Below are 57,671 nucleotides of genomic sequence, written 5' to 3'. Positions count from 1 at the left end.
TTTTTATATTCTTCGTTTAACAATAATTGAGTATCGCAAACATTATTTTAAATTCAATGTAGCGCTCGTTACTATTTTTTGTAATAAAAACCTCTATCTACAGGCTGATAAATGCCTATATCTAATGGTATATATTTATAATTTATAAATAGTCAGAAACTCTATGATAGATACGCAAATTAACGAAATTAAGTTACGTTTGAATATTCTAGCCCAAAGATTAGATAATTTAGAATTAGTGACTAATACTATTATCCAAAACCAATTAGCTATATATAAAATCTTAGATAAAACTGAAAATACTCAAGTTCTGCATGAAGATTTAGCAGAAATATTAAAGATATTAAAAGATAGAAATGGTTGCAGTGAATTATAAATTTGCTGAGTTTTGTATATTCTTATATCGATTATAGTTATTCAGCCATTCATTACAAACTTCATCTACAAGTTGCTTTTCTTCTTCTGTCAAAAGCTCATCTGGTTTTTCCGCAGCTAAGATGTTAGCAACTTGTGTAGCTCTATCATACTTCACACCAAATCTGACTAATTCGGTATGAAAAAACATTTTTTTACCTTCTTTTGATAATGCAGTGTCATTTTGCATGGCTTTACTTAAAAAATTCAAGAGAAACACAGATTTAAGTTTGATAAAACTTCCAGCAATTAACTTCTGCCTGGGGATAGAATTTTATTTGTTCTTAAAAATTTTTAACATTTACTGCAACAATCAAAAGTCAGCCACAAGGGCGCAAGAAATTGAGCAAAGCTGACTGAAAGTCAGCTTTTTGTTGAAACAAGCAAATGCAATCCTTTGTTGAAGCGCTAATATAACCGAAAATACCCATATAATCAGGCAATTAGGCATTTTGAGACATGAAAATTTTCAGCTACGGCTATATTCAAATATGCTGTATGCTTTGAGGAGCGATCGCCTGATGAGAAACCATATAATTACAGTCTCGGCGGTGTGCGTAGGTTTAGTTACTGCATTGTTTGGTACTAATTTTTTTCTCAACTATCGCGAAATGCAGACTAATGAATTGCTGAGTTTGTGGAGTGCGATCGCTCTATTATTATATTGTCTCGGTATCTACACTACTGCTTTACTATTTCAACAGCTTTCTAAACAAGAATTAGATATTGAACCCTCTTTTCTCGTTTTAGCTGGTGTCATGGGTTTACTAGTAGGTAGGTTGCTAATTCACCTTTATTTATCTTTCTTAACCTCCATACTATCCCCAGGCGTGATTCTTGCTATATTCCCAATTGCGCTGTTTCTATCAGTTGTGGGAATTCATACTGCTTGTAAATTCAAACGCCGCAAGTCTTCTCGCAATATTTTAATTTTATTATTAAGAGCCATAATTCCCTGCGCGATCGCTGTACCATTAATGATGGTTTATAACAACGGTTTTCCAGGCGTTACAGCTTCGGCAGAAATTCGCCAACAATGGGCAGAAAAAGAATTTCATCGTTACACAACAATTGTTAACTCATTCAAAATCTGCCAACCAATTATAGATCGCGTAGGTAACATAAAATTTATTGCTCCATATTACGGTAAAAACTATCTCATATACGATCTTGGTAGTTCAGGTGATGATGGGAAATTAAATTTAGAAATAATTGGTGACAAAGGTGTAGGTATTGCTAACCTTCCCTATAATCAATTTACTGATGCTTCATCTGTTAAATTGACTTATCAAAATAAAACAGAGCAACTAAACTGTCGTAAATAAAAATAAGCTATACAACGGCTGTGATTAATTAAGGATAAATGTAGGTTGGGTTGAACGAAGTGAAACCCAACAAATCGCCGCATAGGTTGGGTTGAGGAACGAAACCCAACCTATGCGGTTTAAGTTTTTGACGTTAACTGAACGGTATTGATTTATAACAAATGACAAATAACAAATAACCGTCAATTACACCAACCCACTTACCTAAATGTTAGCCTGTAAGAAGCATCCTCACCTATGAAATTTAGCTATGTTGCCCAAACCGGCGAAATTTTGGACACCTAAACACTGGGCTAGTTGGAAGCCTTTCGGCATTGGCGAACAATATCCTAACAACTACTGGGAAGTTTTTCGCGCAATATGGCTATCTCGTAAACAATTACCCTACGCTTGGAATATCCTAAATAAAGGTGTCTGTGATGGTTGCGCCTTGGGAACCACCGGCATGAAAGATTGGACGCTGGATGGGCTTCATCTCTGCAATGTCAGGCTGCGACTATTACAAATGAATACTATGCCAGCCTTTGATGCAGAAATACTAGAGGATATTTCCCCCTTACAAACACAAAAAAGTTCTCAATTACGGGATTTAGGCAGGCTTCCCTATCCCATGATACGCCAGCGAGGAGACAAAGGCTTTCGCCGTATCACTTGGGATGAAGCATTAACAGTGATTGCTAATCGCATTCGTGCAACCACACCAAACCGCCTCAGCTTTTACATTACCAGTCGCGGCACAGTTAACGAAACTTACTATGCTACCCAGAAAGCCGTGCGGGCAATGGGAAGCAATAATATTGATAATGCTGCCCGGATTTGTCATTCACCCAGCACAGCTGGATTAAAATCTACTCTAGGTGCAGGGGCTACTACTTGTTCTTATAAAGACTGGATTGGTACTGATTTATTAGTCTTTATCGGTTCAAATGTAGCTAACAATCAGCCTGTTACTGTCAAATATCTCCACTATGCCAAAAAAGCTGGCACAAAAATAGTTGTAATTAACACCTACCGCGAACCAGGAATGGAACGCTACTGGGTACCTTCCATTGTGGAAAGTGCTTTATTTGGTACCAAGTTTGCCGAAGATTTCTTTTTGGTCAGCTTGGGTGGAGATATGGCATTTTTGAACGGTACAATTAAGCACATGATTGCTAACGATTGGCTAGATCAGTCGTTTGTTAAAAATTACACTGCTGGCTTTGAAGAACTGAAAACAGCGCTAGCAAGCCAATCTTGGGAAGAATTAGAAAAACTTTCTGGAACTGGGCGCGATCGCATGTATGCTTTTGCGAAAATGGTTGCTGAAGCTAACAAAGCCGTATTTGTTTGGAGTATGGGCATTACTCAACATGAATGCGGCGAAGATAACGTCCGCAGTATCATCAACTTAGCCCTTACCAAAGGTTTTGTCGGTCGCGAAGGCTGCGGTTTAATGCCAATTCGCGGACATTCTGGGGTACAAGGCGGTGCAGAAATGGGATGTTACGCTACAGTGTTTCCTGGTGGTAAGCCGATAACTTTAGAAAATGCTACCGAATTAAGCCAAAAATGGGGTTTTGAAGTCCCAACAACACCCGGATTAATTGCACCAGAAATGATAAATGCAGCCCATCAAGGAAATATAGATGTGTTGTTTTCTGTAGGCGGTAATTTCCTCGAAGTACTTCCAGAACCCGATTATGTAGAAACTGCTTTAAAACAAATACCATTGCGGGTACATATGGATATTGTGCTGTCTATTCAAATGTTAGTTGAACCAGCAGATACAGTAGTTCTTTTACCTGCCACAACTCGCTATGAAATCCCCGGAGGGGTAACAGAAACTAGCACCGAAAGAAGAGTAATTTTTAGTCCCGAAATCCCCGGACAACGTATTGGCGAAGCGCTTCCAGAATGGGAAGTATTTATGGAATTAGCAAGGCGAGTCAAACCAGATTTAGCTGATAAATTATCCTTTCCAAATACAGCCGCCATGCGCCAAGAGATCGCCCAAATTATTCCCCAATATGCCGGAATTCAACACTTAAAACAACAGGGCGATCAATTTCAATATGGTGGTTCACATTTGTGCTTTGGCTGGAATTTCTCCACACCTGATGGAAAAGCGCACTTTACACCTTTAACGCCACCGCAAAAAGAATTACCACCGGGTTATTTCTTTGTCGCCACCCGTCGAGGTAAGCAGTTTAATAGTATGGTACAAGAACGGAAAGATGCCATTACAGGCGCATTCCGAGAAGCAGTGTTAATGAATGCCAACGATGCGGCAAAATTAGGATTACAAGATGGCGATCGCGTGATTGTGAAAAATGATTTAGGCGAGTTACCAGGAAAAGTGTATTTAGCACCGATTCAACCAGGTAACTTACAAGTACATTGGCCTGAAGGAAACATACTGCTAGATAAAACTAAACGTTCCCTAGAAGGAGTACCAGATTATAATGCGATCGCGCGTTTAGAAAAAAGAGATTAGGTGTCAATAGTCAATAGTCAATAGTCAATAGTCATTTGTCCCCCTTGCCCCCCTTCTGCCCTCTGCCTTTGTTGATAAAATTAAATCACCCAACAAAAAAACCATGTCCGTCGCCAAAGATTTACCGATACCAGAAGATGTTATATTTCCAAACAGTGATTTATTGAGTGACGAACCGCCTTTGGAAACATATCTACATTTACAGCAAATGTTGCTGTTATTAAAATGCTTAGAATGGTGGTGGCGAGACTATTTACATATTGATGATTTTTTTGCTGCTGGCAATATTAGTATTTATTACAGCCAACGTCAGCGCAAGTCAGAAGATGTACGCGGCCCCGATTTTTTTATCGTTTGCAACACAGAAAACCGAATTCGTAATAGTTGGATTGTTTGGGAAGAAGACGGTAAATATCCCAATTTAATTATCGAATTACTTTCACCGACAACTGCATCAGTTGACAAAGGGTTAAAAAAACAAATTTATCAAGATATCTTTCGTACTCCCGAATATTTTTGGTTTGATCCCAAGACTTTAGAATTTGCTGGATTTATTTTGCTAGGTGGAACATATCAACCTATAGAACCAAATCCCCAAGGTTTATTATGGAGTCAACAGCTAAGTTTATATTTAGGTATCCATGAAAGTAAATTGCGCTATTTCACCGCCGAAGCACAGGTAATTCCCACCCCAGAAGAATTTGCACAACAACAACAGGAACTAGCTGAACAAGAAAAACAACGTGCTGAACAAGAAAAACAACGCGCTGAACGCCTAGCCACAAAACTGCGAGAATTAGGTATTGATCCAGATACTTTGTAAAAGTAGTATGTAGCAATCCTATTCAATTCTTCAAAAAACTAAATATCTGTTATGTAGGGTGTGTTGTCGCGTAGCGCAACGCACCAAAAGCTTTAATTAATACGTATCCTAAATCAATTTAAAAAATTCAATAATATTCCTAAAAATTTTACTAATGAATAAGCCTTTGGGAAGCAAAACAAAAGCTAATATTCGTGTGGTAGAAAATGGCAAAATCCGCACCCGCTTGGATAATCTCACCACAGAAGAACCATTAGAAATTCGCCTAATTTCTCAGCAGCGCACAATAGCTGTAACCATGCGCACACCAGGTGCAGATTTTGAATTAGCTGCTGGTTTCCTTTTTAGTGAAGGCGTAATTAATTCTAAAAAAGATATTCAACGCATGAGTTATTGCGTAGACGAATCTATAGACGGACAGCAACGTCAAAACATAGTAAATGTAGAACTTCGGGAAGAATTAATTCCCGATTTACAACCCTTAGAACGCCATTTTTATACTAATAGTGCTTGTGGTGTATGCGGTAAAGCCAGCCTAGAAGCTTTGCATTTGCGAAATTGTGCAATAATTCCCCAAGAACCGATAGTTACACCAGAAATTATCTACAAACTACCAGAAAAACTTAGGGCTGCTCAAGGTATCTTCACGGCTACAGGCGGTTTACACGCTGCGGCTGTATTTAATACCCAAGGTGAACTATTAAATTTACAAGAAGATATTGGTCGTCATAATGCTTTAGATAAATTAATTGGTTCAGCATTACTCAGTGACGAATTACCCTTAAATAATTATATTCTTTTGGTTAGCGGTCGCTCTAGCTTTGAGATTTTGCAAAAATCCACAGTTGCGGGAGTACCAATTGTTTGTTCTGTTTCTGCTCCTAGCAGTTTAGCTGTTTCTGTCGCTCAAGAATTCGGAATTACTTTAATTGGATTCCTGCGCGGAGAACGTTTCAATATATATACAGGTTGGGAACGGATAAAAACTGCTTGAAAATTGTTATTTTTTTTCCAAATGTAGTGAATTTAGAACTTCTTGATAGCAGACAAACCAATAATAAAGCGCCACATTCAATCCACTAAATAACTTAGGTATACCCTCAAGCAGACTAGGAATACTATTACCACTCAATTTGAGTGAGTCTACTGTAATAGCAATAGCTAATAAACCTAAGCCAGCTATAAGTGTAAAATATTGTGTTGATTTTAATTGTTTTCTAAAAGTTAATCCATAGGCAATGCCAATAGTAGCATAAATGAAAACAGTTCCTAACTTAGGAATACCAAATTGTAAAGCAGTAATGTGAATTCGATAAATCTCATTAATTAAAAATCCTGCTGTTAACAATGCTGAAAAAAGAAGAAATTTATTGTTTTTACCGTTAGGTTTTATTTTTTGCAACAATGCAAAACTAAAAGCACATACTAACGGAGGTACACAACATAATAGTTGAAAAGTATGTGTTAATAAACCAGCGCTAGGATATTGGGGAGCCGGAGGAGGTAAAAATAATCCGCCTGCTGAGATATCAAATGCTTTAGTAGCAAATATGAGAATAATTATTAGTAATAAACTTAAGCTATTGAACCAAAGTATAGTTTTGTAAATTGACATTGTTTAAATTTTAAGATACAAAGCAGCAACATCAGGAATATTGTTGATGATTGCGGTAAATTAATTCAACTTACTTTTACCCTAGTGTCAAAATTCCTGTTGAAGAATTTACAGATAATGGCAAGATTCTCAGCCATTGTAAACCTAATAGAGGCTCAGGAATTCCATCGGCAGCTAAAACAGGAATTATATACTCCTGCTCATCCAATTTCACCTTGCCTTCATAGATATCAAAAAAAGCCTCACCCCGCACCATTTGCATAGTGCTATTACGTTCAATTAAACGCCACTCTATACTTTCAGCGTCTTGTATATCCAGCGCCAACCAACCAGATGTAAATCCTGTGTCTAGTAAAACTTCGATTGGATAGCTATCTCCATCAACTGAAATAATCTCTATTTCAAAAATTAGCTCCCCAATTTCACCAAACCTACCTGAAATCATATCCGTCCACAAGTGCCTGTTTCATTGAGACGGAATGTAACGAGCCAGCTATTAGGATATTTTTCCCGCGCTTTTTTGTCAGCAACATCCTCATCACGATCAATAAAATAATCACCACTGTTTGGTTCAATTAAAATAAACCAATTGTAATGTTCATCTATTAATTGCGGACAAACTCGATCAAAAATAATCCGAGCTTTTTGCCCACGAGCATTTTTTTCTGCTTCCCGCCTAGCTAATTCTTCTAGTGGAATTTGAAATTCTGGAAAAATCCTACCTTGGTGACGACGGCGAATAGGCTTTGTTTTGGTCATATTTACCTTATTTAATTTCCAGGCTGTTCTTTATTTTATCTATTCCCACTTCAGAAATTGTAATAACAACAAAAAACGGTAGAGTAATTAATACTCTACCGCTTGAATTTTTAAATTTGAGTTTTATCTCAAATCGGAAATTTTAAATCTTACTCAACGCCTTGAGATAACAATTCTCGACGCTGTTGCGAACTGACTTGAACGTTACCGTTTTCATCAACGTCAACCAGCGCTATATCGCCATCTTTAATGCGACCAGAGAGAATCTCTTCAGCCAAGCTATCTTCTAACAAGCGCATAATTGCTCGACGTAATGGTCTTGCGCCGTAGCTGGGGCTGTAGCCTTCTTGAATGAGGCGGTCTTTGAAGCGATCGGTGACTTCTAAGGTGATACCTTTTTCGGTCAGGCGACCAAATACTTCTTTGAGCATGATGTCGGCGATTTCGGTAACTTCGGCTTTGCTCAACTGACGGAAGACGATAATTTCGTCTAGACGGTTGAGGAATTCTGGACGGAAGTATTGCTTCAGTTCTTCGTTCACCAAGGAGCGAATGCGGTTGTATTGCGATTCGCTAGCATCATCAGCAAACTCGAAGCCGATACCGCCACCACCTTTTTCAATAACCTTAGAACCGATGTTAGATGTCAAAATCAGCAAGGTATTCTTAAAGTCAACGGTGCGACCTTTAGCATCGGTTAAACGACCGTCTTCTAAAATTTGCAGCAGCATGTTAAAGACATCGGGGTGGGCTTTTTCGATTTCGTCGAATAGCACCACTGTATAAGGTCTGCGTCTGACTGCTTCGGTTAGCTGACCACCTTCGTTGTAGCCAACGTAACCTGGAGGTGAACCGATCAGTTTGCTGACGGTGTGACGCTCCATGTATTCGGACATATCCAAACGGATCATGGCTTCTTCGGAACCGAAGAAGTAAGAAGCCAAGGATTTTGCCAATTCGGTTTTACCAACACCAGTGGGGCCTGAGAAGACAAAGCTGGCGATTGGTCGATTGGGATTCTTCAAACCGACACGAGCGCGGCGAATTGCGCGGGAAACGGCCTTGACAGCATCTTCTTGACCAATGAGACGCTGATGTAAGGTGTCTTCCATGTGCAACAGCTTCTCGGATTCGGATTCGGTGAGTTTATTCACCGGAACGCCAGTCCAGGAGGCGACGATGTGGGCGATGTCTTCTTCTGTAACGACTGGTTCTAAACCTTCGTTACCAGAAGCATTGGTTTTGCTTTGAGCGATCGCCCGGATTTCGGCTTTGATTTCCATTTCGCGATCGCGCAATTCCCCAGCTCGGTCAAAGTCTTGGGAGCGAACTGCATCATCTTTTTCTTTTAAGATTTGGCGCAGTTCTTTGTCTAACTCTTTGGCTGCGGGTGGTAGCTGGGAGTTAATCAACCGGACTCTGGAACCTGCTTCATCGATTAAGTCGATGGCTTTGTCTGGGAGATAGCGATCGCTAATATAACGATCTGATAATTTCGCCGCCGCTACTAAAGCTTCATCGGAGATTTTCAGCTTGTGGTGTTGTTCGTAGCGATCGCGCAGACCGTACAAAATCTCAATTGTTTCATCAACTGAGGGTTCGCCCACCATGACTGGTTGGAAGCGTCGTTCTAAGGCGGCATCGCGCTCGATGTGTTTGCGGTATTCATCGAGGGTTGTTGCGCCAATGCACTGCAATTCACCTCTAGCCAAGGCTGGCTTGAGGATATTTGCGGCGTCGATTGCGCCTTCTGCTGCACCTGCACCAATCAGGGTGTGTACTTCGTCAATCACGAGAATGACGTTACCCGCCTGACGAATTTCGTCCATGATTTTCTTCAGGCGTTCTTCAAATTCACCCCGGTACTTGGTACCTGCTACCAGCAAGCCAATATCCAGAGTGACTACGCGCTTATCTTCCAGGATGTCGGGGACATCTTTGTTGGCTATGCGGCTCGCTAGACCTTCCGCGATCGCTGTTTTACCAACCCCTGGTTCGCCGATCAGCACTGGGTTATTTTTTGTCCGGCGTCCCAAAATCTGAATAACTCGCTCGATTTCTTTGGCGCGTCCCACCACAGGATCGAGTTTGTTGTCCGTTGCCATTTGGGTCAGGTTTGAGCCAAATTCATCCAAAGTTGGGGTTTTGGTACGGCTGGACGATCCACCCGGCGAAACTTCGGCTGTTTCTCCCAACATGCGAATGACTTGGGTTCTTACCTTAGATAGATCCACGCCGAGGTTTTCTAGCACCCTAGCTGCTACACCTTCCCCTTCCCGGATCAGGCCCAACAGGAGATGCTCGGTGCCAATGTAGTTATGGCCTAATTGGCGCGCTTCTTCTAAGGATAGTTCCAGAACTCGCTTTGCCCTTGGTGTAAATGGAATTTCCACCGCGACAAAGCCTGAACCCCGGCCTATGATTTTTTCTACTTCAATTCGGGCATCTTTGAGATTGACGCCCATTGATTTCAGCACCTTGGCCGCCACTCCCGTCCCTTCACCAATCAGACCCAGGAGGATCTGCTCAGTGCCGACGAAATTGTGGCCTAAACGGCGGGCCTCTTCTTGGGCCAGCATGATTACTTTAATAGCTTTTTCTGTGAAGCGTTCAAACATGGCATTTTTCCCATCACCTGCGTCGTGCCGGTACGCTGATTTTAGCACAGGCTAAGGTTTAGGATATCTGTATCAAAAAATCAAGACATCCTAGAGACATCACCCAATTTGATGGTGTAATTCCCGAATATTTACTACTTTTGTGTGGCTGTTGTACTGAGGAGAACAAGATAACCAGCGTTTTTAGCGATAATTTCCCACCAAAAAACACCGGAAGTCTGTTTTTCAACCACTTCCAAACATTTATTCTTAACATATATGGCTAGCTAAGTCAAGAATTATGAATATTTTATTTGTTTTTTAAATTTAAAATCTTAAAAAAATAAATAATACTCATGAAAGTTCTTTAAAGAAAATGTGTTTTTTTGATAAAGCTGGCTTGAAGGGAAGTAGGGGGGAAACAATTCAAAATTCAAAATTCAAAATTCAAAATTAAGAATTCTATTTGACTTTTTCCCTATGCCCCATGCCCAATGCCCCATGCCCCATGCCCAATTAAGCAAATACCAACTGCCAAGCGGATTTAGCCAGGCGATCGCTCACCATTTTTTCCCATTCCTGTAAAGCGGGTTGAAATTCGGGCTGTTGGAGATCGCCACGCCACAGAATTAAAGCGTCTTCGCCATTATCTTGATAGTAACGCCGCCTTCTGCCAGCTGTTTTGAAGCCAAATTTTTGATATAAAGATATAGCCGCTAAATTGGAAGCCCTAACTTCAAGGGTGGCTCGCTCCAAACCGCGATCGCTAGCTGTCTTGAGGAGGGAATAGAGTAAAGCTTGTCCCAAACCTTGATAGTGATATTGGGGATGTACTGCCAAAATTGTAATGTGGGCTTCTTCTAAAATTGACCAAAAACAACCCATCCCCAGCAACTTCAAGCTGGAGACTGGGGAAAATAAACCCAGCAAATCGCTGTTAGGACTATCCATCTCTCGTTGGTAGCCCTCTAAAGTCCAAAGTCCGCCAAAACAGGCTTTATCTAGTTCTAGCACTGCACTCAGATCTTCTGATGTCAGTGGTTGAAGTTTTAAGTCTAATAAGATCACATTTATTTGAATAAGATTACAAACCCTTTGTAAACTGGGAATCGGGAGACTCACTCACGCCCATAATTTGAACAAGGACAACTCTTATAGTTATGGTATCGACTCACCCTATTGGGGTTCAAAATGCTGGTAGTCAATATTTACCTTTAAGGCGTAACACTTCGCCCAATCAAGAACTCCTTCCCTTGACGGCTAGAGTAAATAGTCATGGCTGCTTGGAAATTGGTGGGTGTGATATCACAACCCTGGTGCAGCAGTTTGGTTCGCCTTTATATATTTTAGATGAAGAAACCCTGCGTTTGGCTTGTCAGCAATATCGAGATGGTTTCAAGCAATATTATCAAGGGGAATCTCAGGTACTTTATGCTTCTAAAGCTTGGAATTGTCTAGCAATTTGCGCGATTGTTGCGTCTGAAGGCTTAGGCATTGATGTTGTATCTGGGGGAGAATTATACACCGCTCTGACTGCGGGGATGAACCCGGAAAAAATCTATCTCCACGGTAATAATAAATCTCGCTCTGAGTTAACTTTAGCGATTGAATCTGGTGCCACTATTGTGGTGGATAACTGGTATGAGTTAAAGACTTTGGTGGAATTAGCCGACTCTGGGCCTATCCGCATTATGTTGCGATTGACACCAGGTATCGAGTGTCATACCCACGAATATATTCGTACAGGGCACTTAGACAGTAAATTTGGTTTCGATCCCAACGATTTAGATGAGGTTTTTACCTTTGTCAGTCAGCATACTGCGGCGTTGAACTGCGTAGGCTTACACGCTCATATTGGTTCGCAAATTTTTGAGCGTCAACCCCATCAAGATTTAGCGGCGGTGATGGTGCAGTGGTTGCAAGATGCAGCTAAGTATGGTTTAAATGTGACAGAGTTAAATGTCGGAGGTGGTTTAGGCATCCGGTACGTAGAATCGGACGATCCTCCTAGCATTGACGAGTGGGTGAAAGCGATTTGTGAAGTAGTGCAAACAGCTTGCACTCAAGCGAATCTACCTTTACCTAAGTTATTATGTGAACCAGGGCGATCGCTAGTTGCCACAGCTTGCGTCACGGCTTACACTATTGGTTCAGTTAAAGTTGTTCCCGAAATTCGTACCTACGTGGCTGTTGATGGCGGTATGTCGGATAATCCCCGACCAATTACCTATCAGTCACAATACCGAGCTGTAGTAGCTAATAAAATGTCTGCTCCCTTAACAGAAACTGTCACAATTGCTGGTAAGCATTGTGAATCCGGGGATATTTTAATTAAAAATGCCCAACTACCAAAAACGGAACCAGGGGATATTCTCGTAGTTATGGGAACAGGTGCTTACAATTACAGTATGGCATCTAACTATAATCGCTTGTCCAGACCGGCAGCAGTTGTGGTTGCTAACGGCGAAGCAAATTTGTTTTTGCAGCGCGAAACATATCAAGACTTGATCCGACAAGATTGCCTACCAGAAAGACTGAAAAAATAGTCTAAAATCTAAAATCCAAAGTCCAAAGTCCAAAGTCCAAGGTCTAAAGTTCAAAGTCCAGAGTTGATCGATATCAACTCTTGACTATTGACTATTGACTCTGGACTATTAGATCGCTGTATTTCGAGGCAAAATAGTAATCCAGATGTCATGAGAGATTGGTGGAAGCAATGGCTGACAAACCTGGGATGGTCGCAGTCCTTGCTGCTTGGGACTCTGGATATTTTCTTCGTATTGGCGCTGACATATATGATCTTGGTTATTATTAGTGAGCGCCGTACATTATGGATGGTACGGGGATTTATTATTTTGATGTTAGCTTCAGCGCTCAGTAATAAGTTGGGGCTACCATTATTAAATTTCGTTCTAGAAAAATTAGTAATTGGCTGTGCGGTAGCAATGGCGGTGGCGCTACAGTCAGAATTTCGGCGATTTTTAGAACAATTGGGTCGTGGCGAATTCCGGCAGTTGTTTCAACCATCCAGTTTGGCAGTACCGAAATCCGATAGTGTCATTGATGAAATTGTTGATGCGGTCAAAGAACTGTCCAAAAATCGGATTGGCGCTTTATTAATTTTAGAAACAAAAGGCCCCATTGATGAGCGAGATTTTTCTGTCCCAGGAGTAAGGCTAAATGCTGAGGTGACTAAAGAATTAATCCAAACAATATTTCAACCAAAAACTTTGTTGCATGATGGGGCAACTTTGATACGTGGCTCACGGATTGTGGCATCGGGTATAATTTTACCACTTTCGGGACGCACAGCCTCGCGCCAGTTGGGTACACGCCATCGGGCAGCGATGGGAATTACTGAGCGTGTCGAAAATTGCATCTGTGTCGTTGTATCAGAAGAAACTGGTTCTATTTCCTTAGCGGAGCGAGGAATTCTCAATAGACCACTGACGATTAGGAAACTAAAAGAGACACTAGAAGCTCTATTATCCCCAGCGGTGGATCGGGAAGCAGTAGCGCCTGGTTTGTTAAGCTTGGGTCGTCAGATTAGTACTAAGGGATTAGCACTAGTTTCACGGTTATTCGGATTACCATCGACCGCGTCTCGAGATAAAAAATGACAGCACAACAAACTCAATTACAAGATTTGCCCCCTGGCTTAAAACGAGAACTTTTGCCCAAGCACGTTGCGGTGATTATGGATGGCAATGGTCGATGGGCTAAACGTCAAGGTCTACCCCGAATTATGGGTCATAAACGGGGAGTAGATGCGCTGAAGGATTTACTGCGTTGTTGCAAAGATTGGGGAATTCAGGCGTTAACAGCTTATGCTTTTTCCACAGAAAACTGGAAAAGACCCCAGGAAGAAGTAGATTTTTTGATGACTTTATTCCAAAGAGTATTACGCCAAGAATTGCGGGAAATGGTAGAGGAAAATGTGCAAATTCAATTTGTCGGCAATTTGAATGCACTACCGCGATCGCTCCAAGAAGAAATTTCCCGTTCAATGGCAGAAACTAAGGATAATCGCAGCATTCGCTTTACAGTCGCTACCAACTATGGCGGCAGACAGGAAATTTTACAAGCTTGTCGCGCGATCGCTCAAAAAGTTCAGCAAGGTCTGCTGCAACCTGATGAAATTGATGAAGCGGTATTTGAACGTCATTTATATACAGCTGGAATTGCTGACCCCGATTTATTAATCCGCACTAGCGGCGAAATGCGCCTATCTAATTTCCTCCTCTGGCAAATGGCTTATGGAGAAATGTATATAACTGATACTTTATGGCCTGATTTTGACCGCGTTGAATTTTCTCGCGCCTTATCTGCTTACCAGCAACGGGAACGGCGGTATGGGGGTGTATAGGGATTGGGTATGAGGGAGACAGGGAGGACAAAATCAATTCAAAATTCAAAATTCAAAATTCAAAATTAACAATTCTATTTGACTTTTGCCCAATGCCCAATGCCCAATGCCCAATGCCCAATTTACGGGCCTGAAAAAACCGCCTGTTCAATATCTTCGCGGCTGAGGGAGTATTTAAACGCGCGTTGGATATCTTGGCGATTTTCTCCGGCTTCGATGTAGCGCACTGTTAGTTGCTCGACATCAAGAGAGAGGTCGGCTTGCCAATTAGGCCGTTTTAGATGCCAACAATGTAATTCGGTTTCATCTTGTTTACAGCCTTGGTCTTTGAGCCACTGCTCAATTTGCGGCAGGGTATGGTTATACAGGGGAGCATCAGGGGGAAGAAAAGCCATAATTAGTTAAAATTCCAACTTAATAATAATAATTTTGCATTTCCCAAAGGCTAGCTGATGGGGAATTTTGCTGAATTTGCTGTTGAGTGACGGGATTGAGTGGTGTAATTTGTGTCTGAAAAGCAGCTTCACCCCGCGTTAAACCAATTGCGATCGCGAGTATTAAACAGCCTAAAAAAGTCAACACCAAAATAAACAAGGCAAAAATTTCACCGGATGAGAGAGGGCGATCGCTGGCATCAAGGTAAGCTGATTTTGACCAGTCGTAAGGATTTGTGACTGGATGATTTAAATCAGCAGGTGCTTTAATCACGCCAAAGCGAGAATAGCCAATTTTCAGGTCGTAACTTAACCTGCGTTCTGGGTTGCTCAAGGTAGCGTAGGCTTCGTTGAGTTGCTGAAATTTAGCAGTGGCGAGAGTAGCAGGTAAATCGGTAGTATCAGGATGATAACGTTTACTCAGTTCTCGGTAAGCACGACGGATGTCGATTACTGATGCTGAGGGATGCAGTCCTAGCAGGGTGTAATAAGTCGGTTCACTGCGTTGTGCCATTACCCCATGATGATTCACGGCTGATTGAGTCACCTTGCGATCGAGTTTTTTATAATATTGTAAACCTCAACTTCTTTCACTAACCCCGCACTTTTAGGGCGGGGATTGGAATAACCAATTATTCCGACGTAAGAAGTGAATACCACATTGAGACACAGTTTGACACACACGGCTAAATGCTTCCCTAGTTTAGCCCTCTGTAATTCTGATTGGTTCAGAAGTTGGGTAAAGCCCTTCGGGTTCGGGGGTTCGCAATCGACGGGAACCGCCAAGACTGCGACCCCCTCACCAAGACATTCTAACTGTGTTGTGGGAAGGGACTAACAACAAGTAATTGGGTTATACCAAAATGCGAGTACCTGTAGTAGACAAAGACCACCAACAACTAATGCCCACAACACCCGCAAGGGCTAGGAAATGGGTAGAATCCGGTAAAGCGACAAAACATTGGTCGGATTGTGGACAATTCTACGTCCAACTGACTAGCGAACCATCTGGACGAGCAACCCAAGATATTGTGATCGGGGTTGACCCTGGCAAAAAGTTTTCTGGCATTGGTGTTCAGTCTGCTAAATTCACTCTGTACGCGGCTCACTTGATTTTGCCTTGGCTAGCAGTGCGTGACCGCATGGACGCAAGACGGTTAATGCGGCGAGGTCGCAGAGGTAGAAGGATTAAGCGTAAGGTTGATTTTTCAAAACGCGCACACCGTCAAAAACGCTTTGACAATCGCCGTCAAGGTAAACTTCCTCCATCAATCCGGGCTAACCGTCAACTTGAACTGAGAGTAGTTTCTGAACTCTGTAAAATTTATCCAGTCTCATCCATTCGGTACGAGTATGTTCGGGCAGATGTAGACCTCACCAGTGGGCGGAAAAAAGCAAAATCGGGTAAAGGTTTCTCTGCTGTAATGGTCGGACAAAAATGGATGCTGAAGCAGCTAGAACAGTTTGCCCCAGTAGCGAAAGTTGAAGGCTATCAAACCGCATCAACTCGCAAATACTTAGGGCTAACCAAAAACAAGGTAGATAAATCTCAGCCTGAGTTTAATACTCATGCGGTTGATGGTGTTGCCATTGCATCTTCGCACTTTGTTGAGTATCGCCAGTGCCACACAACAAAAGTTGATGGTGGTAATTGGTTTGGCAGTGTAACAATTACACCCGCACCATTGAAAGTAATTCGTCGTCCTCCTTACTCTCGTCGCCAACTTCATCTAATGCTTCCTGCAAAACGAGGGATGCGGCGTAAATATGGTGGTTCTACAACCCGTCATGGATTACGCAAAGGTGACTTGGTTAAATCTCCAAAAGGTGTTGGCTATGTGTCAGGAGACACCGAAACACAAATATCTGTCAGCGATGCAGGTTGGAAACGACTTGGGCAGATATTTTCTAAGAAAATCTCATTAATTCGTCGTTCTAACGGATTAATAGTTGCTTAGACAAATTTGTCAAGCCGTCCTCCGCTTCGCTGAAGGACGGGGTTTCAGACCCATTTTTCTGATGAAAATCTTTATCTCATCTATTGCAATTCTTGGACTAGGGATAAGTTTGTTGTCGATGAATAACAATAATCTTGTAGTTGCACAATCTGCTACTAGCGAGGAATTTATTGCTAGGGGTACAGAGCCATTTTGGACTATTACTGTCAGTAAACGCGGTATTGTCTATTCTTCACCAGACAAGCCAAAACAAACGTTTCCCTATGTCACACCTTTAAAAGCTGATGCTCGTCCTGCTGACTTGGTGCGGGTATATCGATTGTCGGGTAGAGGCAATAATTTATTAATTATCAAGCAAGCTAATTGTAGCGACGGGATGTCAGATAAAAATTATGCTTACTCAGCAACAGTTATCCTCGGTAATCGAGTTTTAGATGGCTGTGCTGAGAAAAGATAGGGAGAAACGCTTATACCTAGTCCTTTCAAGGTATATAAAAGTTCTCGGCTATAAATTTGTATGTATGTTATTTTCTCTGTGTCCTCTGTGTCTCTGTGGTTACAGCTATTTTCAGGTAAATAGACCAAGCTGTAGGGGCACGGCATCAGTAAAATTATTGTATGTACCAAAAGATTGTCGGTGCCGTGCCCCTACGATAGATGTGGTTCAAATAGGTGAAAACTGCTGTAAATAAAATATTTTTCCACTGCAGAGAACGCAGAGGAAAATAGATGTTTCGCGCTATGTCATCAAATTCAGGACTTACGCAACTGGTACACACATTTTCTTGTGTAAGAGTCAAGAGTCAAGAGTCAAGGGTCAAAAATTCAGCTTTTTTGGACTTTGGACTTTTGACCCTGGACAGCCTAAACGAAAAAAATGTGACACTTGCGTAAGTCCTAAAATTATTTACCGAGGAAAAATCAATGGTTCGTCGGGTGCTACGTTGACTTGATAGCTGGGTGCGGTTAAAAACTTGCTATTAATTACTTGTTTATAAGTTTCTAAATCGCTTTCCCAATTACCAATTACCTGAATTAGGTCAGATAGACGCTTATTCGCATCTTCTTGCGCTATTTGATGGCTAAAATTAGCAGAAAATAAAATTGCTGGTAGTAAAGATTGATCGGGTAATTGTAATCCAACTTCATTAATGTCTAAAAATAGTTGGGTTTCTTGGAGAGTGTAAATAAATCTTAACCCAGCTTGTACAGGTGCTGTACCAAAATTTTGCCAAGGCCCTTGTTTGAGCAAGTTGCCAAAAATGTAGTTACGCGGTGTATTATTGTTTTGCTCAAACATAACGTAACCCCGGAAATTCAAGCTAATTGCTTGATAGCTGACTTGAGTTAAGGTTTCAATATACTTGCGCGCGATCGCGGGAATAGCTAATTCTTGAGCTTCTTTAGTCCCGATTAATTCCGAGAAAACAACTCGATTGACTTCTGCAACTACGCTGACACCATTTTGATAGACTACTTGAGCCGCAGCATTAGTTAAGATTGGTGGACGCGCCAATTCCCATTCATTAGGGACGATGCCGCTATATTTGAGAAAATCGGCTGTTAATACTGTGGGATTTTGCTGTTTAACTGCGATCGCTATAACAAATTCTTGAATTTCTAAATTCTGAGTCATATAGTTTTAATTATTTGTGACTGTAATTACACCATAGGCTGGTATATTAACCTAATTCTTATATGATTTCAATTAATAAAACTAAATTAATATAGGATATTTTTCCTATTCTAGATTAACAAATAGTTAAAATCTCATGTAGCGCTTTGTACTTAAGCTGAGTCAGATTGCAGTTCAACAAACAGTATGGTCAAATGTCAAAAATCTAGAATCTATTGACTATTGACTATTGACCATTACCCCTGTTCTGTCACTCTCCGAAAACATTTGCCATTTCTAAATTCTAGAGCTTTTGTATAGCAAGCGTTCGCACGATTATTTCCTAATCACAAATACAAGACCCATTTTTTTCTAATAGGAAAGCTCGTATTAATTGCCTCATAAGGCTTCTAGCAATCGCCCTCCCGGAAAGTGACAAAAGCGGGTTACAGCTATTTTCAGATAAATAGACCACGCTGTAGGGGCACGGCACCGACAATCTTTTGGTATATACAATAATTTTACTAGTGCCGTGCCCCTACGACAGATGTGGTTTAAATAGGTGAAAACTGATGTAATCTAGGCATTACATAAAATTAAGCTGATTTTACTGCTACTGCTTGAGGTGTTGAGGTAGAATCTTCAATTACACCTTGCACTGTTAACACGGAGCAATGGGCATGGTGTAATACATAATTACTGACACTACCTAAGAAAAACTCTTTGATTCCAGTCAATCCCCGACGACCGATAATAATCAAATCGGCTTGCGCTTTCCGCGCAACTTCACAAATCATCCGACCAGGATCGCCAAATTCTTGAGTATATTCGGCGTTTACACCGTGAGCGATCGCTTGATTGGTTAATAATGTTAATAGTTCTATTCCTTCTTGTTTTAAAGATTCCCACTGTCCTAAATAATAGTTAATATCATCACTGCTAAAGGGTGGATAAATACCATCTGTAGCTATACCAGGAGGCGTTGGGTAGCGCTCATCAAATGGCGAAAGTACATACATGATGATTAGTTGAGCATTAGTTGCTTTTGCTAAAGCTAAAGCTTGGTCAAAAATTTGTTGAGTAACTTCTGAGTTATTTACAGCAATTAAAATTTTGTGAAACATATTTTTTGTCCTTAATCAATAGCCATTTTTCAAAAAAGTAACAGTCAACAGTCAACAGTCAACAGTCAACAGTCAACAGTTACCTTATCCCCATCAATCTCATCGCTTATTGGCTTCAGCCGTAGCAATTTCTAACAGGGTTTTGAGTACAGAATCGGGGTTGAGACTAATAGAATCAATTCCCTGTTCTACGAGAAACTTAGCAAATTCTGGGTAATCGCTGGGTGCTTGACCGCAAATACCAATTTTCTTTCCTTGCTGTTTGACTGTGCTGATTGCTTTGGCGATCGTTCGCTTCACAGCTTCATTTCTTTCATCAAATAAATGGGCTACTAATTCGGAATCTCTATCTAGTCCGAGAGTTAATTGTGTTAAATCATTGGAACCAATAGAAAAGCCATCAAATACTTGACTAAATTCATCTGCTAGGAGAACGTTACTCGGTAATTCGCACATTACATACACTTGTAAACCGTTTTCTCCTCTGACTAAACCGTTTTTTGCCATCTCTGCTAAGACACGTTGACCTTCTTCTGGTGTCCGACAGAAAGGTATCATTAAAATGACATTGCTTAAGCCTTTGTTATCTCGTACTTGCTTCATGGCTTGACATTCTAAAGCGAAGCCTTCACGATAGCGATCGTCATAATAACGAGAAGCACCACGCCAGCCAATCATCGGGTTTTCTTCTGTTGGTTCAAATTGTTTTCCACCTAAAAGATTGGCGTATTCGTTACTCTTGAAATCTGACAACCGGACAATTACAGGTTTAGGATAAAAGGCTGCGGCTATCGTACCAATACCTTCAGCTAATTTATCAATAAAGAACTGGGCTTTGTTTTCATATTCAGCAGTTAATTCGGCAATTTTGTATTTAGCCAGTTCATCTGTTAATTCATTAAAGTGTAGTAATGCTAAGGGATGAACTTTGATTTGGTTGGCAATAATAAATTCCATCCTGGCTAATCCTACACCATCATTCGGAATAGCTGCAAAGCTAAATGCTTCTTCGGGATTGCCCACATTCATCATAATTTGGGTGTGAGTATGGGGCAATTTTTCTAACGGTAATTCTTGAACTTCGTAGGATAATAAACCGGGGTAAACTTTACCTGTTTCGCCTTCTGCACAACTAACGGTGATTTCTTGTCCAGTTTTTAATAATGTAGTGGCATTACCACAACCAACGATCGCAGGAATTCCCAATTCTCTGGCTATAATTGCGGCGTGACAGGTGCGTCCACCAGAGTTAGTGACGATCGCACTCGCGCGTTTCATAATTGGTTCCCAGTCAGGATCGGTGCGGTTGGTGACTAGGATGTCTCCCGCTTGGAATTGGTTAATTTGATGTACATCTAAAATGACTCGGACTTTACCATTACCAATCATCTCACCTACACTCCGCCCTGTAACCAAGGGCGTTGGTAGGGGTTTTTCTCCCAATACGAGGTGATAACTACGCAGGACATTTTCTGTTTTTTGCGACTGGACTGTTTCTGGGCGGGCTTGGACAATATACAGTTCATTACTAATACCATCTTTTGCCCATTCAATATCCATTGGCGTGTAAACACCACGAACTTGGGAATAATGTTCTTCAATAATGCAAGCCCAGTGAGCTAGTTGTAAAATTTCCTCATCATTGAGTGCATAAACGTTACGTTCTGAAGGGGCGACGGAAACGTTTTTGGTCAATTTTGAGCCGCCAAGGTCATAAATCATCTTGATTTCTTTACTACCCAAGCGTTTTTTGAGAATTGGATGATATCCCTGTTTTAATGTGGGTTTAAATACTAAATATTCATCTGGGTTAACTGCGCCTTGAACGACGTTTTCACCCAAACCGTAAGCAGCTGTAATTAAAGCTGCGTCTTTAAAACCGGTTTCTGTGTCGATGGAGAACATGACGCCAGAACAAGCCAAGTCAGAACGCACCATTTTTTGTACGCCAACTGATAGGGCAATATTAAAGTGGTCAAAACCTTTAATTTGACGATAGGAAATAGCGCGATCGGTAAAGATAGAAGCAAAGCATTTGTGACAAGCTTGTAAGACAGCTTCTAATCCGTGGACGTTTAAATATGTTTCTTGTTGTCCCGCAAAACTGGCGTCGGGTAAATCTTCCGCAGTCGCACTGGAACGAACGGCGACATCGGTATCTGGTTCATATTGCTGACACAAACTTTGATAAGCACGCGCGATCGCTTCTTGTAATGCTAACGGAAACGGAGTTTGCAGCATCAACAATCTCGCTTGTTTCCCACAACGGCGCAAATTATCTACATCTTCTACATTTAAATCTGCAAAAATTTCTCTAAGTTTTGTTTCTATTCCCGCAGCCGAAATAAAGTATCTATAAGCGTAAGCAGTAGTTGCAAATCCTGTGGGAACTTTCACCCCTTTGCGCCGCAATTGCTGAATCATTTCTCCCAAAGAAGCGTTTTTACCACCTACTAAAGGAATATCTGCAATCCCAACTTCACCCAAAGGTAATACTAAAGCTTCGTCTCTGGATAGATGGCGTTCGGCGTTTTGATCGTGCAGTATTTCTAGCATGATTAAAAATTCCTTGAATAGAGATACTTAGTACCAATTGGATAAAACTAGTATTAATGCTCAGGATTTTTGATTTAAAATCTTATATCCGCAATTGGTAGTAAAGGGATGTAGCAAATTGTTCTGCTCCTCAACCCCACACTTATGTTTATACGCGGATAATTTGAGGATCTTGTGAGGAAATAGGCGATCGCATTTCCTCTCATCCAGCAAATGAAAGACAACACTACAAGCAAACTATCCTGTTTTTTTGTAGTCTATTTATCTATGGTTCACACACTTAAGTGATTTGTTAAGCAATGTATATAAATGTGAATAATAGGTAAAAAAATTAACTTTCCTCACAAGTTCCTCACAATTGAAAATTATCGTGAATTCATCAAGAGTGTTTTTTTATTCCCACTATTTATTTCCCGATCTAAATTTTTCAATCGATTTTATAAAAAGGATTTCAAAAATATGAGTTACTGCCCTTGTTGTTCAGATTTACTATTACAACATGTACGCGGTTCAGATCTATACTGGTTTTGCCGCCGTTGTTGGCAAGAAATGCCAGTATTAGGGGAAATCAAATCCAATGCATTATTGGAAGATGTAGCAGAGGATTTACCCAAAGTAGTGGCGCACCGCAGAAATAATCATGCTGAGTTGGCTACGAATACACGTATTCGACGTAGCGGGTGGATAGGTATCCAAGATATCCCCGCTTAATAAATAAAGTCATTAGTCATTTGTCATTAGTCATTTGTCATTAGTCATTTGTCATTGGTAAAGATTTTCGGAGTATTGATGGTTTTTAAGATAGTTTAGTATATTTTGAAAGACTTACTTATAATCAATATTCTGAAGTCAATAGTTGATAAGTAAAAATTGATAACTCTTAACCAATGACTATTGTACAGACGCGATTCATCGCGTCTCTAATGACAAATGACCATTGACTTAATCTTCACTTTCTAATAATTGCTTGGCTTGCAACAATTTCTGCTGATGTTCTTCACTCACTGTTGGGTATTGCAAATTTAATTGTTGCAATTTTGTGCAAATTATATCTGCAACTACAAGGCGTGTGAACCATTTGCGATCGGCGGGAATAATATACCAAGGTGCCCATTCTGTGCTAGTGTGGCGAAAAGCATCTTCATAAGCACTCATATAATCATCCCAAAAAGCGCGTTCGCGGACATCATTAGCAGAAAATTTCCAATGCTTTTCTGGTGATTCAATGCGTTCTAAAAAGCGCTTTTTTTGTTCGGCTTTAGAAACGTTGAGGAAAAATTTCAGGATAATAATACCATTATTAAATAAATACTTTTCAAAATTATTGATTTCCTCAAAACGTTGTTGCCAAATTTGATTTCCTTTAGGAAATTTAGGAAGTTGCTGGTTTTGGAGAATTCCCGGATGTACGCGCACTACTAATACTTCTTCATAGTATGAGCGATTAAATATGCCAATACGGCCGCGTTCTGGTAAAGCTTTCATCGAACGCCAAAGGTAATCATGATCTAAGTCTTCGGCGCTGGGAGATTTAAAACTAAATACTTGACAACCTTGAGGATTAACACCAGACATCACATGTTTAATAGTGCTATCTTTACCCGCAGCATCCATTGCTTGAAAAATAATCAGCAATGCATAGGTATTTTGAGCGTAAAGAATATCTTGGTAATAAGCTAGTCTTTGAATATCTGCTTGAAGTTTGCCTTCTGCATCACTTTTTTGGTGATAATCAGCCTTATAAGCTGGATCGTATTGCTTTTGTAAAGAAATCTTTGCTCCGGGTTTAACAATAAAAGCCTCATGATTCATAAAAAAATGGCTCCTCAAGGTGCATTTACCCAGCCATATTTGGCATGATTCAATTATGAAAACTAGCCATCATAATTGCCGAGAATATTAGCGTTTAGGAAATTTGCGGATTTTGCGAATAGGACGCATGGTTTCTCTACCTAATATAAATAGTCCCGCTACACCTAAGCAAACAAACCACACATATTGATACCAAAATTTCTGCATTTGTTCAATTGAATTTACTTGAAAATTTAAGGTTTTCAAATGCAGTAATAATATAACTAACATCAACGCACCAAAACCGACAAAGCTTAAACCTACACGCATCCTCGCAGGGCGTAAATCAAAATCGCCAATTTCCTCTAAGTTAATTTCTGCTAACTCTTTTAAAGATTCATCAGCTAAAGATGAGGCTGTTTGTAATTTGTTACTTAACTTTGGTGGTAAAATTGGCGAGAGTTTTGCTACTGTGGGACGGCGTAGTAATGCCTCTGTATCTCGCAGCAGTTCCAAAGGCTTGCGAGCATCAGTAGATGGCAATTCCATGTTATCTGTAGCAGTGGTAGCAGTAGTTTTACCTTCAAAATCCATACATAGCAGGCCTTAGAGTGACTAGAATATTAATCAATAGCCTAGCGAATGACCTAGTAGCTATGCAAATAAAAGGCCGTCTCGAAGAAAAAATTGCGATCGCCATGTATGAGAGACAAGGGAGACAAGGGAGACAAGGGAGACAAGGAAGATATAACTCTTTCAAGCTAGTCCCTAGCCCCTAAAAGGTCGGGAAACGCTATATTTTATTCAAATAGTTGCATATCAGAAATAATTATGTCTTCTGCTCAAGATTTAGCACTGATATCAGAAGATGCACCAGAAGATGTTATATTTCCTCCTGGTGACTTATACAGTGATGAACCGCCTTTGGAAACCGAATTGCACTTGCGGCAAATACTGCTGTTGATTCAGTGTTTAGAATGGTGCTGGAAAGAGCGTCAAGATTTCTACGCTTGCGGTAATATGACAGTATATTACAGTCCCCGTCAGCGTAAATCTGAGCAGTTTCGAGGCCCTGATTTTTTTGTAGTTTTAAATAGCGATCGCAAAACGCGCAAAAGTTGGGTAGTCTGGGAAGAAGATGGTAAATACCCAAATGTCATTGTGGAAATTCTGTCTGATAAAACCGCAAGTACTGACAGAGGCTTGAAAAAGGAAATTTATCAAGATATTTGGCGGACTCCTGATTATTTTTGGTTTGACCCAGACAGTTTAGAATTTAAGGGATTTCATTTATTAGATGGTCGTTATCAACCATTACAAGCAAATGAAGCAGGTTTGCTGTGGAGTCAGCAATTAGAGCTATATTTAGGCGTTCATCAATCGAAATTGCGCTTTTTCACTGCTGATGGACAACTTGTACCCACACCGGAAGAAGTAGCACAGCAGGAACAGCAACAGCGCCAACAAGCTGAACAAGAACGCCAACAAGCACAACAGCAGCTTGCAGAAATGGAAGCTATGCTGGCTCGATATAAAGAAAGATTTGGGGAGTTACCAGAGTAAGGGACTTCCAACTAAACAAATATACTATCACTGTGTAGGCAGAGGGGCAGGGAGCAGGGAGCAGGGGGAAAAATAAAAATATCTTCTTTCGGAAATTGGATAATTTATTTTCTGGAAGTCTCTAACTAGAGTTTGATATAGCAATCCTATTTAATATGTAAACAAAAAGCACAAGGAAGATAAGTATTTGCGATCAATTTAGGATTGCTATCGCCTAATACCAATTTTAAAAAAGAATGCGACACATGGTAGGGGTATGGTAAGCCCATTGGTGTCAACTTAACGTGAAACCCTTTTGGTTGAGAAAGTTTTGCCCTCACCCTCAACCCCTCGCTTACCCAATAAACCGCCGTCACCCTAGAAGGGTGCGGCTAAATGAACAAAGCCCACCTTTGTGGGCTAAGAAAATTTAGCCCACAAAGGTGGGCTTTGTAACGTTAGCCCCAGGCTTACAGCCTGTGGGCGATCTGTTGGGTAAGCCAGAGAACTTAAGTTGACAGCAATGGGTATTACCATACCCTGAAGCGAAATCTATGATGTCTTAGTGTTTTTTATTTACCCAATTTGTTATCAAAACAAATGCGATCGCCAAAAACAATTAAGCCTAGCTACACAGTAGCTGATTGTCAAACATAGCCATTTTTGAGCAAGCAATATACTTTTTTATCTGCGGAAAACACTAAAATGAGTGCGTGATTTACCTAAATGAGTAGGTGATATGGCTTTTTACCTGCGGAAAACACTAAAATGAGTGCGCGATTTACCTAAATGAGAAAGCGATATGGCTTTTTAAGTAGGTGGAATGGTATTTTACTTGCGGAAAACACAATAATGAGAACTCGTTAAGCCTTAACGAGAAGGTGAAATGGCTTTTTGCTTACTTAAAATAGGAAAATGAGTACTTGATTGAGATAAATGAGAAAGCGAAATGCTTTTTTGTTGACGAAAAATTTAAAAATGAGTATTTAATATGTATAAATGATAAAGCTGGCGGATTTTGCGCAAAAAAATTGACTTTAGCCTTTTCCCCCCAAGAAAATCAAGTTCCTTGCTAATAGCCAAAGTCATCTAAAATTGATGTGTGGTAAAAACTAGTCAACAGTCAACAGTCAACAGTCAACAGTCAACAGCTATAAACTAGGATTCTCAGTCAGTACTTGATTGCAGAAGAGAGCGTTAAAGTACTGACTGAGTAACCATTCAATATTGTTTGCGAAAATCCTAGTAGTTTATCGCAGAGATAGCGATCGCGCTTTTACTTAAATAAAGCCAATTCGGTTAAGCGGCCAAAAGCGAAATGTCGCTCTACCAATGATATATTTTTGCGGTAAAAAACCCCAGTAGCGAGAGTCATTACTATCATTGCGATTGTCTCCCATGACAAAAAACTCGCCTTCGGGAACTGTGTGGGGTGAATAAGGACTATTTGCTGGTTCCGCAATGTAATCTTCTGCCAAAGCTTTACCATCTAAGTAAACTTTACCACCGGCAACGCTAACCGTTTCTCCTGGTTGACCAATGACACGCTTGATAAAAGCTTGGTCTTGAGGATATCCGCGCCGTTGTAGTTCTTCTGGTGGCTGAAAAACAACAATATCTCCAGTTTGGGGAGGGTGAAAACGGTAAGAGATTTTTTCTACCACCAAGCGATCGCCTGTATGTAATGTGGGTAACATAGAATCAGAAGGGATATAGCGCGGTTCGGCAATAAACGTGCGAATCGCAAATGCTAACACCAACGCGATCGCCATCAAAATCAAATTTTCTTGCCAACTACGCCATATTTTTGACGCCGCTGCAGTATCTTTCACATCACTTTCGTGAGTAGTCATAGAATTTTTCAGCCAGTTAAAAAAGTGGAACAAATACCTTGATTATTTTGATGCTCAAGGTATACTTGTAATCAAGCTGGGTTTTAAGCAATAACCCCGACAATTATTAATATATAGGGCTATCGCATCTACCAATTATAGGCAAAAGCGCTGATATTAACCTATAGCCTGTATATCTCGATACAAGGCAATTATTAGGTATAGTAAAAAGGTAATTAAAATACTGTTACCTAACTGTTGCAATTATAAGGCAAGGTTTTATAACATTCTGCGTTTAATTGTCTGATTCAGAAAAGTAAACTAGTTGCCGACTGGTGGCGCGATACAGCCAGTCGGTTTTTTCTTTGGTCAATGGTCAATGGTCAATGGTCATTTGTCAATGGTCAATGGTCATTTGTCAATGGTCATTTGTCATTTGTGATTTATTATTTTTTTGCTTGCGGCATTTTTATTAATAAAATAAAAATATGACTTTTCAATATAGTGATGCAATTGTCACGATAGCAACTGTTAACTTGGATGCTGTAGTGAGCTTCTATACAAGGCTTTTAGGGCAAAATCCTATATCTGTGATACCTAAAGTGTATGCTGAGTTTCAGTTATCTGGATTGCGGCTAGGTATTTTTAAACCCAAAAGCACAAATGAGGCAGAATTTGAAAGTGCAACCAAAAGTAAGATAAGTTTGTGTTTAGAGGTGAGTAACTTAGAAACAGCGATCGCTCATCTCACATCTTTGGGTTATCCACCACCGGGACAAATTGCGATCGCATCTCACGGTAGAGAAATCTATGCTTACGATCCTGATGGCAATCGTTTAATTTTACATCAAGCCACTAAACAAAGTTATTCCGAACAAACGACTAATGACTAATGACTATTGACCATTGACCATTGACTATTGACCAAGGACAAATAACAAAATGTCACTAACACAAAACTATAAATTAAACGTTATTCAATGGTATCCCGGCCACATAGCCAAGGCGGAAAAGAATCTCAAAGAACAGCTAAAGCGGGTAGATGTGGTACTAGAAGTCAGAGATGCGCGGATTCCCTTAGCGACACATCATCCGCAAATTGATGAATGGGTGGGGAGTAAAACGCGATTGTTAATATTGAATCGCCTAGATATGATTTCACCCCAAGTGCGATCGCTATGGGTAGACTACTTTAAACGCCAGGGAGAGGTAGTCTATTCTACCAATGCTCAACATGGTCAAGGTGTGCCGGCTGTGTTAAAAGCAGCACAAGCAGCTGGTGTAGAACTAAATCAAAGAAGACGCGATCGCGGAATGTTACCCCGTCCAGTACGTGCGGTAGTCATTGGTTTTCCCAATGTAGGGAAATCAGCCTTAATTAACCGCCTATTAGGAAAACGGGTAGTAGAAAGCGCAGCGCGTCCGGGTGTAACTCGTCAATTACGCTGGGTACGCATTTCCGATCAATTAGAATTATTAGATGCACCTGGTGTCATTCCCCTAAAATTAGAAGACCAAGAAGCCGCATTAAAATTAGCCATTTGTGATGATATTGGCGAAGCGTCTTATGATAATCAACTAGTAGCCGCAGAACTCGTTAATGTGCTGAATTATCTGCAAGATGTCGCTACAGAATTATTACCAAAAAAACCCTTAGAATCTCGCTATCAACTTGATTCTTCACCCCATACAGGCGAAGCATATTTACACCTTTTAGCCGAACATCGTTACAAAGGAGATGTAGAAAGAGCCGCCAGACAATTATTAACAGATTATCGTAAATGTTTACTCGGCGAAATCCCCTTAGAGCTTCCTCCGAACTAGAGAATAAGCACTTTTGATTGATTTTTGAGTAGCGAATGAGTCATAAAATGTGTAGGTTAGGTTTCGTTCCTCAGCCCAACCTATAATTTATCCTTAACTGAACCGTATTGAGACATAAAAGCGAAAAACCTCTGCGTACCTTTGCGTTAACCTTAGCCTACCTTTGCGTTAAAAAAAGCAAATCTTTGTACACCTCATAAATAAAAAAGTCCCCAACATAAAGCTGAGGACTCAACTTAAAATTAAGGTGCATCTACCATCTCTATATCCATCACAATTTTGTAGAATCGGGAAGAATTAGATTTATTACAGAAACTTTATAAAATCTCTTCTTAATCAAGACTTCAATACTGAAACTATCCCCCCTAGTGGTTGGCTTATTTCCCTGTTCCCTGTTCCCTGTTCCCTTTCATTTTTTGTAAATTAATATTACTCAAAATAAGCAATTACTCATTCTCCATAGTTTGCAACACCTTGAGATATAAATTTTCTACTCTCTGAATCTGTAACTCACCAAACGAAGCATAATTAAGCAAACCAGGAGAACCATTCACCTCAATTAAAGTATAATCTTCCATTGGCTGAGTAATATCACTAGTAATAATATCTACACCCGCTAAACGTAAACTCATATCCTTAGTAATATTAATAGCCAATTCTTGAAAATCTGGATGAATTTTTTCAGTTAAATCAACTGCTTCACCGCCACTTGATAAATTTGCATTGTCTAAAAGATAAACAATATTATTTTTTGGCAGTACAGTCTCAAAATTGAGCTTTTGTCTAGTTAACTTTTTTTGGATTCTAAAATCTTCTAAATCAATCAATCTTCTCCCACTTTGATTTAATTCAAGCTGTTTTTTTTGCAAAAGTTCACTAATAGTAGCTTGTCCATCACCAATGATAAATAAAGGTATTCTTTGATAGGTAATAAATACTTCATCATCTAGGACTACAACTCTGTAATCATTACCCAAATGAAATCTTTCAACAATCAAACCTGATGTAACTTGAAAAATTTTCTTAGCTACCTGATAATATTCGCGTTTATTATAAACCTTAGTTACCAAAGTACCTTGACTCAAATTAAGCGGCTTGACAATTACAGGAAATCCTAAATATTTAGCATATTCAAAGCCTTCATCAATATTTCTTAAAGTGTTAATTCTTTGACACAATTCCTGATTAAAAAATGTTTTACCTTCAGGAACTCTATAACCCAACTGCCTGAGAAAAAAGCTAGAACAACCTTTATCTTTAGCAATTTCTGCCGCACCAAAACCATTAATGTTGAATTGCGTTGACCGAAAAACAGTAGTTTTCCCGTTTTTAAAAGTAATGTGACCAGCAAATTTACATTCAGGATCGATTAATAATACCGCTCCGATTTGTTCAACAACTTTTTGCAGTATTGAGACGACAAATGGTGGTTTCATTTTTATAAATTATTAGTTTGCAACTGCAGGCAATCTACAAATTTAGACAACCTTTGGTCATGACAAATAATTCCAGAGAGGTCATCCTCGCTAAACGTACTCTGATACGTTGAGGTTTATTTGTAGTTTTATTAAAAATGCATGAAAAACGGACACATATATCTTCAAGTGTTATGTACTCAATTGTCAATCCTGGTCTTAGTCTCAAATTTATTCAGTAATTGACTCAAAATCTTGATTGATTCCTGCTTAATAAAGCATGAATGATACCTCTGACTACTAGGGGGTCACACCCATTGTAGTAGTTATCTGACAATGATTACCCCTAAAAATGCCCAGTCAAGCACAGACACTTTTTTGACAATCTCATGAGGGGTCTTACCCTTTATTTGCTACCAGTAGTTTAGCAAGTAGTAAACATAAAATTATTCAGCTTGTACCAAACATTTAACACTAAGTGTTGACAACCTAAAAATAATGTATTAATAAGGTTGCATCAAGAATTAAAAGGCGTTAGTGAAACATCCCCGCCAAGAGAATTACTAACGCCCTTGGCTTTAACTCGTAGGGATATCTCGACCATGCTACAAAATACCGATTACGATTCTTCCACAACAGAAAACCAAGCAAAAACTTACAGAAACCGCTTAAATGCTTGGGCAATCACTCGTATTAGTCCTGATGCAAAACCAGTGATTGTGGCTAGATTCCGCACTCGTTCTGATGCAGATGGGTATATGCGGCACTTACGCCAGGTAATGCCAAATACTACCTTTGAGATTATTGTTGATTATCAACGCGATGAAGCAGTTGCTAGCAGCTAAAAATATCAGATTTTAGCGATTATGTTTTACCTTAAGTAAGGATTTATCTGACTGAATGTTATTTTTAATATTTTGGATTTTGGCTCAAATAATTATTGCAACTAAAATCTAAAATCATTGAACTCGGTAAGAAACATCCTCAAGGATTTTTCACTAGCATTTGGCAATGAAAAAGGCGAACTTAATGTTCGCCTCTTCTCCAATAATGCTATGGTGTTGCTTAATTCATCGGAAAGCCTAAATTTTTGCTTCTTCTTTCACCAACTTATCCCAACCTAAATCTTTTAAGCTGTTATTGCGACGGAGGGGACGAGTTACCAATTCGAGAATGTCACGGGCATTGCCAAAGCCGTGAATTTGGGCAAAAGTGAACTCTACAGACCATTTAGTGTTAATTCCCCTAGCTTCCAGTGGGTTAGCATGAGCCATACCAGTAATGACTAAATCTGGCTTCAAGTCATAAATACGCTGAACTTGATTGTAATTATCTGGCTTTTCTACAATCTTAGGCAGAGGTACGCCCATTTCATGACAGGTTTGTTCTAATAGGGCTAACTCAGCAGCTTGATAGCGTTTATCCATGTAAGGAATGCCGATTTCGGGAACTGTCATCCCACAGCGCACCAAGAAGCGTGCTAAAGAAATTTCTAATAAGTTATCGCCCATGAAGAATACAGATTTGCCGCGAATTAGTTTGACGTATTCTTCTAAACCAGCCCAAATTTGCGCTTCTCGTTCATCCAAGCCTTTGGGGGTAATACCAAACACAGAGCAAATTTTTTCTACCCAAGCGCGAGTACCATCAGGGCCGATAGGGAAGGGTGCGCCAATCAGTTTGCATTTACGACGGCGCATTAAGGTTGTTGCAGTGCGGCTGAGGAAGGGGTTAACTCCAGAAACGTAATAGCCTTCTTCTAGAACTGGTAATTCAGTGAAGCGTTTTGCGGGTAACCAGCCAGAAACTTTAATACCTTGTTTTTTCAATTCTAGGGTTAACTGAGTTACCACAGGATCGGGAAGGGAACCGAAGAGTACCAATGGTGGATGATTGACATACTCAGCTTCTTCTTGAACTACTTCTTCTTTCTTTTTACCAAAGTTAAGCAGTTTAGAAATAGCGTTGCGTTCGTTTTTGTCTGTTTCGGCTACAGGCGCTTTATCAGGGCAGCGATTAGCCATTGCAGCTAAGACAGTATCTTCGCCTTGGGTAAAGGCATAATCTAGCCCATTGGCACGCGCTACAACAATGGGAATACCAATTTCACCTTCTAACTTGGGTGCTAAACCTTCCAAGTCCATTTTGATAATTTCTGTGGTGCAAGTGCCAATCCAGACAATTACACTAGGATTGCGATCGCGTTTTATTTGCAAGCACAATCGCTTTAATTCTTCATAATCGTTCAGCTGTGCCGAAATGTCTCCCTCTTCCAACTCTGCCATTGCATAACGGGGTTCGGCAAAAATCATTACCCCCATCGCGTTTTGTAGGAAGTACCCACAAGTTTTAGTTCCAATCACCAAAAAGAAACTATCTTCAATTTTTTGGTATAACCATGCTACGCAGCTAATTGGGCAGAAAGTGTGGTAATTTCCAGTTTCACACTCAAAGTTTAAAGCTTCTGGTTGTTGAGCGATAGTCATTTTGGTTGTTTCTCCCCTTGAATTTTAAAGCGAACAAGGCAGGTGAACATAGGGTAGGTATGTGGGGAAAGAATAATTCTTTCCCCAAATTCCCGTGATATGGCACATAGCACCAGCCAGCAATCCCTAAATTCAACAGGAACGCTAATAATTTAAGCGTTGGGGAAGAGACGGGCAATTTCGGAGTCATCAAAAACGCCAGCTGGCAGTTCTTCCCCTAAAAATTCGTTGTTATCATCACCCTTATGTAGTGCTGTTTCATCGCCCCAGACATCAGATAAAACATCGCTAAAGGCGTTATCTTCTGTTGAGTTCAACTCTTCAAGTACTTCATTATCTAACTTGATTTCTGATGCAACGGTTGTATCGAAAGAAATTTCGCCAAAATCTTCTAAATCTGCACTAGATGTATTTTGGAACTCGTTTTTTGTGTTTTGTCCGTTCAGTGCATTTTTGGTTGAAGTTGAATCAACAATGGTAAACTCTTGAGCGATCGCTGCATCAGCAAAGCTATTAAAATGAGCATTCATTGACTTTTCTTCTGGGAGATTTTCATCAATGATGGCTACTACATCATTATGGTAATTCTCTGGCTCTGCTTTAGGAATAAAGCTGTTACCAAGAGCCATGTCTGGGTCGAAATGTAAATCCAGTACTTCAATTAGGGTATCAGCGTCAGGATTCAGTTTAGAAAAAGGTAGCATTAACTGCGCTAATTTTGGTTCTAGCACGTTAACAACTCCCAGGATGAGGTAAGAAGGCGGTCGTTTCCCTCCATCAGGGGTATATACTGATTCCACCTGCATGTGGAGAGTAATCCAGTCACGATTTGTCTGGAAAAAAAGTAACCATTTTTGCTTTAACGATTCTGTAAAGCTATGAAAGAAAGTCATGAGATTTTCCCCATCCTGAGATTTTGATGATTTATACAATCATCAAGTCTAATTCCTCTTCCGGATTACGTACCTGGGGTTTACTCGGATTTAAATAAAAATCGGATAACAAAGAGAACAATTCTCTATCTTGAGCATCGTTAGGCACAACTCCTTCTGGTCGCGCCAAAATTTGGTCGGCAATATTGAGATAATAATCGCAAACGTAGTTTAAGGATGGGTCGGATTCTGCCATTTCAAATAAAGTCTTACCCTTAACTCGCGACACCCGAATATCTTCAATTAAAGGTAGAACTTCTAAAACTGGCATTGGCACTGCTTCTACATATTTCTCAATCAAATCGCGCTTGGAGGTGCGATTACCAATTAAACCTGCTAGGCGTAATGGGTGAGTTCTGGCTTTTTCCCTGACTGATGCAGCAATGCGATTGGCAGCAAATAAAGCATCAAAACCGTTATCTGTGACAATCATGCAGTAATCAGCATAGTTGAGTGGTGCTGCAAAACCGCCGCAAACAACGTCACCTAATACATCAAACAGAATTACATCGTACTCATCAAAGGCGTTGAGTTCTTTCAGTAATTTCACGGTCTCGCCAACTACGTAACCACCACATCCTGCACCAGCAGGCGGGCCACCAGCCTCAACACAATCAACGCCACCATATCCTTTATATATTACGTCTTCTGGCCAAACGTCTTCGTAGTGGTAATCCTTTTCTTGTAGGGTATCAATAATTGTGGGAATTAAAAAGCCTGTGAGGGTAAAGGTACTGTCATGTTTAGGATCGCAGCCAATTTGCAACACTTTCTTGCCGCGTTTTGCTAGGGCGACTGAGATGTTACAGCTTGTTGTGGATTTGCCGATTCCACCTTTTCCATAAACTGCTAGTTTCACTGCTTTTGCCTCTTATAGTTTATTGTCAAACTTTTAGCTGAAACATTTACCTTCACCTAGCCGGAGATGGCGATGCGTGAGGTCTTGTGTTTGTCATTATTGTCCAAATTCAACGGAAAATAAAGGGTCGTTAAATATGCAAAATGGTGCTAATTGAATTATAAGAGTTTAAAAATACATTTTTATATTTAAAAAACCTTAAAAAATTCCAAAAAGTCTTCAAAATCTCAAATTATCTATTTTGTAAATTTAAAAAATAAAAAGAGTTACAATACACAAAAATATTAAATTCAGTTTTGTCAATAGTTTTGATGAGTTTGGATGATGCTCATCTGACTATCTCAAAGTCAATATCAAGAGATCCCTGCTTCCGTTGTTCTGGTAGATATACAAGTCAGAAAGATTATTTATTTGCTTTAGCAAGGCTCTGAAGATGCAATTAATAGTAAAGCAAGCTTATTTAGGTATTTATGATGACTATGGCTAGAAAATACGATATTTTTCCCAGATTACATTGATTGTGATAGTTCTCAATTCTGTTTTGATAGCGCTTAAGCCTAGATATATATATAGTAGGTGAGATTTTCGCCAGCAACCTCGGCAAGAGAAGAAACCTGAAAATAGAGATAAAACGCCCGCCTATTTAGGCTGAAATAGTTACAGCATAAGCAGGCGGGCTTGATTTATTGAGAAAAATCTTTCAAGTTATGCGATCGCGATCGCGGAATTTTTGGTAAAAGTGCTTTTTATATGCAACAAATTATTAAATTTTGAGTGAGTGGGTATTGGGCATGGGGCATGGGGCATTGGGCATTGGGCATTGGGCAGAGACGCGATTAATCGCGTCTGTACAATTGTCTCTCTTGTCCCCTAGCTCTTACGCTAAGTCTTCGAGTTGTGCGATTTCTTTGAGTGGTTGCCAGCCCGCTTGCCATTGGGAGTTATCTTGTAATAATTTGGCGTTGAGCCAGAAGCGAACTTTTGGATCGCAAGCTGCAACCATTTCGGCGTAAACCCAATTACCTTGATTTTTGCGATTGACAACTTGGAAATGTCGCCAACCATCTACTTTTTGCTGGGCTGTCCATTTAGAACCCAGGAGGTAAGGAAATTTCTGTTTTTTAGGCATTTTTTATGAGTCAATATTCAATGGTCAATGGTCATTTGTTATTTATGTAACAAAATAAGTCCGTAGTCAGGACTTTAATCCTCGATTTTGAGGCACTAAAGTGATTACTACGAACTTAACAAAAGTTTATAGAAAAATGACTAGGCGATCGCAGCGACTTTATTTAATAAGCCTTGAAACATCCGCAAACCATCTTCACCGCCTAAAATTGGGTCAGATGCTCTTTCAGGATGGGGCATCATGCCTAAAACGTTGCCTTGGCGGTTACAAATCCCTGCGATGCTATTTAAGGAACCGTTGGGATTTTCACCTGCGTAACGGAATACTACTTGCCCGTTATCTTCTAATTCTGCCAGTGTGGCTTTATCTGCATAATATCGACCTTCGCCGTGGGCCACTGGTATGGTAATAATCTCACCAGCTGCGTAGCCTTGCGTCCAAGGTAAATCGGTACGCTCAACTTTTAACGGCAGGCGATCGCAAATAAAATGTAAATCCTGATTTCTCGTGAGAATTCCTGGTAACAAGCCTGCTTCTGTTAAGACTTGAAAACCATTGCAAATCCCCAAAACAAACTTACCCTTTTGGGCATGTTCTACAACTTGCTGCATAACTGGCGAAAAACGGGCGATCGCACCACAACGTAAATAATCCCCGTAACTAAAACCACCAGGGATGACAATCACATCTAAATCAGCAATATCAGTCTCTTGATGCCATACCATGCGAGTTGGTTGCCCAAGTACGTCTCTGGTTACATAGGCAACATCGCGATCGCAATTAGAACCGGGAAAAACAATTACACCAAATTTTGTCATTTGTCAATGGTCAATGGTCAATGGTCAATGGTCATTAGTCATTGGTCATTTGTTAGAGACGCGATTAATCGCGTCTGTACAATTTTCATTCATCCCCTTTGTCCTCCTTGTCCTCCTTGTCCCTAAAACACGCCTGTCTGTGTTTCGACTTCGATTAGTTCAAAACGATAATTTTCGATGACTGGATTGGCTAGCATTTGGTCGCAGATGCGATCCAAGTCTTGACGGGCTTTGGCTTCTTGGGTTGAGGTAATTGTCAATTCAATGTACTTTCCAATCCGTACTTGCTCTACGTTGTCGTATCCTAGTTGCTTGAGACCAGATTGCACAGCTACACCAGCTGGGTCTAAAACAGAAGGACGGAGTGTCACGAAAATTTTGGCTAAATACTTCCTTTGCATGGGCGATCGCTAAATGCTGCGATCGCTATACTATAACTTTCTGTTCCAACTGAGTAAAAATAAGATTATGAAGCGATTATAGTTAATTCATTCAGCGAGTCTATATGAGAGCTTCAACTCAAGCGCTAAATTAAAAAAATTATTTATGAGAGCTATACGCACCCGCAGTCAGGAGAGAATTCTAAATCTGTTGAAAACCATCAAGCAAGGAATTTCCGCACAAGATATATACGTGGAATTACGTAACCTTAATCAAAGTATGGGATTAGCAACAGTTTACCGCTCCTTAGAAGCCTTAAAACTAGAAGGAATGGTACAAGTACGGACTTTAGCTAATGGTGAAGCCTTATATAGTCTAGCGCAACAAGATAAACATCACCTCACCTGTTTGCAATGTGGTATCTCAATTCCCATTAATCAATGTCCAGTACATGACTTAGAAGATAAGTTAGAAGCTAATCATAAGTTTAAAATTTTTTACCATACTCTGGAGTTTTTCGGATTGTGTGACCAGTGTCAAAGTGAGCAAGCGGCGCAGATTGGTCATTAGAGACGCGATGAATCGCGTCTGTACAATTGTTATTTGTATTCCTGTTTTATAAATGGAAATGGGACAGGAGAAATTAGAAAAATAACAAGCCTGGTAATAACTTGATTGTATTGATTAATACGCTGACGACGATAAATTTCGCTGTCAGCTTTTTTAATGGCGAAAGCAAGAAAATGGGATTTTTTTTATACTGTTTTTCATCTGGAATTAGAGCGATCGCCTCAGAATAAATATGCATAAAATTAAAATTCTTGCTTGTGGTTTGCTTTATCTATCTTTTGGTAGTTTAAGTTATGCCTCTGAGGTGGTATATTCTGTTTCTTTAAGAGAAGTTACTACAGAAGAACTTTCCCAAACGCGATCGCCTGTTAGTAATCAAGCAAAAGATTTGCAGTCTGAATTACTCCTGACTGTTCCAGAAAAAACATTAGAGGAACTTCTACAAAAGCGGGCGCTTGATGGCGATTTCAGCGAAATTTTACCAACAAAAGTAAGACTTTCCCCATTACAAGCACCGCCAACTCAATTGCATAACTTGGAAACTGGTAACCAATTGCGACAGGGTGATGTTCAGATAGAAGGCGGTTTTTTACAAGTTCTACCAACAGATAATTCTATTTCAGGTACAGGTTTACAAACCTATCAGCTAAATATTGATTGGGGAATTACAGATAACTTACAAATAGGTTTTACAGGCGATATTTTTGATGATTATCTTAAATGTCCAGTTAGAAGTGAATGCCCTTACTTTACTACTGTCAGTTATGGGACTAAATTAAAATATCAACTTGTGAGAGATAATCATTGGGCTGTAGGTGTTGCAGGTACAGTTCAGTTGTTACATATATCGTCAAATACTGGAGTTTTTAATAATAGTCCCAATCAACCCTTTTTTGTTGCCAGACCAGTTGGCGCTTTGCAGTTACCAATTACTTATAAAGCTTCACCTACTTTGCAATTACACCTCACACCAGGAGTAGTTTTATTTCCCGAAAAAGTTGCTGGAGGAGATTTTTTTGGGACATTTTTTAATATTGGTACGGGGTTTAGTTGGCAAACATCTAAACGAGTAAATTTATTTGCAAATATTCAAACTCCTTTGGGGCCTGGAGGTAATACTTTTATTGCTAAAAATCGTTCGATTACCAGCAAATTACTCTGGACTGTTGGGATAGATTACGCTCTCAATCCCAGAATGGGAGCAGAGGTTTATGCTACTAACAGTTATGGCGCAACACCGACTACAGGCTTGTTAAGCTTTATTCCTGATGGCGAAGATTTATTATTAGGAGTTCGCTTCAAACACGCGATTGATTTTGGACAAGGGTATGCAGCTAATTTTACTAATAATCCCCCAATATTGCTTTCCGATCGCGATGGCTTCGCCGGCTATAGGCAACGCTCTTTACTATTTGATGGGTTGACACTTTCCAGTGCTAACACTCTACCAAGCGGACATTTCCAATTTAGAGGAGGGTTGGGTACAGGTGGTAGTTCTAGTTTTGCTCTAGCTTATGGTTTAACCGATGATTCACAACTAGAACTGACTGTAAATCAATTTGCGTCAAGCGATCGCTTTTCTGAAGAAGATATATCCGGGCCGGGAGTGAAAATTGGGGGTGCAATGAAACTTAAGTTCTTCGATCAAATCCGAGGCGATGGGCTTACCCTCAGTCTGAAGCTAGCCGGCATCAGTGAAACAGAGTTGCAAGGAGGTGGTATCAACGGGACTTTGTACGTAGAATTACCAATAGCTTATCAAATCAATTCCCAAACAGCCTTATCAATTAATCCTAAAGCAGCACTTTTTGGAGACACACAGCGTATAGGCTTCGGTATAGGAGTTAACCAAGCCATCGGGGATAATTTGCAATTGATTGGCGAATATACCCCCGTTTTCGATGGCAAAAGAAGTACTTGGAGTACAGGCTTGCGCTTTTTACCTGGTTCTGGCTTTGGCTTAGATTTATTTGCAGGTAATGCAATCGGGCAAAGTGGCTTAGGAACTCTAACCGCAGAACCTGACGGTACTAACTTTGGTTTCAGTATTAATTGGGGGATTTGATAATTGGGCATGGGGCATGGGGCATTGGGTGTTGGGCAGAGGCAGAGACGCGATTAATCGCGTCTCTACAATTGTTTTCGACTAACCGCGATGATTATTTACCCCTGGTATCTCCTGTCCATCTGCAACAATAGATTTGATGCCTTCTAGAGTGGCAGGAATAGTGCGGGGATCGATAAACATAACTTTGCTGCTATCGCTTTTACCAATTGTTGTGCCCATATCTAAATAACCCAAGGCAAATAGAACTTCTAAGGCTTTTTGGGCTTCGGGGTTGGTTTTAATTTTTTGGGCAATAATGTCTGCAGATTCAGCGATCGCTTGGGCTTTGAGAACTTGCTGCTGACGTTCGGCTTGTGCTTTCAAAACAATTGCTTTTTGTTCAGCTTCAGCTTGCAAAATCACCGATTTTTGACGGGCTTCTGCGTCGAGAACTTGGGCTTCGGCTTTACCTCTGGCGCTATTTACTGCTGATTCGCGATCGCCTTCTGAGGTTAAAATAGATGCTCTTTTTTTCCGTTCTGCTGACATCTGTAATTCCATCGATTCCTGTACTGCTTTTGATGGAATCAAATCTCGCAGTTCTACCCGTGTGACTTTCACACCCCAAGGATCGGTAGCAATATCCAAATCCCGCAAAAGAATCTCATTAATTTGGGAACGAGCAGTAAAGGTTTCATCTAACTCTAATTGTCCCATTTCCGAGCGGATTTGAGTTAGTACTAAATTCACCATTGCTGATTGGAGATTTTCTACTTTGTAATAAGCTTTCTCCATATCCATTATCCGCCAGTAAACTACAGCATCCACAGTGATAGAAACGTTATCACGGGTAATACATTGTTGTGGCGGAATATCTAAAACTTTTTCCCGAATCGTTTGTTTATAGACAATTTTATCTAGAAAAGGGGTTACTATATTCAGCCCTGGTTCTAGCTTTTTGTTATAGCTACCCAATCGTTCCACCAAAGCCTCATCGCCTTGATTAATCACCCTCACCGAACCAGCTAAAGCAGAACCACCAAGTGCCAAAAATACGAGCAACAAGAATTCTTGCATTGTAATTCTCCTAACTTTTTAATATTGAAATAATTAGAGATGGGTACAGGAGCATATAGGACAAGAAATTTTAGATTTTGCGACAATTCGGAGATAAGGCTTCAACACAGATTTGCGATGTTGCATTCTAATCCAAAATCCAAAATCCAAAATCCAAAATTGTTTCTATGCCCCATGCCCCATGCCCAATGCCCAATGCCCCATACTTATGAATGCAACAAATTTTCCGGCATCACAATTAAGGTTGTGCCTTCTCTACGAACGACATAAACTCTTTGATGGGATGAGATGCTGAGTTTGTCATCATCACATCTTGCTTGCCAAGAATTTCCTTCGTATAATACTCGCCCTGTTTTTCCTGCCGGAATTTCTGTTAAAGTTTCAGCTGTAATTGCATTTTGGATTTTTGTGTTGCGTCGTCGCGGTTGCACAAATCGGCGGGAACCGAAAACTAGTAATGTAGACAAAAACAGCCAAGCGAAAACTTGCAGCCACACACTACTTAAAACAAACCGAGACAGTAGCGCCACGATAAAGGCGCTAATTCCCATCATGAAAGCGACAAAAGCAGACGGTAAGAACAGTTCCATTAAACACAAAACTGATCCTGCTAAGAGCCAGATTACGGTATAACTTGGCATAGCGCCATCCTAGACACTACATTTATGTAAATCTCTTTCTCTTACTAGATCCACCCTCTGGCTTAGTGTTTACGGAAAGCTAAATATGGTATTTTAACCATCAATTTTGATGAATTTCAGTAACAAGTTGTAGCCAAGGGTACACAGAAACAGTCTATTCTAGCCTTCGAGTATTTGCCAGGTATATTTAATCGAAATTAATGTGATGAAATTAATGAGTTTATGATTACTACCGAACGGATCGTTTATTGCATCAATCCAGACTGTACAAACCCGGTTAATCCTTTGAATAATCGTGTTTGTGCTAATTGCCAAACAGCCTTAGTGCATCGCTATCTGTGGGCTACTGGTGCATCAGCCGCAAAAATTGCCCCTGGTACAACTGTAGCAAATAGATATGAGGTAATTACTCATCAAATTTGGTTAGATACACAACCAGGGCTACTACCAGAGATTCCCACAGAATTACCACAGGCTGTGATTCCTTATCTCCGATTATATTATGAGCGATCGCACTTGCCCCAAGCTTACGGTTATGTACGCGCGGCTGAGGGTAATGGGGATGAGATTTTATTGCTAGAAAACGTTCCCATAGCCGAGAATGGTAAGCTTTATCCAGCGATCGCAAATGCTTGGGAACAATCCACGGCGGTTAGACAAGTTTACTGGCTATGGCAAATTCTCCAACTTTGGCAACCTTTATTAGAACAAGGTGTAGCCAGCAGTTTACTCATGTCTAACAACCTGCGGGTACAAGGTTGGTGCGTGCGGCTTTTGGAACTACACCAGACTACACAAAGCCTGAGTTTAAAAGATTTGGGTGAATCTTGGCAACCTTTACTCAGTTCTGCTAAAACTGCGATCGCTTCAGGTTTACAAAATATCGTCAAGCAGATGTTTACCCCAGAAGTTGAGTTTGAAACAATCGCTAATCAACTCAACACCTTATTACTCTCATCTGCCGCAGAATTACCATTAAATTTGGAACTAGCAGGCGCAACCGATGCGGGAATCGTCATGACGCGCAATGAAGATGCTTGCTTTCCAGCGAATTCTGACGATCTCAAAGATCCATTAATCCCCCATTTATCAATTGTTTGTGATGGTATTGGCGGACATCAAGGCGGTGAAGTAGCCAGTCAATTAGCAGTACAGTCAATAAAATTGCAGGTTCGTGCCTTATTTTCCGAGTTAACCACACAAACTGAACTAACTACCCCCGATTTGTGGATAGATCAACTAGAAGCTAGCTTGCGGGTAGTAAATAACGTCATTTGTGCCAGTAACGACGCCGAAAATCGCCAAGGTAGAGAACGTATGGCGACAACCTTGGTAATGGCGTTACAAATACCCCAAAGAATCCCCGCCAAATCAGCTAAAGGATCGGCAACTACCCATGAACTTTACTTAGCTAGTGTGGGGAATAGCCGTGCTTATTGGATTACACCAAATTACTGTCAATTACTCACAGTAGATGATGATGTTGCCGCGCGAGAAGTGCGTCACGCCCGCAATTTTTATCGTCAAGCCTTAATGCGATCGGATGCAACCGCCCTAACTCAAGCCTTGGGAACCAGAGATGCAGACGCTCTGCGGGTGCAAATCAAGCGGTTTATATTAGAGGAAGATGGCATATTATTGTTGTGTTCTGATGGCTTAAGTGACCATGACTGGGTTGAACAATCATGGCGAAGTTTTGCCTTAAAAGTGCTGAACAAGCAACTAGATATCGAAGACGCCGTACAGCGTTGGATTAAGTTTGCCAATCAGAAAAATGGCTATGATAATACATCAATAGTTATGACTCTGTGCAACGTATCCCGCGAATACTACGTTTCTTTAACTTATGCACAGCCTCAAGTAGAAATTATTGAAATAGAAACGCCAGAAGACTACTCTTTAGAGGAAAGTTCGCCCGTACTCATCGATTTGGATATTACTCCAGAACCAGAACTAACCCCAGTTCAACAACCAAGGCGACGTAAATCTTTAGTCATCATTGGGGCATTATTGATAGTTTTGGGTAGCACAACATTAGGATTATTACTGTGGTGGCAACTTCAGCCCCAATCATTCCAACAAATGTGTCGCCAACTTCCCCCAGGATTGCAGTCTCTATGTTCTTCAAATAATGAATAGGGCATTGGGCATTGGGCATTGGGCATTGGGCATTGGGCATGGGGCAGAGACGCGATGAACCCTTGTCTGTACAATTTTCCGGGAGCATCCCAAATGTGAAAAAACGCCCTCACCCTATAAGGGTGGGGCTAGAAATACGAAGCCTGCCTTCGCAGGCTAAAAGTTTGATAGCCTGCGAAGGCAGGCTTTGTTGGTATAGCAATACCCTTGAGGGTATTGCGTCAAAATTGGGATGCTCCCAATTTTCCCCCTTGTCCCCCTGCCCCCCCGCGTCCCTAATGCAACAACAACGCGCCTTGCGGGGAAAGTGTCATCTTGTTGTAAAATTGAACTTGGCGTGAAACCGCGCTATAAGAGCTAAAACGGGTTTTCCTAGCCCGTGAGGCCGCTCATCCTCAAACAAAGCGCCTCTGAGACACCTCTAAAAGTGGACAAGTGCAGTGAGGAATCAATGATGGTAAGGGTTTTTCTAACCATCAGCTAGCCATATTGGTAAACCCTATCTTAAACAAACTCATTGTTAGAGTTTGTTTAACTATGGGAAGATAAAAAGTTAATTGACAGTCAAAGGATTAGACCTGTTGCTAAAACGCTAGGTGAATCTAGTGTTATGAATCGATTAGCTACAAAGCCTGCATGGGCAGGCTTTGTTCGTATAGCAGTTACGAATGCACTCAACAGCCAGTCTGTGCGGATGAGATGCGCAGCGTGACTGTTAACAGCAGTCTATTTTTCAAAAAAGCAAGTTCAGTGAGGGACGGCTGTGGAGATAGTTGTGGACAAGGAAAAGCTAGGTGTAAATGTTGTTATGAAAGTTGGCGATCGCGTTCGTGTTAAAGAGTCGGTAGTAGTTTACCATCATCCTGAACATCGCGGTCAGGCTTTTGACCTCAAAGGCTCAGAAGGCGAAATTTCAGCTATTGTTACCGAATGGCAAGGTAGACCTGTTAGTGCTAATTTGCCATTCTTAGTTCAGTTTAGTAAAAAGTTTAAAGCCCATCTCCGTGAAAATGAATTAGAAGTCATCTAATTTCTTTAAGAGCGGCGAAACCAGCTTAGAATATTTAGTTCGCCGCGCATTTTTTCTAGTTCTTGTCGATGACGGATTGCTGTTGTGTAATACCAATCACAATGCTGCCGAAATTCCGAGCGCTCCCTAACTTCATGGTAAAACTGGTGAGTTGTCTGATACGTGGCAAAAGTTTCGTCAACTTCGCTGGGTGTTGCGGGGACAATATACGGTAAATTTTTAGACATAATGTCAGGAAGTGCTGAGTCCTGAGAAATTTAAAATTAAAACTCTGTAACTACTGAAATTATAGCGATTGCAAATTGAACTTCTCAAAATACCTATACTAAACTGTTCGCATTTAAAGTGTATATTTCGCGTTAAGGTTGTCAAAAGTCCAGAGTCAAGGGTCAAATGTCACCTTGGACTTTTGACTCTTGACCCTGGACAGCCCTAACGCGAAGATATTGGATCTAGGCATGTAATAGCTTATTTACTTAACTCAAAGCCAACCGCGCAAGCTATAGATAAAAAGACCAACGTATTCTTTTAATGCCCTGGTAAATTTGTCTAAATTGTCGCTATCAGGTAATAAATTGAGGATAGCGGCTTTGGGGCTACTGCCAAGTTCTTGCATTTCGCTACGACTGACAAGAAAGTCGGTAGGTGCAGGAATCGCTGCAATTCCTTGACGCTGGAAAATTTTGAGCGATCGCGGCATGTGCATTGCCGAAGTGATTAATAATACTTGATTAATATTGCGGGATTGTAAAATCTGCTTGACATTTACCGCATTTTGATATGTATTCAGCGAATCAGGTTCTTGAACGATCGCCTCAGCAGGTATACCCAGGGAGGTGAGAATATTGGACATATCTGCTGATTCTGAGTCACCGCTACCCCGCCAATCGATTCTCCCACCACTGAGGATGATTAAAGGCGCTTTTTGCTGACGATAGAGTTGAGCAGCATAAATTACGCGATCGCCTTGTTCGCTTAAATCCGCACCAGGACGCGGCCAAAAAGCCGATTTAGTCGCACCACCTAAGACTACAATTGCTTGTGCTTGAGGTATTTGGCTAGTTGCAGTATTTTGCCATTCAAGCGATCGCACCAACCATTGAGAAACCCAAGCATTACTGCAAAATAACAATAAAATTAAAGCCACAGCTATAGCAACAGCTGCGGTGCGTGGTCGTTTCCATAACGTAATCAAAGCTACCACCAAACTAATCGAAGCTAATCCCAAAGGATAGAAAAATAGCGGTAGTAACTTAGAAAGATATAAAAACATAACAGAGGCTAGGGGCTAGAGGCTAGGATAACAATTGTACAGACGCGATTCATCGCCAATTGTACAGACGCGATTCATCGCGTCTCTGAGCAATGAGCAATCTTACCTTTGCCAAAATCTCAAATTGATACCCGCGCCAGGTGTGCGACGGAACCGCCGAGTAGCTTTCCGTCTGCGCTTAACAGTACCTCTAGTGCTTGTTTGTTCCTCATCCTCCTCTTCAGTTGAATCAATTGGTAGTTGAGTTCGAGATTCTTCTGTACTTTTCCACCAAGCAATCATCCAGCCACCACCTATAGCACCTAAAGCACCCAAAATAATACTCATGTGTGCTGGATATCCTAACCAACTAAAGCCGATTAGGAACAATAACCAATATTTCAAGGCTGCATCAATACCTTCGGAAGAGTCTACAGACTGGGTTTGGGCACTATTTTTACCTGCGGCTGTAATCCAACCTAAGGTGAAAGCGCCGATAATTCCTAAAAAGATGCTCAGGGCTAATGAAGACCCTGTCATCGATAATACAATGATTAAAATTAACCCAAATATCAGCTGTGATAAGAAACTAGACGAAAGATTCAAAAATTCTTTTTTCTGTGCCATGACATCAACAAGCCTATTAGCTAGTGATTAGTGTTAATTGTGCCTCTAGTGGCTGAGTTGTATCCCAAATCTTAACGTAGGGTTTTTCCGCATCCGTAAATTGTTCAAATTGTTTAAGCTGAGAAGCCAATAAATCAACGGTAGCATCAGCAATATCCCCAGTCCGGTTATGCAAACGCTCTTGTACAACTTCTAGAGGCGCTGTACATTGTACGATTTGCAGGGGTATTTGATGGTTATTAGCTTGCTCAATTGCTGCTTGGCGTAAATCTTGTCGGTCATACTTAGCATCCAGAATTACGGAAAAACCTTGATTAGCCAGTATAATTCCTAATTCCAACAGTCGAGCATAAGTTTTTTGGGTCATTTCTGGTGTATAGATTTCATCTCCACCCCGTTCTAATAAGGGAATTCCGGCTAAGTGTTTACGCGCTGCGTCGGAACGAATATGAATTGCACCTATTTGACGAGCTAAATATCGCGCTGTCGTACTTTTACCAGAACCAGATAAACCAGACATTAAAATTAGTTGCCCTTGTTTGGGTTTAGTGTAATTCCAAGCAAGGGTGTAATATTTGGCTGCGGTTTTTGCGGCTTCTTCCTTAACGGCTGCGGGTACACCAGGATCGTCTAATAAAAATGAAGTTACTTTTGCTCTGACGTATGACTGACGGATTAAATATATAGGTAAAATCTGTAACCCTTCCCAATCGCCAGTTTGCTCTACATAAGTATTTAAATAAGCATTACTCAAGTCTGGACGCTGTTGTGCTTCTAAATCCATCACCGCATAAGCGATATCAAACATGACATCGACAAAGCGAAACGGTTCATTAAATTCAATACAATCGAACAGCATAATTTTGTCATGCCATAGAGCAATATTTCTTAAATGTAAATCTCCATGACATTCGCGGATATAGTTATTTTGCATTCTGTTAGCCAATAATTCGCCGCGTTCTGCAAAAAAACGCTCAGTATATGCTTTAGTTTCGTCAAATTGTAGCTGAGTTTGCGGCCCGCCGATATATTTGTCGGTTTGCTCATAATTTTCGTCAAAAGCCTCGCGAACTTTTGGTACTTCCCCAAAACTGCGGATATAATCATTGGTTTCAGTTTTGGCATGATATTGGGCGACAACTTTTCCTAATTCCTCAAAATCTGCTTCATTTAACTTACCTTGGGCAAATAAACTGCTTAATAAAGCTTCTTGAGGAAATTGGCGCATTTTCAGCACATATTCTACAGCTTCCCCGGTTCCGCCGAGATGGTATTGTTCGCCAATTTGAGTTATGGGTAAAACTTCTAAATACAGTTCTCCAGCACCGCGCTGATTTAACCGCAATTCTTCATGACAAAAATGTTGCCGCTTTTCTAAGGTGGAGTAGTCTAAAAAGCCAAAATTTACAGGTTTTTTCAGTTTATAAACATAATCGCCTGTAAGCAGTACATAAGAAACGTGAGTTTGAATCAGTTCTATTGGTTCTACGACTGCATGGGGATAAAACCCAGGCTGCAACATTTGCTGAATCAAGGCGGGAATAGTCGCTTCTGTCATAATTTCTGATTTAGATGGAATAACCGTTGATGAATACAAATAAATGCTGATAATTATCTCAAATCATGAGCATTGATCGGCATGGATAATTTTGACTTTCGATATTGGGGAATCCCAAAAAATAAATATACCCCTACAATTGGCAAATGTAGAAATAAGATTTTTTGTATAGCTGTTGACTGTTGACTGTTGACTGTTGACTGTTGACTGTTGACTGTTGACTAGCTTGATGTCCTAATTTATCTGGCTACAGCTATATTTGTAAATTAGTGACCGTTGATAGCTTAACAAAAAACCAGGGTGTTACCCCTGGCGCGATCGCTAATTATTTCCAACTTGAGTTTTAATTAAGTGGAATTAAGCTTTAGCAGCAAAAAAGCTGATGTGGTAAGTTGTGCCTTTTGCTGGATGAGACTGAACTTCTCTGATTACGGTTTTACCAGTCCATTCAATTTCGGGAATGCTGAGTTCAACTTGTGTTTTGTTGACAGCAGCTTGCTTGAGCAGACGCTCAACTGCTTTAGCATCAAGTACCAGAGAAATTGATTCAGCACCGTTGTGTCCGTACAAATTGGCGGGGATTAATCCAGAACGGCGCAAAGCGTTGGGTTTGCTACCTTCTGGACGCTTTTTAGATTCGAGTGTGATAGCCATACAAAATACAAATTGTTTGTTGTCATTGGTCATTGGTCATTTGTCATTGGTCATTTGTCAATGACTGATGACTCTGGAGATTTCCCAGAAGATAATTCTACCAATCGTGATTATACACTTTGACTTAGCAGCCTTTGATTTAGCACCCTTCGACTCCGCTCAGGGTGCTGTTTTGGCTAAACAAAGCCGAAGCCAAACGTCTGATATATCTTTTTCTGTGAAATCGCCTAATAACTAGCGCTAGGCACTAATTAAGGATACAGGTGTGCCGTCAGGATGTAACAAAGCACGCTTAGGCCCGTGAATTGGGTCTTCAACAATTATGGTTTGATCGCGGCTAGCTCCTAAAGAGACGATCGCGATCGGGACTTCCATCAATTCGGCTAAGAATTTCAGATAGTCCAATGCTTGCTTGGGCAAGTCTTCCAAGGTGCGGCAGTTACTGGTGGATACTTGCCAGCCTGGTAAGGTTTTGTATATGGGACGACAGCGAGCGAATTGACGGGAACTTGTGGGGAAGTGTTCGCAGCGTTCGCCGTCAATTTCATAGGCGACACAAACGTTGATTTCCTCTAGTTCATCGAGGACATCTAGTTTGGTAATGGCGATACAGTCCATACCGTTAATACGGACAGCGTAGCGCCCAATTACAGCATCAAACCAACCGCAGCGACGCTTCCTTCCAGTAGTTGTACCAAATTCGGCACCGCGATCGCACAACAATTCGCCTAATTCACCTTGTAGTTCGGTTGGAAAAGGCCCTTCCCCAACTCGCGTTGTATAGGCTTTCGACACCCCAATTACCCGGTCAATCATTGTCGGCCCTAATCCCGTACCAACGCAAGCCCCCCCAGCTACTGGATTGGAGGAGGTAACGTAAGGATAAGTACCGTGATCTAAGTCGAGGAGTGTTCCTTGTGCGCCTTCAAACAAAATATTTCGCCGCCGTTGAATCGCATCATAAATTTTGAGCGAACTGTCAACAACGTAAGGGCGTAGGCGTTCTGCATACCCCAGATATTCTTGAATTACTTCTTCTGGATTCAGGGGTGGCAGGTTATAAAGCTTTTCTAATATTGCGTTTTTATAATTAATCGTCCACTCTAACTGATCGCGTAGCTCTTGCGGGTTCATCAAGTCTAAAACCCGGATACCCGTGCGCTCAGATTTGTCAGCATAGGTGGGGCCAATGCCTCTGCCAGTAGTGCCGATTTTATGACTTCCTCGCCGCTCTTCCGATGCCTGATCGATCAATCGATGATAAGGCATGGTCACGTGGGCTGTCTCAGAAATTAGCAGATTTTTCGTAGAAACATTTAAGCTTTCTAGCTGATCGAGTTCTGCTATCAAAACCTTCGGGTCGATAACTGTACCACAGCCGATAATACATTCGGTATCTGGATACAAAATACCAGAAGGAATCAAATGTAGTTTAAAGGTCTGATCTTTGACTACAATTGTATGCCCAGCATTGACGCCCCCTTGATAACGGACAACAACATCTGCGGAGCGGCTGAGTAAGTCTGTTATTTTACCTTTTCCTTCATCGCCCCACTGGGCACCTATGACAATGACGTTAGCCAAGCTTTTATATTATAGGTAAAGTTTTCACAAACAATCATTATCAACATGATATGTAATTCATGTCAAGCAGATGCAATAATTTTTATAAATACCTATTAACAGGTGACTTAGTTGTTGATGGTTGTACGGGCGGGTTCACAAATATCCTCACTTTACAACGATAATTCTCAATAAACCCGCCCCTACTGACTGTTGACTGGGAATAGAGATTTTGTTAATTGGTTGTACTTGACACTGGAGTTGAATTATTTTCTAGTTTGCCAAAATTAAGCACATAGCAGTAAATTATTGCTTGGTTAGTGTAATTTTTAACTCAAATTGTTGACAACTGTATTTATTGCATATTTTTGAAATTTTTATTGGTAACAATTCAGTAACTCAAATATTGTGTATAGCAATTTTTACCAGCTAAATATAGTTATTGAAAGTAATCTTTGCTAAAGAGTAATTTTTGTTAAATAAACATCTTTTTGTGCATAAATGTAGCTAAAATGTCATTTTTTAGAGACATAAAGTTGCTATGTAAATTATTCTTAGCTTTGAAAAGGAACTTTTTGAGGAAATCTAGGGTCTCCAAATTACCTTAAATTGTTATAGTTAAGAATTTCTCTGAAAATTAACTATATGAGTGTATTTCTTGGTGATACAAGAGATTCTCCTGTGTTACTACTGTTGCCTGTAAGGTTGACTTATGGTAATTATTTGGTCTTCTTGAATTTTAACTAATAGGTGATATCTGCCACATAAAGAGCGATCGCATGATGAAATGGTCTGTTATTCAAAAGCTGAGAGCATTATTTATTTTAGTTTTGGCAGTTTTATTTACTAATGCTGTAGTTTCCTATAGCACCACTATGAGTCTGATACACAATCAGCAATGGGCAATATCATCTCAGGAAGTGATTACACAATTTGCAACTCTCAATTCCAGCTTTCAAAATGCGGAAATTACTCAGCGTAAATACCTACTCACGGACAATCCTGATGATTTAGCTATTTATCTGCAAGCTAGACAAAAAATTGCGAAAAATCTGGAAATTGTCCAGCAATTAAATCACCCTGGAAGAAATCAGCAGTTAATTACCTTATTAACCGAAAAAATTACCCAAAAACTCAACATTCTCCAAAGAGAAATTTCTGTTGCTCAAAATCAAGGTGGGAATGCTGTAAAAAATTTAGTTTTATCTGATGAAAAGCAAAATCTGAATCTAGAGATTCAACAGCTAATTGACAAACATATCGCCGCCGAAAAAAATCAATTACAACAGCATAGTCAAAAATTACAAGCCACTACCAACAAGTCGATTACGATATTTTTATTGGCAACTTTTATCGATTTAATTATAGTTGCTTTGCTATATGATTTGTTGTGGCGCTACGTCAACAAATTGCAGCACACAGAACTAGATTTACGCCAAAGTAAAAATCGGCTGCGAGCAATTATAGATGCAGAACCAGAATGTATCAAGTTAATTGCTAGAGATGGTAGATTGCTAGAAATTAATGCTTGCGGACTGGCGATGTTGGAGGTGGAAACGGCTGAAAGCTTGATTGGTAAAGCAATTGATAGCGCGATCGCACCTGAATACAGAGAAGCTTTTGCCGATTTACATAAACGTGTTTGTCAAGGAGAAAAGGGGACTTTAGAGTATGAAATTGTCGGGTTTAAAGGTACTCGTCGCTGGTTGGAAACTCATGCAGTTCCATTACGCAATGAAACTGACGGGACATTTTTACATTTAGCGGTGACGCGAGATATTACTCAGCGCCAACAAGCACAGCAAAAAATTAGCGAACAAGCCGCACTTTTAGATGTGGCTACAGATGCAATTCTAGTGAGAAATATCCATAATCAAATATTATTTTGGAATCAAGGTGCAGAAAGGCTCTACGGTTGGAAGCAAGAGGAAGTTTTAGGTAAAAATGTGGTAGATATTTTGTATAGAAATACTTCGCCACAGTTACAAGATGCATTTTTTCAAGTCATCCAAAAAGGTGAATGGCGGGGTGAATTACAGCAACTGACAAAAAATGGTGCAGAAGTTATTGTAGAAAGCCGTTGGACATTGATGCGGGATGAGAAAAATCAGCCAAAATCCATCCTTAGTGTTAGTACAGAAATCACCGAGAAAAAACAACTAGAAGCGCAGCTTTTGCGATCGCAACGTTTAGAAAGTATCGGGACTCTCGCAGGGGGAATTGCTCACGACTTGAACAATGTCCTCGCGCCAGTGTTAATGTCAGTTGAGTTACTGCAGATGAAATTGCACGACCAACAGAGTCAACGAGTACTGCAAACTCTGGAAAATAATGTCAAGCGCGGTGCTAATTTGCTCAAACAAGTTTTATCTTTTGCACGGGGTATTGAAGGTAAGCGCACAATTGTGCCAATGAAGCATATAATAGCAGAAATAGAGCAAATTGTCAACCAAACCTTTCCTAAATCTATTACTTGCAATGTAGAGATATCAGAACATCTCTGGTATGTATCGGGAAATATCACCCAATTGCATCAGGTTTTCATGAACTTGGTAGTAAATGCTCGCGATGCTATGCCCAAGGGCGGAATATTAAAAATTTTACTAGAAAATGTCGTAATTACAGACAATAGTCACCTTCAACCAGGTTCCTACGTAGTTATTTCTGTCATGGATACAGGCGTAGGGATATCGCCAGAAATCCGAGAGCGAATTTTTGAACCATTTTTTACTACCAAAGATTTAGGTAAAGGTACAGGCTTAGGACTTTCCACCGCATTAGGTATTATTAAAAATCACGGTGGCTTTGTGCATGTAGATAGCGAAATTGGCAAAGGTACTACATTTAAAGTTTACTTACCTGCTGTAGGCGATGCCTACGGCAACCTCAAAGAGGAACGCACTCCTCAAGTCCAGACAAAAGAATTGGATACAACTGCGGGTAATGGCGAATTAATCTTGCTAGTAGATGATGAAGCCGGTATTCGGGAAATTACCAAATCATCCTTAGAAACTTATAATTATCGAGTTTTAACAGCCAGTGACGGAGAAGAAGCTGTAGCAATTTACGCTCAGTACCAGCAGCAAATAAATATAGTATTGCTCGATATGATGATGCCAGCAATGGATGGTGCGATCGCAATCCGCCAGCTCAAAGCAATAAATCCCCACATCAAAATCATTGTCATGAGCGGACTGTTATCAAATCACAATAAAAGAGAAATCGCTAACATGGGTGTCAGAGCATTTCTATCCAAACCCTGCACCGTCAACGAATTATTACAAGCAATTACTGCAATTAACATTCCTCATTGAGCATAAAAATACTCATCGCCACCCTCGATAAATTGTACAGACGCGATGAATCGCGTCTCTAATGCCCAATGCCCAATGCCCAATGCCCAATGCCCAATGCCCAATGCCCAATGCCCAATGCCCAATGCCCAATGCCCCATACCCAATGTCATAAATTAACAATACCTTTACGAATATTCCTACAGACAAAGATTTTTTTTCGCTATCCTATTGTTAAGATTATTAAAATTTCTCCGGAAAACACCACTATGGCTTTATACGCTGAATTGCATCGGCATTTGGGCGGTTCGGTAGTACCTCGTGTGTTATGGCGATATTTCGAGAGACATGCATCAGAGTTAATTTCCCGATTTGCTGATTATCCAGAATTTGAAGACTTTTATACTAGACCACGCAACACCCTAGATGAGTATTTAGAATTGCATACCCTAGTAGAAAGCGTACAGACTGTAGAAACCTTACCTTACTTTATTTATCGCCTATTACGGGGTGCTTATATATTTGAGAATTTGGCTTATTTAGAACTACGCTACACTCCCTATCTCCGCACGCCAGAACATCTAAATCAATCCGCCAGAATTGATAAGATGGCAGAAATTGTTGAGGTTGTAGGGCGTGCTAGTCAGATAGAAGAATATCCCATTGTCACTAGCCAAATTCTTTGTATGCACTCGCGCCTACCCTATGAAGTTAATAAAGCAATTGTTGACTTAGCGGCGCAAAACAAACAGTATGTTTGTGGCGTAGATATCGCTGGCGGTGATAGCTACTATGCCGAGCGCATGGAAGAATGGATTAGCCTGTATGAATATGCTTGTTCTCTAGGGATTAACACTACAGGACATCTTTATGAAACCACCGCCGGTTGTTACACAGAACTTTTACCATATCTCAAACGGATTGGTCACGGAATCCAAATACCATTACTGCATCCTGAGTTGTTACCATCTGTCGCTCAAAGGGGACAATGTTTAGAAGTTTGTCCCACAACTTACCTCAAAACTGGAACTTTACAAGATATACGTCAACTGAAGTTAGTTTTTGACCGTTGTTTTGAAACTGGGGTAGATATTGCTATCTGTACTGATAACGCCGGGTTGCATAATGTACGTTTGCCATTTGAGTATGAAAATCTTTTGACATACGACATTATTAACTTTAAACAGTTGCAAGCTTGTCAAGATGCGGCGTTTCGTCATGCTTTTGCATGGCCTCATAGCGAACATCCTGCATCATTATTGAATGGATTGTTAAAGCCGGAATTACCCAAAGTTTTAGCAATGAGAGAGTAAAGTTGCGTTATATTCGCCCTCACCCTATAAGGGTGGGGCTACATAAACAAAGCCTACCTTCGTAGGCTAATTAAGCGTATCTTCATCCAGAAACGTTATTAGGACTGAATTCCTTATTTGCGAACTAAAGTCCTCACTACAAACCTTTAATTTGAAAAAAGAAGGCGACAGATGTTAGGGGCATGGTATTGCCATGCCCTTTAGAATATATTGATGTGCCGCAAACATTATTTAAATTGGTATTACTTAGAGTGATCGAATAATTTTGTGATTTAATATCGAAAAAAAATTGTACTGTACAACGTACAGTACACAGAAACCAAACAATATTAACAAACAATAATTAAGCTCCTGGGCCTTCTGTAGCGCCGCCAGCAGCTTTCCAGCCAGCAAGACCACCTAGAATAGCAGAAACTTCTGCAAACCCAGCCGCTTTGAGTGTTTGAGTAGCACTAGCTGATTGTTGATCGTCAGATCCATAAACATAGATATGGCGTTGTGTATGCAAAGAAGTTTTAGCTCTTTGCGCTAGTTCACTCAAAGGGATGGGTATTGCGCCGCTAATATGGCCTTGATTGTATGTTTGGCGATCGCGTACATCAATAATTGTTAAAGCTGGGTGTCCCCATTCTAGACGCAGCTTTAAATCGTGGGCATCCGTGGCTAAACTGTTACTCATCGGCATTTTCCGCTTATAAGCTTAATAACCTTAAAAGCAATCTATCAAAAATCTAATTTCAATCGACATTTCTTTACAATTAATAAAAATTCTTTGAAAGTAGTAATCAAAATTGCATATTCTATTCAGTGGTTGGCTATTCGCCTACACTGTAATTTATGACATCTACTATTCACGCTTTACCAACAGAAGTAGTATATCTAATTACCGCCGGAGAGGTAATTGACTCTTTGGCTGCTGTCGTGCGCGAATTGGTAGAAAATTCCTTAGATGCTGGCGCAACGCGAATTGTCGTTTCTTTATGGCCGCAACAGTGGCGAATTACCGTAGCTGACAACGGTTGCGGAATGAACTTAGAAGACTTGGAAAAAGCCGCTACTACACATAGCACCAGTAAGATTTATAGTAGTGCAGACTTATGGAAAATTAGCAGCTTAGGTTTCCGTGGGGAAGCACTGCATAGTTTGACCAATTTAGCAAGTTTAGAAATTTTAAGTCGTCCCGCAAATGAGAATTTTGGCTGGCGGGTAACTTATAGTGAAGCCGGGAAAGCAGAACGAGTAGAAATTGCCGCGATCGCTCCTGGTACAGTAGTCACAGTCTCCAATTTATTTGCTAATTGTCCAGCCCGGCGTCAGGGTTTACCAGCCCTAGCCCAGCAAATGAAAGCCGTACAAGCCACAATTCAGCAAATCGCTCTATGTCATCCCCATGTTAACTGGCAGATTCGCCAAAATGACCGTGAATGGTTCGCTATCTATCCGGCGACATCGCTAAAACAATTATTGCCTCAGTTTATCCCCCAAGTTAAAGCAGCCGATTTGCAAGAGGTGAAATTAGCTATACCCCAACCGGAGAATTCCGAACTTTTATTAGTGGTAGGATTGCCAGATCGCTGTCATCGCCATCGTCCAGACTGGGTACGTGTAGCCTTTAACGGGCGGATGGTGAAGTCTCCAGAACTAGAGCAAACGATTTTAACAGCATTTCATCGCACATTACCACGCGATCGCTATCCAGTATGTTTATTACATCTGCTCATTGCTCCCGATCAAATTAACTGGAATCGCAACCCCGCCAAAACAGAAATATACCTCAACGAAGTCACCTATTGGCAAGAACAAGTTAACCAAGCAATTGAGCAAGCCCTCCGCCTCAGTTCCGCTAATATTAAAGAGTCGGTTCATATATCGCGTGTGAGTAAATTACTCAAAGCCGCAGAAGCCAAAGGCGGTTACAATTTTCATCCCAAAAATCCCGGTGAAGGCGATAACAATCAGAACGCAGAAATCAGCAATCCTTATTCTTTAAAAGCTGTTGCTCAAGTTAGCAATACATATATTGTAGTGGAACATCCTCAAGGACTTTGGTTAGTAGAACAACACATTGCCCATGAAAGAGTTTTGTATGAACAATTATGCGATGATTGGCAACTAATTCCTGTTGAACCGGCAATCATTCTTTATCAATTATCACCAAAACAAGTAGCACAATTACAACGTATAAATTTAGATATAGAACCCTTTGGCGAACAACTTTGGGCAGTCAGAAATATACCTGCAATGTTGCAGCATAGAGAAGATTGTGCCGATGCAATTTTAGAACTAAGTTTAGGCGGCGATTTACAAACAGCCCAAGTAGCAGTTGCTTGTCGCAGCGCTATTCGTAATGGTACACCGATGAGTTTGCCAGAAATGCAAACACTTTTAGATCAATGGCAACGTACTCGTAACCCTCGCACCTGTCCTCATGGCAGACCAATTTATTTATCATTAGAAGAATCTGCCTTAGCAAGATTTTTCCGGAGAAATTGGGTGATTGGTAAGAGTCATGGAATTTAATTTTTAGAAGCAGAGATTTTTGGTCAATTCCTAGCAGCCCTAAATCATTCGTGAAAAATCAGATCCCTAACTTTTTAAAGGATACTACTGCTAAACCTAGAGTACAACCCCTCGCTGATTCCAGAATCCCGCCGTCACCCTAGAAGGGTGCGGCTAATCAAACAAAGCCTGCTTTGGCAGGCTTCGTACTGATAGCCCCAGGCTTCCAGCCTGGGGGCGGTATATTGGGTATGCCAGAGAACTGTTTGTATTGGTATTGTGGGGTCAAACCTACCATTCACCAGATGTATCCTCTTTTGTTGCAATTGAGGAGCAT

Annotated in this window: 54 protein-coding genes; 23 read left to right on the top strand and 31 right to left on the bottom strand. The window is 40.6% G+C overall.

What is annotated here, in order from left to right:
- Window positions 1–163: 163 nt before the first annotated feature.
- A complete protein-coding gene (locus H6G08_RS01795; RefSeq protein ID WP_190538582.1) occupies window positions 164–376 on the top strand; it encodes a hypothetical protein in 213 nt (70 codons plus the stop codon).
- Here the strand turns inward: H6G08_RS01795 and H6G08_RS01790 are convergent.
- Window positions 371–604, bottom strand: a complete 234-nt coding sequence (locus H6G08_RS01790) for a hypothetical protein (RefSeq protein ID WP_190538581.1) — start codon at window positions 602–604, stop codon at window positions 371–373. The two genes, H6G08_RS01795 and H6G08_RS01790, sit on opposite strands and share 6 nt — an antisense overlap.
- Before the next feature lie 331 nt (window positions 605–935).
- Here H6G08_RS01790 and H6G08_RS01785 point away from each other — a divergent pair, with 331 nt between their 5' ends.
- From H6G08_RS01785 to fdhD, 4 genes are all read left to right on the top strand, one after another.
- On the top strand, window positions 936–1,739 hold the full coding sequence (locus H6G08_RS01785; RefSeq protein WP_190538580.1) for a hypothetical protein: 804 nt from the start codon (window positions 936–938) through the stop codon (window positions 1,737–1,739).
- A 250-nt stretch (window positions 1,740–1,989) separates the two neighbouring features.
- Complete coding sequence (locus tag H6G08_RS01780) at window positions 1,990–4,215, top strand: FdhF/YdeP family oxidoreductase (protein WP_190538579.1); 2,226 nt, start codon at window positions 1,990–1,992, stop codon at window positions 4,213–4,215.
- A 103-nt stretch (window positions 4,216–4,318) separates the two neighbouring features.
- Entirely contained in the window at window positions 4,319–5,038 is a 720-nt protein-coding gene (locus H6G08_RS01775) for a Uma2 family endonuclease (RefSeq protein ID WP_190538578.1), read from the top strand.
- Between the two features lie 154 nt (window positions 5,039–5,192).
- A complete protein-coding gene (fdhD, locus tag H6G08_RS01770; RefSeq protein ID WP_190538577.1) occupies window positions 5,193–6,032 on the top strand; it encodes a formate dehydrogenase accessory sulfurtransferase FdhD in 840 nt (279 codons plus the stop codon).
- Between the two features lie 6 nt (window positions 6,033–6,038).
- Here fdhD and H6G08_RS01765 read toward each other — a convergent pair whose 3' ends face one another.
- The 5 genes from H6G08_RS01765 to rimI all read right to left on the bottom strand — a co-directional run bounded on the left by H6G08_RS01765 (window position 6,039) and on the right by rimI (window position 11,077).
- A complete protein-coding gene (locus H6G08_RS01765; protein WP_190538576.1) occupies window positions 6,039–6,653 on the bottom strand; it encodes a DUF8692 domain-containing protein in 615 nt (204 codons plus the stop codon).
- Window positions 6,654–6,729: 76 nt separating this feature from the next.
- Window positions 6,730–7,098 (bottom strand): aspartyl protease, encoded by a 369-nt coding sequence (locus tag H6G08_RS01760; RefSeq protein ID WP_190538575.1) that lies wholly within the window; start codon window positions 7,096–7,098, stop codon window positions 6,730–6,732.
- Window positions 7,095–7,412, bottom strand: coding sequence for a hypothetical protein (locus H6G08_RS01755; protein ID WP_190538574.1), 318 nt, complete (start codon window positions 7,410–7,412; stop codon window positions 7,095–7,097). Before H6G08_RS01755 ends, H6G08_RS01760 begins: the two co-directional genes overlap by 4 nt.
- Window positions 7,413–7,561: 149 nt before the next feature.
- Window positions 7,562–10,030 (bottom strand): ATP-dependent Clp protease ATP-binding subunit, encoded by a 2,469-nt coding sequence (locus H6G08_RS01750; protein WP_190538596.1) that lies wholly within the window; start codon window positions 10,028–10,030, stop codon window positions 7,562–7,564.
- A gap of 495 nt (window positions 10,031–10,525) precedes the next feature.
- Window positions 10,526–11,077 (bottom strand): ribosomal protein S18-alanine N-acetyltransferase, encoded by a 552-nt coding sequence (gene rimI / locus H6G08_RS01745; RefSeq protein ID WP_190538573.1) that lies wholly within the window; start codon window positions 11,075–11,077, stop codon window positions 10,526–10,528.
- Between the two features lie 92 nt (window positions 11,078–11,169).
- Here rimI and lysA point away from each other — a divergent pair, with 92 nt between their 5' ends.
- The 3 genes from lysA (at window position 11,170) to uppS (ending at window position 14,375) form a co-directional block, all read left to right on the top strand.
- The gene (gene lysA / locus H6G08_RS01740; protein ID WP_190538572.1) at window positions 11,170–12,555 is read left to right on the top strand and encodes a diaminopimelate decarboxylase; all 1,386 of its coding nucleotides are present in this window, start codon (window positions 11,170–11,172) and stop codon (window positions 12,553–12,555) included.
- 150 nt (window positions 12,556–12,705) lie between these two features.
- Window positions 12,706–13,629 carry a diadenylate cyclase CdaA gene (cdaA, locus tag H6G08_RS01735; protein WP_190538595.1) on the top strand — a complete coding sequence of 308 codons (924 nt, stop codon included), beginning with the start codon at window positions 12,706–12,708 and terminating at the stop codon, window positions 13,627–13,629.
- Entirely contained in the window at window positions 13,626–14,375 is a 750-nt protein-coding gene (uppS, locus tag H6G08_RS01730; protein WP_190538571.1) for a polyprenyl diphosphate synthase, read from the top strand. The genes cdaA and uppS overlap by 4 nt, the downstream gene beginning before the upstream one ends.
- A gap of 122 nt (window positions 14,376–14,497) precedes the next feature.
- On the opposite strand, the gene H6G08_RS01725 is transcribed toward uppS, so the two are convergent.
- Together H6G08_RS01725 and H6G08_RS01720 are read right to left on the bottom strand one after the other, a co-directional pair.
- Window positions 14,498–14,770 (bottom strand): DUF3143 domain-containing protein, encoded by a 273-nt coding sequence (locus H6G08_RS01725; RefSeq protein WP_190538570.1) that lies wholly within the window; start codon window positions 14,768–14,770, stop codon window positions 14,498–14,500.
- Window positions 14,771–14,789: 19 nt separating this feature from the next.
- Window positions 14,790–15,323 carry a J domain-containing protein gene (locus tag H6G08_RS01720; RefSeq protein WP_190538594.1) on the bottom strand — a complete coding sequence of 178 codons (534 nt, stop codon included), beginning with the start codon at window positions 15,321–15,323 and terminating at the stop codon, window positions 14,790–14,792.
- 349 nt (window positions 15,324–15,672) lie between these two features.
- On the opposite strand from H6G08_RS01720, the gene H6G08_RS01715 reads away from it, so the two are divergent.
- Together H6G08_RS01715 and H6G08_RS01710 are read left to right on the top strand one after the other, a co-directional pair.
- The gene (locus H6G08_RS01715; RefSeq protein ID WP_190538569.1) at window positions 15,673–16,767 is read left to right on the top strand and encodes an RRXRR domain-containing protein; all 1,095 of its coding nucleotides are present in this window, start codon (window positions 15,673–15,675) and stop codon (window positions 16,765–16,767) included.
- A 118-nt stretch (window positions 16,768–16,885) separates the two neighbouring features.
- Window positions 16,886–17,224: a COG3650 family protein gene (locus H6G08_RS01710; RefSeq protein ID WP_242046041.1), complete on the top strand. Its 339-nt coding sequence runs from the start codon at window positions 16,886–16,888 to the stop codon at window positions 17,222–17,224.
- A 450-nt stretch (window positions 17,225–17,674) separates the two neighbouring features.
- Here the strand turns inward: H6G08_RS01710 and H6G08_RS01705 are convergent, their stop codons facing one another.
- The 3 genes from H6G08_RS01705 to ppsA form a co-directional block, all read right to left on the bottom strand.
- Window positions 17,675–18,403, bottom strand: a complete 729-nt coding sequence (locus H6G08_RS01705) for a hypothetical protein (RefSeq protein WP_190538567.1) — start codon at window positions 18,401–18,403, stop codon at window positions 17,675–17,677.
- Between the two features lie 575 nt (window positions 18,404–18,978).
- Window positions 18,979–19,506, bottom strand: a complete 528-nt coding sequence (locus H6G08_RS01700; RefSeq protein ID WP_190538566.1) for a universal stress protein — start codon at window positions 19,504–19,506, stop codon at window positions 18,979–18,981.
- 99 nt (window positions 19,507–19,605) lie between these two features.
- A complete protein-coding gene (gene ppsA, locus H6G08_RS01695) occupies window positions 19,606–22,062 on the bottom strand; it encodes a phosphoenolpyruvate synthase (protein WP_190538565.1) in 2,457 nt (818 codons plus the stop codon).
- Between the two features lie 459 nt (window positions 22,063–22,521).
- Between ppsA and H6G08_RS01690 the strand changes: the two genes are divergently transcribed.
- Window positions 22,522–22,773: a hypothetical protein gene (locus H6G08_RS01690; RefSeq protein WP_190538564.1), complete on the top strand. Its 252-nt coding sequence runs from the start codon at window positions 22,522–22,524 to the stop codon at window positions 22,771–22,773.
- 231 nt (window positions 22,774–23,004) lie between these two features.
- On the opposite strand, the gene H6G08_RS01685 is transcribed toward H6G08_RS01690, so the two are convergent.
- Together H6G08_RS01685 and H6G08_RS01680 are read right to left on the bottom strand one after the other, a co-directional pair.
- Entirely contained in the window at window positions 23,005–23,874 is an 870-nt protein-coding gene (locus H6G08_RS01685; RefSeq protein ID WP_190538563.1) for a polyphosphate kinase 2 family protein, read from the bottom strand.
- A gap of 87 nt (window positions 23,875–23,961) precedes the next feature.
- Window positions 23,962–24,447, bottom strand: coding sequence for a hypothetical protein (locus H6G08_RS01680; protein ID WP_190538562.1), 486 nt, complete (start codon window positions 24,445–24,447; stop codon window positions 23,962–23,964).
- 62 nt (window positions 24,448–24,509) lie between these two features.
- Here H6G08_RS01680 and H6G08_RS38015 point away from each other — a divergent pair, with 62 nt between their 5' ends.
- Together H6G08_RS38015 and H6G08_RS01675 are read left to right on the top strand one after the other, a co-directional pair.
- Window positions 24,510–24,632 (top strand): hypothetical protein, encoded by a 123-nt coding sequence (locus H6G08_RS38015; RefSeq protein ID WP_277877787.1) that lies wholly within the window; start codon window positions 24,510–24,512, stop codon window positions 24,630–24,632.
- Between the two features lie 52 nt (window positions 24,633–24,684).
- Entirely contained in the window at window positions 24,685–25,416 is a 732-nt protein-coding gene (locus tag H6G08_RS01675; protein WP_190538561.1) for a Uma2 family endonuclease, read from the top strand.
- A 1,259-nt stretch (window positions 25,417–26,675) separates the two neighbouring features.
- Here the strand turns inward: H6G08_RS01675 and lepB are convergent.
- On the bottom strand, window positions 26,676–27,248 hold the full coding sequence (gene lepB, locus H6G08_RS01670) for a signal peptidase I (RefSeq protein WP_190538560.1): 573 nt from the start codon (window positions 27,246–27,248) through the stop codon (window positions 26,676–26,678).
- A gap of 467 nt (window positions 27,249–27,715) precedes the next feature.
- Between lepB and H6G08_RS01665 the strand changes: the two genes are divergently transcribed.
- Window positions 27,716–28,120, top strand: a complete 405-nt coding sequence (locus H6G08_RS01665) for a VOC family protein (protein ID WP_190538559.1) — start codon at window positions 27,716–27,718, stop codon at window positions 28,118–28,120.
- Between the two features lie 49 nt (window positions 28,121–28,169).
- Window positions 28,170–29,051, top strand: a complete 882-nt coding sequence (gene ylqF, locus H6G08_RS01660; RefSeq protein WP_190538558.1) for a ribosome biogenesis GTPase YlqF — start codon at window positions 28,170–28,172, stop codon at window positions 29,049–29,051.
- 446 nt (window positions 29,052–29,497) lie between these two features.
- Here the strand turns inward: ylqF and H6G08_RS01655 are convergent, their stop codons facing one another.
- On the bottom strand, window positions 29,498–30,487 hold the full coding sequence (locus H6G08_RS01655; RefSeq protein WP_190538557.1) for a cyanophycin synthetase: 990 nt from the start codon (window positions 30,485–30,487) through the stop codon (window positions 29,498–29,500).
- 491 nt (window positions 30,488–30,978) lie between these two features.
- Between H6G08_RS01655 and H6G08_RS01650 the strand changes: the two genes are divergently transcribed.
- A complete protein-coding gene (locus H6G08_RS01650) occupies window positions 30,979–31,311 on the top strand; it encodes a hypothetical protein (protein WP_313940872.1) in 333 nt (110 codons plus the stop codon).
- A gap of 237 nt (window positions 31,312–31,548) precedes the next feature.
- Here H6G08_RS01650 and H6G08_RS01645 read toward each other — a convergent pair whose 3' ends face one another.
- The 6 genes from H6G08_RS01645 to purS all read right to left on the bottom strand — a co-directional run bounded on the left by H6G08_RS01645 (window position 31,549) and on the right by purS (window position 37,091).
- Entirely contained in the window at window positions 31,549–32,952 is a 1,404-nt protein-coding gene (locus H6G08_RS01645; RefSeq protein ID WP_190538556.1) for a ferredoxin:protochlorophyllide reductase (ATP-dependent) subunit N, read from the bottom strand.
- 152 nt (window positions 32,953–33,104) lie between these two features.
- A complete protein-coding gene (locus tag H6G08_RS01640; protein WP_190538555.1) occupies window positions 33,105–33,845 on the bottom strand; it encodes a DUF5331 domain-containing protein in 741 nt (246 codons plus the stop codon).
- A 31-nt stretch (window positions 33,846–33,876) separates the two neighbouring features.
- Window positions 33,877–34,743 (bottom strand): ferredoxin:protochlorophyllide reductase (ATP-dependent) iron-sulfur ATP-binding protein, encoded by an 867-nt coding sequence (gene bchL / locus H6G08_RS01635; RefSeq protein WP_096642900.1) that lies wholly within the window; start codon window positions 34,741–34,743, stop codon window positions 33,877–33,879.
- Window positions 34,744–35,620: 877 nt separating this feature from the next.
- Complete coding sequence (locus H6G08_RS01630; RefSeq protein ID WP_190538554.1) at window positions 35,621–35,872, bottom strand: TIGR02450 family Trp-rich protein; 252 nt, start codon at window positions 35,870–35,872, stop codon at window positions 35,621–35,623.
- 140 nt (window positions 35,873–36,012) lie between these two features.
- Window positions 36,013–36,690, bottom strand: a complete 678-nt coding sequence (gene purQ / locus H6G08_RS01625; RefSeq protein WP_190538553.1) for a phosphoribosylformylglycinamidine synthase subunit PurQ — start codon at window positions 36,688–36,690, stop codon at window positions 36,013–36,015.
- Between the two features lie 122 nt (window positions 36,691–36,812).
- The gene (gene purS / locus H6G08_RS01620) at window positions 36,813–37,091 is read right to left on the bottom strand and encodes a phosphoribosylformylglycinamidine synthase subunit PurS (RefSeq protein WP_096642903.1); all 279 of its coding nucleotides are present in this window, start codon (window positions 37,089–37,091) and stop codon (window positions 36,813–36,815) included.
- A gap of 145 nt (window positions 37,092–37,236) precedes the next feature.
- On the opposite strand from purS, the gene H6G08_RS01615 reads away from it, so the two are divergent.
- Entirely contained in the window at window positions 37,237–37,641 is a 405-nt protein-coding gene (locus H6G08_RS01615; RefSeq protein WP_190538552.1) for a Fur family transcriptional regulator, read from the top strand.
- A gap of 73 nt (window positions 37,642–37,714) precedes the next feature.
- Here H6G08_RS01615 and H6G08_RS01610 read toward each other — a convergent pair whose 3' ends face one another.
- A complete protein-coding gene (locus H6G08_RS01610; RefSeq protein ID WP_190538551.1) occupies window positions 37,715–37,879 on the bottom strand; it encodes a hypothetical protein in 165 nt (54 codons plus the stop codon).
- Between H6G08_RS01610 and H6G08_RS01605 the strand changes: the two genes are divergently transcribed.
- Complete coding sequence (locus tag H6G08_RS01605) at window positions 37,874–39,706, top strand: DUF5777 family beta-barrel protein (RefSeq protein ID WP_190538550.1); 1,833 nt, start codon at window positions 37,874–37,876, stop codon at window positions 39,704–39,706. The genes H6G08_RS01610 and H6G08_RS01605 overlap by 6 nt on opposite strands.
- A gap of 81 nt (window positions 39,707–39,787) precedes the next feature.
- Here H6G08_RS01605 and H6G08_RS01600 read toward each other — a convergent pair whose 3' ends face one another.
- Window positions 39,788–40,765: an SPFH domain-containing protein gene (locus H6G08_RS01600; RefSeq protein ID WP_190538549.1), complete on the bottom strand. Its 978-nt coding sequence runs from the start codon at window positions 40,763–40,765 to the stop codon at window positions 39,788–39,790.
- 206 nt (window positions 40,766–40,971) lie between these two features.
- Entirely contained in the window at window positions 40,972–41,406 is a 435-nt protein-coding gene (locus H6G08_RS01595) for an NfeD family protein (protein ID WP_190538548.1), read from the bottom strand.
- Between the two features lie 222 nt (window positions 41,407–41,628).
- Between H6G08_RS01595 and H6G08_RS01590 the strand changes: the two genes are divergently transcribed.
- Both H6G08_RS01590 and H6G08_RS01585 read left to right on the top strand, forming a co-directional pair.
- Window positions 41,629–43,545, top strand: a complete 1,917-nt coding sequence (locus tag H6G08_RS01590; RefSeq protein WP_190538547.1) for a PP2C family protein-serine/threonine phosphatase — start codon at window positions 41,629–41,631, stop codon at window positions 43,543–43,545.
- Window positions 43,546–44,353: 808 nt separating this feature from the next.
- Complete coding sequence (locus tag H6G08_RS01585) at window positions 44,354–44,575, top strand: ferredoxin-thioredoxin reductase variable chain (RefSeq protein WP_190538592.1); 222 nt, start codon at window positions 44,354–44,356, stop codon at window positions 44,573–44,575.
- Between the two features lie 5 nt (window positions 44,576–44,580).
- Here the strand turns inward: H6G08_RS01585 and H6G08_RS01580 are convergent, their stop codons facing one another.
- The 6 genes from H6G08_RS01580 to H6G08_RS01555 form a co-directional block, all read right to left on the bottom strand.
- Window positions 44,581–44,802 carry a hypothetical protein gene (locus H6G08_RS01580; protein WP_190538546.1) on the bottom strand — a complete coding sequence of 74 codons (222 nt, stop codon included), beginning with the start codon at window positions 44,800–44,802 and terminating at the stop codon, window positions 44,581–44,583.
- A gap of 254 nt (window positions 44,803–45,056) precedes the next feature.
- Window positions 45,057–45,848 carry a YdcF family protein gene (locus H6G08_RS01575; protein WP_190538545.1) on the bottom strand — a complete coding sequence of 264 codons (792 nt, stop codon included), beginning with the start codon at window positions 45,846–45,848 and terminating at the stop codon, window positions 45,057–45,059.
- 102 nt (window positions 45,849–45,950) lie between these two features.
- The gene (locus H6G08_RS01570; protein ID WP_390625549.1) at window positions 45,951–46,367 is read right to left on the bottom strand and encodes a hypothetical protein; all 417 of its coding nucleotides are present in this window, start codon (window positions 46,365–46,367) and stop codon (window positions 45,951–45,953) included.
- Window positions 46,368–46,470: 103 nt separating this feature from the next.
- A complete protein-coding gene (locus H6G08_RS01565) occupies window positions 46,471–48,012 on the bottom strand; it encodes a bifunctional aminoglycoside phosphotransferase/ATP-binding protein (protein WP_190538543.1) in 1,542 nt (513 codons plus the stop codon).
- A 357-nt stretch (window positions 48,013–48,369) separates the two neighbouring features.
- Entirely contained in the window at window positions 48,370–48,666 is a 297-nt protein-coding gene (gene rplY, locus H6G08_RS01560; protein ID WP_096642914.1) for a 50S ribosomal protein L25, read from the bottom strand.
- Between the two features lie 240 nt (window positions 48,667–48,906).
- A complete protein-coding gene (locus H6G08_RS01555; protein WP_190538542.1) occupies window positions 48,907–50,250 on the bottom strand; it encodes an adenylosuccinate synthase in 1,344 nt (447 codons plus the stop codon).
- Between the two features lie 758 nt (window positions 50,251–51,008).
- On the opposite strand from H6G08_RS01555, the gene H6G08_RS01550 reads away from it, so the two are divergent.
- Window positions 51,009–53,543 (top strand): PAS domain S-box protein, encoded by a 2,535-nt coding sequence (locus H6G08_RS01550; protein WP_190538541.1) that lies wholly within the window; start codon window positions 51,009–51,011, stop codon window positions 53,541–53,543.
- 248 nt (window positions 53,544–53,791) lie between these two features.
- Window positions 53,792–54,835 carry an adenosine deaminase gene (locus H6G08_RS01545; protein WP_190538591.1) on the top strand — a complete coding sequence of 348 codons (1,044 nt, stop codon included), beginning with the start codon at window positions 53,792–53,794 and terminating at the stop codon, window positions 54,833–54,835.
- A 343-nt stretch (window positions 54,836–55,178) separates the two neighbouring features.
- Here the strand turns inward: H6G08_RS01545 and H6G08_RS01540 are convergent, their stop codons facing one another.
- The gene (locus tag H6G08_RS01540; RefSeq protein ID WP_190538540.1) at window positions 55,179–55,514 is read right to left on the bottom strand and encodes a rhodanese-like domain-containing protein; all 336 of its coding nucleotides are present in this window, start codon (window positions 55,512–55,514) and stop codon (window positions 55,179–55,181) included.
- 158 nt (window positions 55,515–55,672) lie between these two features.
- Between H6G08_RS01540 and mutL the strand changes: the two genes are divergently transcribed.
- Window positions 55,673–57,355, top strand: coding sequence for a DNA mismatch repair endonuclease MutL (gene mutL, locus H6G08_RS01535; RefSeq protein ID WP_190538539.1), 1,683 nt, complete (start codon window positions 55,673–55,675; stop codon window positions 57,353–57,355).
- Window positions 57,356–57,671: the final 316 nt, after the last annotated feature.

The sequence above is a fragment of the Calothrix anomala FACHB-343 genome, assembly GCF_014696435.1.
Classification (GTDB): Bacteria; Cyanobacteriota; Cyanobacteriia; order Cyanobacteriales; family Nostocaceae; genus Aulosira; species Aulosira anomala_A.
This window is presented reverse-complemented; position numbering and strand designations above follow the sequence as displayed.

Excerpts from the sequence above, each read along its gene's own strand:
- H6G08_RS01795 (WP_190538582.1), top strand. The coding sequence starts at position 164 with ATGATAGATACGCAAATTAACGAAATTAAGTTACGTTTGAATATTCTA.
- H6G08_RS01790 (WP_190538581.1), bottom strand. The coding sequence starts at position 604 with ATGCAAAATGACACTGCATTATCAAAAGAAGGTAAAAAAATGTTTTTT.
- H6G08_RS01785 (WP_190538580.1), top strand. The coding sequence starts at position 936 with ATGAGAAACCATATAATTACAGTCTCGGCGGTGTGCGTAGGTTTAGTT.
- H6G08_RS01780 (WP_190538579.1), top strand. The coding sequence starts at position 1,990 with ATGTTGCCCAAACCGGCGAAATTTTGGACACCTAAACACTGGGCTAGT.
- H6G08_RS01775 (WP_190538578.1), top strand. The coding sequence starts at position 4,319 with ATGTCCGTCGCCAAAGATTTACCGATACCAGAAGATGTTATATTTCCA.
- fdhD (WP_190538577.1), top strand. The coding sequence starts at position 5,193 with ATGAATAAGCCTTTGGGAAGCAAAACAAAAGCTAATATTCGTGTGGTA.
- H6G08_RS01765 (WP_190538576.1), bottom strand. The coding sequence starts at position 6,653 with ATGTCAATTTACAAAACTATACTTTGGTTCAATAGCTTAAGTTTATTA.
- H6G08_RS01760 (WP_190538575.1), bottom strand. The coding sequence starts at position 7,098 with ATGATTTCAGGTAGGTTTGGTGAAATTGGGGAGCTAATTTTTGAAATA.
- H6G08_RS01755 (WP_190538574.1), bottom strand. The coding sequence starts at position 7,412 with ATGACCAAAACAAAGCCTATTCGCCGTCGTCACCAAGGTAGGATTTTT.
- H6G08_RS01750 (WP_190538596.1), bottom strand. The coding sequence starts at position 10,030 with ATGTTTGAACGCTTCACAGAAAAAGCTATTAAAGTAATCATGCTGGCC.
- lysA (WP_190538572.1), top strand. The coding sequence starts at position 11,170 with ATGGTATCGACTCACCCTATTGGGGTTCAAAATGCTGGTAGTCAATAT.
- cdaA (WP_190538595.1), top strand. The coding sequence starts at position 12,706 with ATGAGAGATTGGTGGAAGCAATGGCTGACAAACCTGGGATGGTCGCAG.
- uppS (WP_190538571.1), top strand. The coding sequence starts at position 13,626 with ATGACAGCACAACAAACTCAATTACAAGATTTGCCCCCTGGCTTAAAA.
- H6G08_RS01725 (WP_190538570.1), bottom strand. The coding sequence starts at position 14,770 with ATGGCTTTTCTTCCCCCTGATGCTCCCCTGTATAACCATACCCTGCCG.
- H6G08_RS01720 (WP_190538594.1), bottom strand. The coding sequence starts at position 15,323 with ATGGCACAACGCAGTGAACCGACTTATTACACCCTGCTAGGACTGCAT.
- H6G08_RS01715 (WP_190538569.1), top strand. The coding sequence starts at position 15,673 with ATGCGAGTACCTGTAGTAGACAAAGACCACCAACAACTAATGCCCACA.
- H6G08_RS01710 (WP_242046041.1), top strand. The coding sequence starts at position 16,886 with ATGAATAACAATAATCTTGTAGTTGCACAATCTGCTACTAGCGAGGAA.
- H6G08_RS01705 (WP_190538567.1), bottom strand. The coding sequence starts at position 18,403 with ATGACTCAGAATTTAGAAATTCAAGAATTTGTTATAGCGATCGCAGTT.
- H6G08_RS01700 (WP_190538566.1), bottom strand. The coding sequence starts at position 19,506 with ATGTTTCACAAAATTTTAATTGCTGTAAATAACTCAGAAGTTACTCAA.
- ppsA (WP_190538565.1), bottom strand. The coding sequence starts at position 22,062 with ATGCTAGAAATACTGCACGATCAAAACGCCGAACGCCATCTATCCAGA.
- H6G08_RS01690 (WP_190538564.1), top strand. The coding sequence starts at position 22,522 with ATGAGTTACTGCCCTTGTTGTTCAGATTTACTATTACAACATGTACGC.
- H6G08_RS01685 (WP_190538563.1), bottom strand. The coding sequence starts at position 23,874 with ATGAATCATGAGGCTTTTATTGTTAAACCCGGAGCAAAGATTTCTTTA.
- H6G08_RS01680 (WP_190538562.1), bottom strand. The coding sequence starts at position 24,447 with ATGGATTTTGAAGGTAAAACTACTGCTACCACTGCTACAGATAACATG.
- H6G08_RS38015 (WP_277877787.1), top strand. The coding sequence starts at position 24,510 with ATGCAAATAAAAGGCCGTCTCGAAGAAAAAATTGCGATCGCCATGTAT.
- H6G08_RS01675 (WP_190538561.1), top strand. The coding sequence starts at position 24,685 with ATGTCTTCTGCTCAAGATTTAGCACTGATATCAGAAGATGCACCAGAA.
- lepB (WP_190538560.1), bottom strand. The coding sequence starts at position 27,248 with ATGACTACTCACGAAAGTGATGTGAAAGATACTGCAGCGGCGTCAAAA.
- H6G08_RS01665 (WP_190538559.1), top strand. The coding sequence starts at position 27,716 with ATGACTTTTCAATATAGTGATGCAATTGTCACGATAGCAACTGTTAAC.
- ylqF (WP_190538558.1), top strand. The coding sequence starts at position 28,170 with ATGTCACTAACACAAAACTATAAATTAAACGTTATTCAATGGTATCCC.
- H6G08_RS01655 (WP_190538557.1), bottom strand. The coding sequence starts at position 30,487 with ATGAAACCACCATTTGTCGTCTCAATACTGCAAAAAGTTGTTGAACAA.
- H6G08_RS01645 (WP_190538556.1), bottom strand. The coding sequence starts at position 32,952 with ATGACTATCGCTCAACAACCAGAAGCTTTAAACTTTGAGTGTGAAACT.
- H6G08_RS01640 (WP_190538555.1), bottom strand. The coding sequence starts at position 33,845 with ATGACTTTCTTTCATAGCTTTACAGAATCGTTAAAGCAAAAATGGTTA.
- H6G08_RS01630 (WP_190538554.1), bottom strand. The coding sequence starts at position 35,872 with ATGCCTAAAAAACAGAAATTTCCTTACCTCCTGGGTTCTAAATGGACA.
- purQ (WP_190538553.1), bottom strand. The coding sequence starts at position 36,690 with ATGACAAAATTTGGTGTAATTGTTTTTCCCGGTTCTAATTGCGATCGC.
- purS (WP_096642903.1), bottom strand. The coding sequence starts at position 37,091 with ATGCAAAGGAAGTATTTAGCCAAAATTTTCGTGACACTCCGTCCTTCT.
- H6G08_RS01615 (WP_190538552.1), top strand. The coding sequence starts at position 37,237 with ATGAGAGCTATACGCACCCGCAGTCAGGAGAGAATTCTAAATCTGTTG.
- H6G08_RS01605 (WP_190538550.1), top strand. The coding sequence starts at position 37,874 with ATGCATAAAATTAAAATTCTTGCTTGTGGTTTGCTTTATCTATCTTTT.
- H6G08_RS01610 (WP_190538551.1), bottom strand. The coding sequence starts at position 37,879 with ATGCATATTTATTCTGAGGCGATCGCTCTAATTCCAGATGAAAAACAG.
- H6G08_RS01600 (WP_190538549.1), bottom strand. The coding sequence starts at position 40,765 with ATGCAAGAATTCTTGTTGCTCGTATTTTTGGCACTTGGTGGTTCTGCT.
- H6G08_RS01595 (WP_190538548.1), bottom strand. The coding sequence starts at position 41,406 with ATGCCAAGTTATACCGTAATCTGGCTCTTAGCAGGATCAGTTTTGTGT.
- H6G08_RS01590 (WP_190538547.1), top strand. The coding sequence starts at position 41,629 with ATGATTACTACCGAACGGATCGTTTATTGCATCAATCCAGACTGTACA.
- H6G08_RS01585 (WP_190538592.1), top strand. The coding sequence starts at position 44,354 with ATGAAAGTTGGCGATCGCGTTCGTGTTAAAGAGTCGGTAGTAGTTTAC.
- H6G08_RS01580 (WP_190538546.1), bottom strand. The coding sequence starts at position 44,802 with ATGTCTAAAAATTTACCGTATATTGTCCCCGCAACACCCAGCGAAGTT.
- H6G08_RS01575 (WP_190538545.1), bottom strand. The coding sequence starts at position 45,848 with ATGTTTTTATATCTTTCTAAGTTACTACCGCTATTTTTCTATCCTTTG.
- H6G08_RS01570 (WP_390625549.1), bottom strand. The coding sequence starts at position 46,367 with ATGACAGGGTCTTCATTAGCCCTGAGCATCTTTTTAGGAATTATCGGC.
- H6G08_RS01565 (WP_190538543.1), bottom strand. The coding sequence starts at position 48,012 with ATGACAGAAGCGACTATTCCCGCCTTGATTCAGCAAATGTTGCAGCCT.
- rplY (WP_096642914.1), bottom strand. The coding sequence starts at position 48,666 with ATGGCTATCACACTCGAATCTAAAAAGCGTCCAGAAGGTAGCAAACCC.
- H6G08_RS01550 (WP_190538541.1), top strand. The coding sequence starts at position 51,009 with ATGATGAAATGGTCTGTTATTCAAAAGCTGAGAGCATTATTTATTTTA.
- H6G08_RS01545 (WP_190538591.1), top strand. The coding sequence starts at position 53,792 with ATGGCTTTATACGCTGAATTGCATCGGCATTTGGGCGGTTCGGTAGTA.
- H6G08_RS01540 (WP_190538540.1), bottom strand. The coding sequence starts at position 55,514 with ATGAGTAACAGTTTAGCCACGGATGCCCACGATTTAAAGCTGCGTCTA.
- mutL (WP_190538539.1), top strand. The coding sequence starts at position 55,673 with ATGACATCTACTATTCACGCTTTACCAACAGAAGTAGTATATCTAATT.